The sequence below is a fragment of the Mangrovicoccus sp. HB161399 genome, from assembly GCF_013184745.1.
Taxonomy (GTDB): Bacteria; Pseudomonadota; Alphaproteobacteria; order Rhodobacterales; family Rhodobacteraceae; genus Mangrovicoccus.
Genome location: NZ_JAATVU010000046.1, coordinates 1 through 46,803 on the forward strand (window position 1 = coordinate 1; position 46,803 = coordinate 46,803).

Below are 46,803 nucleotides of genomic sequence, written 5' to 3' on the forward strand. Positions count from 1 at the left end.
CCCCGGCCGGCAGGCCGCCGAAATCCACATCCGTGTCATTCGCGGCTGCGCTCGGACCGATGGCGCTTGCCGCTCATTCATGAACCGCTTCAACGCCCTCGGCACCGCCGAGATCGAGCGCGTGGCCTGACCTCCGCTGGGAAAGGGGCATCACGTCCCGACGCAGACTTCTGCAACAATGCCGATCCTAGATCGTGGTCATTTGTTGTCACTCATCTTACAATAAACTCCGCGTGAAGTGCACCTGCAGCCTTAATTGTCTTTAGTATATCAATCATATCTCGTGGGCTGACACCTAATGAGTTCAAACCAGATACTATCTCCGATAGGCTTGTTCCACCGCTTACTTCTGCCAATCCAGTTCCTGCGTCTTCTTGAATGCCAACGTTTGTCCGAGGAACGACTACACTTTGTCCTTCTGAAAAAGGGTTTGGCTGAACGACCAATGGTTCCTCTTGCACACGTAAAGTTAGATTTCCTTGCGCAACCGCGACACGCGATATTCTTACACTTTCTCCAATAACGATCGTCCCAGATCTCTGATCCACCACTACCCTAGCTTTTTGCTCCGGAAACACTTTCAAGTTTTCAATAGCTGCGACAGCTTGTACCGGATCCTGCCTATTCACCGCAGCGATAGAAAATGAGACGGTTCCAGAATCCATTGCATTTGCCACACGAGAACCAAAAAATCCGTTAATCGCCCTCTCGATTGAAACCGCCGTCGTAAAATCGGGGTCACGCAAAGCCAACCTCAAACTAGACAAAGATGCAAAATCGAAATCTACTTCACGTTCAACACGAGCTCCAGACGGAATAACCCCCGCGGTTGGCACACCCTGAACCACTTCAGCGGCATCGCCCTTCACACCTATACCACCAGCAATCACGGCACCTTGTGCAACTGCGTATATTTCTCCATCGGCGGCAGTCAAAGGTGTCATGATCAACGTCCCTCCCAATAAACCGCTGGCATCTCCAATCGCCGAAACGGTAACATCTATTTCCCCCCCACACGCGAAAATGGCGGCAAAGTAGCCGTGACGAACACTGCAGCTACGTTTTTGGGACGGAATTGTTCTCCGGATACATTCACTCCTAACCTCTCAAGAATGTTGGACATAATTTCTTCGGTAAACGGTGCATTCCTGATTCCATCACCTGTCCCATTCAGGCCAACAACAAGTCCGTAACCAATTAGATCATTTCCTCGAACACCGTCGAACTCGACCAAGTCTTTCAAACGCACCTCTGCGGAGTTTACCGATGTCGCTTGAAATGCCAAAGCCAGCAAGAGGATCAAAACCCTCATAGGAACTTCACAAGCGAAAGTTGTGAAACCCTGGAAGTAATCGTAAAAATTGCTTCCAATTTATTTTGCGCTTCAGACAGTCCCATGACAGTTTCGGACACATCTTTGCCCAACAGTTCCTTGCGATAGCCAAGAAGAGCATATCTCTGCGCCGAATTCTCCACCAATAGTTCTTCGACTCTAGTCTGATTGCCACCTAATTCGGCATGACGCGACACCAAGGCACGATCCAAATTGATCATCTCCTGGCCAACCTCTGCCATGAGGTTTGACTTTTCCTGTTCAATTAACGCAGGCATACCGTCGGCAAGAACGGCTGATATCGCGTGCAGTTTCAAAAGATTTCGCACTTCCGGATCATACCCAGTAAGTGTCGGCCGGACAATCTCCTCTCTCGACACCTTGAATCCATCCAAAGCCTCTGGAGAGCCGTGATAAGCTACTGAGTCGTAGTTTCCGCCAATGCCAAACCAAGCATCGGCCACCGACCAAACATCCGAGGCCGTCGAAGCTGTGGTCAGCGCGGCTTCGAAATTTGCCAGAATTTCATTTGGGGCAGCAAATGCAGAAGACTGCGTCGAAATACCTGAAAATACACTTCTTCCGGCGACCTGAGTATTCAATGCCGATACTATCAAATCAAACGAATTCCCGCTTTCCGCGAGAACTGCAGCCCGCCTATTTTGATCGGAACTCTCCGCTGCATCAACTAGAGCCACACCAGTACCCGCAATTTTGGATCTCGCCTTTCCAAAAGCCAATTCCTGAGCGTTCAGGAACGTCGAAGCAGAGTTGATTACAGACAGGTAACTCTCGCCAACCTTCAAATCATGTTCGATTGCGGAGATCTCGGAGAAGTTCCCCGAAACATGAGACGAAAGGTCTGAAACTTCCCCTGTAGAGAGTTCTTTCAGTTTGTCGTTCATGTCATGTTGAACGGATCCCACTTGATTTCTGAGAAGGAAGAACTGTGCAAGATCTCCCAAAGAAACTGAATTCATGATCAGATCCTCATTAGCCAGTCGAGCATTGAATCAACGACATCCACCACTCTGGCATTTGCCGCATAGGACTGTTCTATGATCAGAAGCCTCTGCATCTCCGAATCGGTATCTACTCCCCCCGATAGTTCGATCTGTTTCAAGGTATCAAACTTGCTCTGAGCAAAGACGAGCGAAGTTTCAGCTTGTTCGACATTGCCGCCGACATGTGATTCCAAATCGGATGCCAAGGTAGCTGCCGTGCGCGATGAAATACTGAATGCCGTCGAGCTTGGACTCGTGTACTCCGCCAATGTATCCGACAAGCGCAAGAGGAGCGCCGAACTTCCTTCGGGACCAGGGGACGTGGCGCCCAGACCATCCCGGAGCCGCCACGCTGCTCCGCCGCTGTCTAAGTCAATAAGAGAATTGATTTCAATTCTTTGCGATAATCCGAGTTCGTCAAGTGGATCGAAGCGGCTGCCGCCGTCCGTCAGTAGGCCCGGATCGGCAGCTGATAGCGTGAGATCGACCGTTGGCTCCTGGAAACGCTCGACCAGATCGCGCGCGAAGCCATCAAGCTTGGCCTGCATTTCGACGGAACTCTCGTCCCGCACTTCGAACAGCGCCTGCAGCGACCCGCCAGCGATCGAGCTTCCCGTCCCTGACGTGTCTATGACCCTGCCATTTACCGTGAGCGGCGACAAGGTTCCCCCTGCCAAGGACATGTGCGGAGTCATGACCGCATTCGGATCGAACTCGACCGTGGCCGCCTTTCCGTCCAGAAGCAATTCTCCGCCTTGAGTCATGAGAGCAATGGCACCGTTCGATCGGGGCAATTCCGTAACCGGAATGATTTTGCTGACTTGATCCACGAGCGATTGCCTCTGGTCCAGCATTGCCGAAACGTCGTGGTTCAGCACAAGATGGCGCTGGATCGAAGAGTTCACTTCCTTCAACTGCTGCAAGGCATCGTTCAGACTGTCGACCTGAACCGCAATCTCGTTGTCGGTGCGCAACCGTTCGGCCTGAACCATGTCGCCCAAGCCATTGAGATGCCTTGCCACGCTCGCTAGGCTATTCTTGACTGCCAGAAGCTGCGGCTCGCTTTCGGGCGCCCGTGTCGCCTCTGCCAGAGCAGCTTCCAGCTTGGCGATGCGGTCGGTGAGGGACCCCGCTTCGTTCGGAAGCCCCATTTCCAGCTGCATCCGGCGGAAGAAGCTCTCCCCGGTCGACGAATAGGCAACTTCGGACTCTGCCTCCCGCCGGTCGGAAATGAGCACGGGATCGACAAGCCGCGCTACGCCGAGAACCCGGACGCCGCCACCATCCCCGCCTGCGCGGGGAGCCAGGACAGCTTCCCGGACTCCATACCCCTCGGTCATCGCGTTCGCGACATTGGAAGCCGCGACTTCGGCAAGACGGGAGCTCGCCGTCAATCCCGAAAGGGCGTTCGATAATGCACCTGCAATACTCATGGTCTAGCGGCTCCCTTTCCTGCTGACGGGTCAGCGCTTGATATTCGTCGTTTCCTGCAACATCTCGTCCACCGTCTGGATGACCTTGGCGTTCGAGGTGTAGGCGCGCTGGGTCTGGATCAGGTCCGTCAGTTCCTTGGCGACATCCGTCGATGATTGTTCGCGCGCGTAGCCGACGATTTCTCCGGTCGGTCCGTCGGCGGCATCCCACAGGTAGTACGACCCGCTTTCCTTGGTGACCTGGTAGGTTTCATAGTCCTGGGCTTCGAGACCGTTCCTGTTGGAGACAGCGACCAGCGGAATCTGGTACAGAGTCCGTGACGTTCCCGTGTCGTAGCGGCCATAGACGAACCCGTTCTCGTCGACCTCGATCAGGATCATCGTTCCCGTCCCCGATCCGTTCTTCGAGATGTTCGTCGGGCGGAAAGAACTGCCGAACTGGGTCAGCCCGCCGGTCGTGTCGAGTTCGCCGATGGAAATGCTGATCGGGCCGCTTGCCACGTTCACTTCCACCGTTCCCGTCGCCGGGTCGTAGGCGCCGCCGGTCACGGATGTCACGGAAGCGAGGGACCCTCCAGCGGTCTGGTTGTCGTTGAACGTCACCACGTACTCGCCGATCACCGTCGAGGACGGGATAGTGGCGGAGTCGGTCAGGACCAGGGTCCATTCATTCGAGGCGATGCCGCCGGATGACGGCGACGGCCTGAATTCGATCGTGATCTCCTCGGTCGTGCCGAGATTGTCGTAGTATTCGACGTTCAGGTGCTCGTAGTCGGACGCCGGATCGATGACGGCCTCTTCCGTGGCGGTGGCCGGGAGATTGAGACCAAGCTTGATCTCGGTGGTCGGTTCGCTGCTGATGGCGCTCAGATTGACCTGGATCGGTTCGAGAGAGGCAATCGAATCCCGCGAGAAGGACGGAATCGAGCCATCCGGATTGGCCGGAACCCCGAGCAGCACGAGACCGTTCTCGGTTTTCAGGAACCCTTCCGCGTCGGTGCGGAACGACCCGGTCGTCGTGAGGAGCATTGAAAGGTCGCCGTTGTCTACTGTAACCTCGGGCTTCGTCGTCACCGGCAGGAAACCATTTCCCCGCACCGCGAGATCAGTGGAGTTGTTGGTCCCGATCAGCGATCCCGCCTGGTCGATCATGCGCTGCGTCGACGCCCGGACGCCGCCGGCCGAATAGGAGGATCCGTTCGACGAAGTCACCAGGGAATGGAAGTCCGACTCGACGCGCTTGTAACCGTAGGTGTTGGAATTCGCGATATTGTCGGAAATCGTCGCGAGCTTGGTTGCGTTTGCGTTAAGCCCCATGACTCCCGCATTCAGGGAGGAGGAAATCGTCATCGACTGCGCCTTTCTGCTTCAGCAAGATCCGTCTCCCGGAACCTATCAAAGTCGTGCTTAATGGGCGGCTAACGACTAAAATTCATCGGAGAATGAGTTCAAACTCCGGCGCGCAGGAAAGTGATTTCGATCCGGTTGTTGCGGATGGACATCGGGTTCTGCACCGCCGGCTTGCGGTCGGCAAAGCCGATCACCTTCTGGATCCGGCGCGGCGGAAAGCCGGCACGTTCGACGATCTGCCGCGCGACCTGCGCGCGTTCCGTCGAAATGTCCCAGACAGGATTGTTGGCCACCACCAGCGGCCGGGACGCCAGATGCGCCGAAATCGAAATGTCGTTGGCAACCAGCCTGGCACTGTCGGCAATGTACCGGATCGCGGTCCGCAGATTGTCCGTGGGCTCGTTGGTTCCCGGGTAGAATAGCTGGACCTCGGGCGTCTCGAAGATCTCGAAGACCAGCCCTTCCTCGCTGAGGCGCGACACGACGTGGCGCATCTTGCGCAATTCGGCCATGCTTTCGCCGCCGCGCGCCTGGAGCTGCTCCAGCAGGTTCTCGGCCTGCTGGATGCGGGCATCGGGTGCCCGTTCGGTAACTCTTTCACGCGGGGTCTCTACACCGAGGGCACCGCTCGCCTGATTCTCGGCGCTCGGCCGCTCCAGCGTGGCCCCTGTCCCGGTCTGCGGCAGCTCCTCCTCGGAGAACACGCTGTCGCCCCAGAACTGCCCGTCGCCGCCGCCGGACACCTTGCTGACCGGAATCGTGGGAGAGAAATAATCCGCCAGCCCCTTGCGCTGCTTCTCCGTGGTCGCATTGAGCAGCCACATCAGCAGGAAGAACGCCATCATCGCCGTGACGAAATCCGCATAGGCCACCTTCCAGGCACCGCCATGATGGCCATGCCCGCCGACGACCTTCTTCTTCTTGACGATGATCGGTGCGAGATTTTCTGTCGACATGCAACGGTACCTGACGCTTGCGCCTGGATGCCTGCCTAGCAGCGAGCAATAAACACAGGTTTAACCAACCCAGGACCGCACCTGCCCACCGTACCCCTGCCGACAAAGGAAAAGGCCGGACCCGTTTCCGGATCCGGCCCTGAATTCAACCGCTCAGGCGGTGAGATCAGTCGCCCGAGGTGGTGGTGCTGGACGACGAACCGCCCGAACCACCGATGCCGATCAGAACGGCGGTGACGGCGACGGCAGCAGTGGCGATACCGGCTTTTGCTTCGCCGCTCAGCGGCGCGGTCGGGTTCTGCGTCACAGCCACGGATGCCGCGGCACCGTTGGCGGCTTCGGCCTGAGCGACGCAAGGTGCAGCGAGGGCAAGTGCGCAGAGGGCAACCCAAAACTTCGACATGACGAACTCCAATGAAAAGGTCCTGTTTGAAAACAAACTAACACAAAAGTAAGATGAGTAAACGATAGCTTGCCCCGGACGGCGGCCAGATCGGCGTTTTCCGGCGCGCGTGTTGCCGCAGGGTCCTCATGCGAGGCCGCACAGCGCTCCCAGCCGGTCGAGCCTGTTCGGTCTGCCCAAGTTTTGACGTCTCTGTTCCATGATTTCCGCAAAGGCGAGACGATCTTCCTCCGGAAGCCGCGCCCCGACGCCCTCGAGGCTTGATTCGTCCAGCGCAGCGCGCTCGGCGAGATCGAGCTTGACCAGGGGGACCCCGAGTTCCAGCAGCGCCGCGGGCGCCCGGTGGGTCATGTTTCCAGCCACGCACCAATCGGCCGCCTGTCCGGACTGCACCGCGGAACCAGTTGCCAGCTCGGGCCGCTCTGCCACCGTCCGGCGCACCACGTCGAGGTCGGCGATCGTCTCGCGGCTGAACCCCGTGCGTTGCATGCGCCGCGACAGGGCGATCTCTCCGAGAAGAACCGTCGCGGGACGGAAATCGCTGGGCAGATAGCGGTCCCAGAACCGGCGGAAGCTCGGATGCCGGACGCAGCTGCCAGAGAAGGACAGGCAGAAGGACGTCTGGTGCGGCAGCACCTCGGCACTCTCGGTGGCACTGCAGATGTCGGCAGGGCTGTCCAACAGGCGGCGGACGAAGGGATCGAGGCCGGAAGAGACACAGAACACGCTGTCATTGAGCAGGATAAGACGGTCGAGCTCCGGCGCGATCTTCCGCACCAGGCGGATGCCGCAGCGGTAGCTTCCGAAGTCGCGGCCGAAATTGCGCCGTTCCACATAGCAATCCACCGGAAGCCGGACACCGGCGGAATCCAGCGCGCCTGCATTCACCGCAACCACATAGACGCCCTGGCGCCGCAGCGCCAGCATCAGGGCCAGCGTGTCGGGACGTGCGCGGCCGCTCTGGTAGAGCGCGACCATCGCGACGGGACCGCCGGGATAGGGGTCCTGCCATAGCGGGACGGCATCCTGCCCGGCGCCCCGCAGCCGACGCCAGAGATCGCGCAGCAGGAAGGCCGGCAAGAGTAACAGCCGCATGACCCAACGACGCACTTCGGAACCTCATATCCAGTTAACGGATTGTTAACACGGACAGGTCAATTGATCCAGTTCCACTGCGCCGCAGGCTCCGGATCGCATGCGTCCATTTTCCCGTGGGCTGGCCCGAGAGTTATCTGCTACCGCTGTTGCTAACTTTCTGATGAGGAACCGTCGTGCAGTTAGAAGAGACCGGCCTTCCGGGAGTCTTGCATCTCGTGCCGAAGCGCTTCGGCGACAGCCGGGGATTCTTTTCCGAGGTCTACAACAGGCAGGCCTGGGCAAAGATCGGGATCACCGTGGAGTTCGTCCAGGACAACCATTCCCTGTCGCGCGATGTCGGGGTCGTCCGGGGACTGCATTTCCAGGCCCCGCCGCATGCCCAGGACAAGCTGGTGCGCGTCGGCGCCGGGCGCGTGCTCGATGTGGCGGTCGACATCCGCAAGGGCAGCCCGCATTTCGGCAGGTGGGTCGCGGTCGAACTCTCGGCTGAAAAGGGCAACCAGCTCTTCATTCCCAAGGGCTTCCTGCACGGATTCGCCACGCTCGAGCCGAATTCCGAGCTGCTCTACAAATGTTCCGATGTCTATGCCCCGGAATGCGACGGAGCGGTCCGCTTCGACGATCCCGATATCGGGATCGACTGGGGCTTCGACACATCTGCGGCGGTCCTCTCGGACAAGGACGCCAAGGCACCATTCCTGAAGGACTTCGACAGTCCGTTTGCGTACGAGGGTTGATCTCATGAAACTTCTGGTAACCGGCGGGGCCGGCTTCATCGGATCCGCAGTTGTCCGCCTTGCCGTCTCCCGCGGCCACTCGGTCGTCAATGTCGACGCGCTGACCTATGCAGCCTGCCTGGACAACGTCGCCTCGGTGGCGGACAGCCCGCTCTATGCCTTCGAACAGGCCGATATCTGCGACGGCGCAGCGCTGAAGCGCATCTTCGACACCCACAAGCCCGACGCAGTGATGCATCTGGCCGCAGAATCCCATGTCGACCGCTCGATCGACGGCCCGCGCGCCTTCATCGAGACCAACATCATGGGCACCTACGAGATGCTGCAGGCCGCCCGCGCCTACTGGACGGAGCAGGGCAAGCCGGAAAGCTTCCGCTTCCACCATATCTCGACCGACGAGGTCTTCGGTTCGCTGCCGAACGACCCGAGCGTCAAGTTCACCGAGGAAACCCCCTACGATCCGCGCTCGCCCTATTCCTCGTCGAAGGCCTCGTCCGACCATCTTGTCCGCGCCTGGCACGAGACCTACGGGCTGCCGGTCGTGCTGACCAACTGCTCCAACAATTACGGTCCCTTCCACTTCCCCGAGAAGCTGGTGCCGGTGATCATCCTCAACGCGCTGGCCGGAAAGCCGCTGCCGATCTACGGAGACGGGTCGAACGTGCGCGACTGGCTCTTCGTCGAGGACCATGCCGACGCGCTGCTGCTGGTCGTCGAGAAGGGCGAGCTCGGCCGCTCCTACAATATCGGCGGCGAAAACGAGAAGACCAACCTGGAGCTGGTCAGGACGCTCTGCGCGATCCTCGACCAGAAGCGGCCGAAGGCCTCCGGCAGCTACTCCGACCAGATCACCTTTGTCACCGACCGCCCGGGCCATGACGCGCGCTACGCGATCGACCCGACCCGGATCCGCAACGAGCTGAACTGGCGCCCCTCCGTGACCGTCGAGGAAGGCCTGGAGAAGACGGTGCAGTGGTATCTCGACAACGAGACCTGGTGGCGTGCCCTGCAGGACCGCCACGGCGTCGGCGAACGCCTCGGCAAGGCCAGCTGAGGACAAGACATGAAATTCCTCGTTTTCGGCCGGAACGGCCAGCTTGCGACGGAGATCCAGCGCCGTGCCGGTGCACATGAGCTGGATGTCCGCGGCAGCGGCGACGCCGATTTCTCGGACCCCGGGGCCTGCGCCGCGATCGTCGCCGCAACGGATGCCGACGCGGTGATCAACGCCTCTGCCTATACGGCGGTCGACAAGGCCGAAAGCGACGAGGACGCCGCCTACCTGGTCAATGCCGCCACCCCGGCCAGGCTGGCGGAGGCCGCGGCGGCGAAGGGCATCCCCTTCGTGCATGTCTCCACCGACTACGTGTTCGACGGCTCGGGCGACCAGCCCTTCGCGCCGGACCATCCGACCGCACCGCTCGGCGCCTATGGCCGGACCAAGCTGGCTGGCGAGGATGGCATCCGCGCGGCGGGCGGCACCCATGCCATCTTCCGCACCTCCTGGGTGGTCTCCTCGCACGGCAACAACTTCGTCAAGACGATGCTGCGGCTCGGCGCCGAGCGCGACCGGCTGACCATCGTGGCCGACCAGATCGGCGGTCCGACCCCAGCTGCCGCGCTGGCCGACATCTGCCTTGCGGCTGCCGAACAGCTGGCCGCCGATCCGTCGAAATCGGGCACCTACCACGTCTCCGGCGGTCCGGATGTCAGCTGGGCCGATTTCGCCCGCGAGATCTTCGCCCAGGCCGGGATCACCTGCGAGGTGGCGGACATTCCCAGCTCCGACTACCCGACCCCGGCCAAGCGTCCGCTGAATTCGCGCATGGACAACAGCGCGACCGAGGCCGCCTTCGGCCTGGCCCGCCCCGACTGGAAGGCCGGGCTCGCCGGCATCCTCGAAGACCTCGCCGCGGAACAAGCGTGACACCCATGTCCCGGAGCCTGAGATATGCCGCCGGGACATTCCGTCCGATCGCCGAGAACCTGACGCACGGCTTCGCCGCGGATCACGCGCTGGAATTCTACGCCGCGCGCTCGATCTACAGCTTCATCCCGAAGAACGCCTGCTCCACCTTGCGCTTCGCGCTGGCGCGGGCCAACGGCGCGATCTCCTCGCCGGTGGAAATCGACTGGATCCACCACAACAACTACACGTTCCGGGCGGACCAGCGGTCGCTGCAGCAGGCGGAATTCACCTTCGTCGTGCTGCGCTGCCCGTTCCGGCGGCTGGTCTCGGTCTTCCTCGACAAGATCGTCAACCGCTACCACAACTTCTGGTTCGCCTTCCCCCAGGAGGACGGCCCGATCATCCCCGGCAGCGTCACCTTCCGGACATTCCTCGAGCGCCTCGCCCGCAACAAGCTGAGCGCGGACATCCACTGGCGTCCGCAGGTCGATTTCCTCGTCTACGAGGAGTACGACCGCTGGATCCCGCTGGAGCGCTTCCCCGACTACCTGCCCGAGCTGTCCGAACGGCTGGGAACGGAGATCCTCGACACGCGCGCGCTGCTGCGCCACGACACCAGCCGCTTCTCCCCCGCTCCGGACGGCCGCTATGCCGACATCCCGATCCGCGAGATCGAGGCGATGCAGGCCAAGGGCATCGCCCCCAGAGCGGAACAGCTCTTCGACGAGGCCCTCGCCGGACTCGCCGCCCATATCTACCACGCCGACCTGACCCTCTATGTCGAGAAGTTCGGGGCGGACGCCATCCTCTTCCCACGGTTCGCAGGAACCGGCAAAGACCAGTAGGAGTTCATCCGTGACGCAGCGCAAAGGCATCATTCTCGCCGGGGGATCCGGCACGAGGCTCTACCCGATCACCCGCGGGGTGTCGAAGCAGCTCCTGCCGATCTACGACAAGCCGATGATCTACTTCCCGATTTCCGTGCTGATGCTGGCCGGCATCCGGGAAATCGCGATGATCACGACGCCGCAGGACCAGGAGCAGTTCAAGCGCACGCTCGGCGACGGCAGCCAGTGGGGCATCAAGCTGGAATACATCGTCCAGCCCTCGCCCGACGGGCTGGCCCAGGCCTACATCCTGGCCGAGGACTTCCTCGACGGCGCGCCCTCGGCCATGTGCCTCGGCGACAACATCTTCTTCGGCCACGGCCTGCCGAAGCTGCTGGCCTCGGCCGGATCGAAGGATGTCGGCGGCACCGTCTTCGGCTACCGCGTGGCCGATCCCGAGCGCTACGGCGTGGTGAAGTTCGACGGCGACGGCAAGGCGGAGCAGATCATCGAGAAGCCCGAAGTGCCGCCGTCCAACTACGCGGTGACCGGGCTCTACTTCCTCGACGGCAGCGCGCCTGCACGCGCCCGCCAGGTGGAGCCGTCGCCGCGCGGCGAACTGGAAATCACCACCCTGCTGGAGATGTACCTGCACGAGGGCACGCTCTCGGTGGAGACCATGGGCCGCGGCTATGCCTGGCTCGACACCGGAACGCATGGCTCCCTGCTCGACGCGGGCAACTTCGTGCGCACCCTGACCGTGCGCCAGGGCCAGCAGGTCGGCTGCCTCGAGGAAATCGCCTTCGAGCAGGGCTGGATCACCCCCGACCAGCTGCGCGAGGCAGGCGCCACCTACAAGAAGAACGACTACGGCAAGTACCTGCTCGCCCTCGCCGGCAACTGACTGCCGCTGTCCGGCGCCTTCGCTGCGGGGCGCCGGACAGCATGGCCCCGCCGGGGATGCGGCAAGGACCCGCCTGCCGCACCGCACGCCCCGCGCCTCCCCTTGCCGCCCGCCGGGCCGCACCCCATCTTTCCGGCGGGGCGCCTACCGCCCGGGAGACGAGACACATGAAGCACCTGATCTGCCTGGCCGCCCTGGCAGCCGCACCGATGGCAATGGCCCAGACCGCCCCCGAAACCGAAACCGAGTTCCGCCTGGCAGAGATGGACGGCGCGCCCTACGAGGGCAGCGCGACGCTGATCTTCCCCGAAGACGGGCGGGTCGCCGGCAAGGGACCGTGCAACAACTTCATGGGCCGCGCCGAATGGGGCGAGGACGGCGCCGTCAGCTTCGGGCCGCTGGCCTCCACCATGATGGCCTGCCCCGATCTCGACGCCGAGAAGGAACTGCTGAAGGCGCTCGGCGCCGTCAGCAAGATCGAGATGCAGGAGGACGGCTTCCTGCTCACGACGGATGACGGCGCGACTCTGCTCTACCTGGCCTCCGCCCCCGCGGAGTGATCGCCCCGCTTCAGCAGGTCGACCAGCCGCGCCCGCGAGGCCGGGAAGGGCTGGCCGCTCCATTGCGGCGGGACGTGCTTCTTCAGGAAATGCCCGGTGGTGGACAGCGCCAGCGCGATCTCGCCGTCCGGCGCATTGCCCTGCCCTTTCAGGCAGTCCGGCAGCGGCAGCAGCCGGTCCGCCCATTCCCCCGCCGCCTGGCGGCTGACCGCGCGGCCGGTCCGGGGGGAAACGAAGCAGAGCTCCTCGTTGGTGCCCCGCACCGCGCAGCGGTCGAGCTCCAGCCTGTAGCCGAGCGCCTCCAGCAGCGCGAGTTCCCAGCGCAGATAGGCCAGCGTCCAGGCCGGTGTCAGCGGCATCACGTCGAGCAATTCGGCGGTACGCTCGTAAATGCCGGGCAAGGCCAGCCGCTCGGGCAGCGCATAGGCCAGCAGCCCGGTCACCGCCGACAGCCCCGCCAGCGTGCGGCGGTCATTCATCAGCAGCGCGGCGCGGTCGCGCTCCAGCTCGACGGTGAAGGCGCCCATGTGATCCTGCAGGCGCGCGCGCCAGCTCAGGGCCAGAAGGTTGCCCGGCTGCAGGACAGGCGACATCCGGCGGCTCTGCCCGCCGCGCAGGATGCCGGCATGGCGTCCGTGCTCCGGGGTCAGCACCTCCAGGATCGCCGCATGCTCCCCATGCGGACGGCACGCTATGAGGATGCCCTGTCCCTGCCATTCCATCCCTGCAAGATAGGCGCGCGAAGGCCCGTGCGAAAGGCGCTCAGCGCTTCGCCGCCATGATCTCCGCCAGCAGCCCGCCGCCCCGCGCCGCCAGGCCGTCCGCGGCGCCCTGCCGGTCCGCCTCGTTGCGGTTCTGGCTCAGCTTCGACTTGGCGAGCAGCCGCGTCACCTCGATCCGGAAGGCCACGATATTGGCCAGCATCCCGTCGATATACTCGGAGGGCGCATCCGCCATCTTCCAGGCGGCATCGCCGTTGGCGCGGCGCTCGTGCATCCGCGTCAGCAGCGCGACCGCCTGCCGCTTGGCCTGCACGCCATGGGAAAAGGAAATTTTTCCATGGACATGGACCACCTGGTAATTCCATGTCGGCACCACGCGGTGATGCTCCGCCTTGCCGGGATAGTCATTCGCCGAGACATAGCCGTCGGCGCCGCGGAAGATGGCCAGAACCTCCTGCTCCTGCCCGATCGCGCGGTGCATGTCATTGGCCAGCGCGCAATGGCCGATCAGCGCGCCGTCCGGCGCGGCCAGAAGCGGCAGATGGTTGGCCGCCAGCCCTTCCGCCGTCTGCGCCACGACGCAGGCCAGCGGCGCGCCTTCCATCACCGCGGCAATCGCGGCAGGATCGCGTTCCTCGAAATGCTCCGGAATGTACATGTCAGCCCCTCAGGCCAGCGAGGGATCGTCGAGCAGGGAGCGGCTCTCGCGGCTTTCCAGCTCGATCACCCAGAGATCGCGGTCGCGCGCCGTCTCGCGGCGGATGCGCTCGTCGATCTCGAATTCGGACTCGTCCATGGTGCGCACCCACTGCCGGACATCCGCCATCAGGTCGTATTGCCGTTCCCAGAGCTCCGCCGTGCCGTCGAGCCGCGCCACCTTGACCCAGACCGCCCCGGCGGTCGCGTCGCCCTTCTGGACGACGTAGGCGGGGATGTTCTCCAGCCCCAGCCTTGTCATGTAGGCCCCGACCCAGATGCCGGTGGCGAGGCGGCTCACAGGTCGCCGTCGCGGAAGTCGAGCCCCATCTCGCCGTAGCGCTCGGCCTCTTCCAGCCAGTTCGGACGCACCTTGACCTGGCAGAAGAGGTGGACCCGGCGTTCCAGGAATTCCTCCAGCTCCAGCCGCGCGGCCTGGCTGATCGCCTTGATCGTCTCGCCGCCCTTGCCCAGGATGATCCCCTTGTGGCCGTCGCGGGCGACATAGATGATCTGGTCGATGCGGGTGGAGCCGTCGGGACGGTCCTCCCAGGCTTCGGTCTCCACGGTCAGCTGGTAGGGAAGCTCCTGGTGCAGGCGCAGCGTCAGCTTCTCGCGGGTGATCTCGGCCGCGATCATGCGCATCGGCAGGTCGGCGATCTGGTCCTCGGGATAGAGCCAGGGACCTTTCGGCACTTCCTCGGCCAGCCACTGGCGCAGGTCGTCGACGCCATAGCCCTTCTCGGCCGAGATCATGAATGTCTTGGCGAACTTGAAGCGGCTGTTGAGGTCCTCGGTCAGCGCCAACAGCGTCTTGGCCTCGACCCGGTCGATCTTGTTGATCGCCAGCGCGACCGGCTGCGCGGTGCCGCGCTCGGCCAGCGACTCGATGATCCGTTCGACGCCCGCGGTAATGCCGCGATGCGCCTCGACCAGCAGGACGATCAGGTCGGCATCCGCCGCCCCGCCCCAGGCCGCGGCGACCATCGCGCGGTCGAGCCTGCGGCGCGGCCGGAACAGGCCGGGCGTGTCGACGAAGACGATCTGGCTGTCGCCTTCCATCGCGACGCCGCGGATGCGGGCGCGCGTGGTCTGCACCTTGTGGGTGACGATCGAGACTTTCGCCCCGACCATCCGGTTGAGAAGCGTGGACTTCCCGGCATTCGGCTCGCCGATCAGGGCGACGAACCCGGCCTTGGTGGCAGTCATGATTTCGATCCTTTCAGCCGGGACAGCAGGTCGCGCGCCGCGGCCTGCTCGGCCTGGCGCTTCGATCCGGCCGTGGCAGTGGCGGTTTCGCCGGAATCGAGCCGGACGCAGATCCGGAATTGCGGCGCATGGTCGGGCCCTTCGCGGCCGGTGATCTCGTAATGCGGCGGGGTCTGGCCGCGGGCCTGGGCCCATTCCTGCAGCGCGGTCTTGGGATCGCGGGCATCGGCCTTGACGCTGCCGATCCGGCCGCCCCAGAGCCGCAGCACCAGCTCGTGCGCGGCGCGGAAGCCGGCATCGAGATACACCGCGGCAATCACCGCCTCCAGCGCATCGGCCAGCAGCGCCTCCTTGCGGCGTCCGCCGGACAGCATCTCGGACCGTCCGAGCCGGAGCACCTTGCCCAGCTCGATCTCGCGGGCGACGTCGGCGCAGGTCTCCTTGCGCACCAGCGCGTTGAAGCGCGGCGCCAGAACGCCCTCGGCAGCCTTGTCGTCCGCCCCGAGCAGCGCTTCGGCCATGACGAGCCCCAGCACCCGGTCGCCCAGGAATTCCAGCCGCTCGTTGTTCGGCTGGATCTGGGACGAGACTGAGGCATGGGTCAGCGCCTCCTTCAGCAGCGCGGCGTTCGAGAACTGGTGTCCAAGCCGCGCCATGAAGGCCTTGATATCCGGGGACTGGGTCAATCGAGCGCCTTGAAGAAGCGGTCCTTGCGCCAGGTCCAGAAGAAGAAGATGGACCGGCCCGCGGAGGAGAACATCACCCGGTCGGCGCGGCCGATCAGGTTTTCGAACGGAACGAAGCCGACGCCATGGGCAGTCTGCGGCACACGGCTGTCGTTGGAGTTGTCGCGGTTGTCGCCCATGAAGAAGAAATGGCCCTCCGGCACGGTGTAGACGCCGGTATTGTCCAGCGGCGTGGTGCGCGTGTCCAGAATGGAATGGCTGCGGCCGCCGGGCAGGGTCTCGATCAGGCGGGTCTTCTCGCAATCGGCGCCGAGCCCGACCATGCCGTTGGAGCAGATCGGAACGCCGCCCATCGGGCCCTGCGGCTCGAACTTCTCGATGAAGAAGCCGCCCGGCTCGGTCTTGACCTCTTCGCCGTTGATCCAAAGGCGGCCTTCCTTCATCTGGATCTTGTCGCCCGGCAGGCCGATCAGCCGCTTGATGAAGTCCTGGCCGGTCACCGGATGGCGGAAGACGACGATGTCGCCGCGCTTGGGCTCGTGCGCCAGGATGCGGCCGTCGATGAAGGAGCACATCGAGGCGAAGGGGCAGGAATACTGCGAGTAGCCGTAGGCCATCTTGTTGACGAAAAGGAAATCGCCGATCAGCAGCGTGTCCTTCATCGATCCCGAGGGAATCCAGAAGGGCTGGAAGAACAAGGTGCGGAACACGCCCGCGATCAGAAGGGCATAGACGATCGTCTTGACGGTCTCGACGAGCCCGCTCTCTTTACCTGCCTTCGCGGCCATGCACTGTCCTTTCAGTCCTGATGCGGCGTTTCTTGGGGGGAGGCCGGGGCGGAGTCAAGCGCGCCCAGGCCTGTCAAGGGGCGGGCCTCGATCACCACGAAGGCCTGGGCCCAGGGATGGTCGTCGGTCAGCGTGACATGGACCACCGCTTCGTGTCCCGGCGGCGTCATCGCCGCCAGCCGGTCGGCGGCCCAGCCGGTCAGCTCCATCACCGGCTGGCCGGTCGAGATGTTCCGCACGGCCATGTCCTTCCAGGAGATGCCCATGGCCAGCCCGGTGCCGAGCGCCTTGGAGCAGGCCTCCTTGGCGGCCCATCGCTTGGCGTAGGTGCCCGCGACATCGGCGCGGCGTTCCGCCTTGGCGCGCTCGGTCTCGGTGAAGACCCGAGTCTTGAACCGGTCGCCGAAGCGCTCCAGCGTGCCGGAGATGCGTTCGATATTCGCCAGGTCGGTGCCGATGCCGAGGATCATTGCCGCTCGGCCGCGACGCGGCGCGCGACCGCGCCGAACAGCAGGTAGCCGACGATCAGCAGCGTCGCGGCATAGATCGCCACCGTCGCCAGGATCGACATCCACAGCCCCGGCGGCAGCGCCGCCAGATCGCCGCCGGCCACCACGACGCCGAAGAGCCCGAGCATCAGGAAGGTCGCCGTCCCCCAGAGCGCCATCGACAGTGCAGTGCGGCGCAACAGCGCCTCGGAGGGCGCGGCGCGGTTGCGGCGGCCGCAGAGATTGCCCTCGATGCCCACGGCGCCGACGATGGCCAGGATCCCCGCCACGGATTGCGGCAGGCCGAAGCCCGCCACCGCGTGCAGGGTGCCGTTGGCGATCGCGACCACGATGGTCAGGCCGATCAGGGCAAGCGTGAAGCGGAGGGGCTGGAAGCTGTAGCTCATCTCTGCGTCCCGGCTCAGCCCCGAGCCCCGTCCATCAGGCGGCGCATCTCGCGGATCGCGCCTTCGAGGCCGAGGAAGATCGCCTCGCCGATCAGGAAATGGCCGATATTCAGCTCGCGCATCTCCGGGAAGGCGGCGACCGGCGCGACCGTGTCATAGGTCAGCCCGTGCCCGGCATGGACCTCGAGCCCCAGCGAATGGGCATGGGCCGACATCTCGCGAAGCCGCGCGAGCTCCGCGTCGCGTTCGCCGAAGCGGCCCTCGGCATGGGCATCGCAGTAGCCGCCGGTATGCAGCTCGACCACCGCCGCGCCGATCCGGGCCGATGCCTCGATCTGCGCGCGGTCGGCGGCGATGAACATCGACACGCGCGATCCGGCTTCGCGCAGCGGCGCGATGTAGTCTGCCAGCCGCGCCTCGTCCCCCGCCACGTCGAGCCCGCCCTCGGTCGTGCGCTCCTCGCGCCGTTCGGGCACGACGCAGACCGCATGGGGCCGGATGCGCAGCGCGATGGCCTGCATCTCGGCAGTCGCGGCCATCTCGAAATTCAGCGGCACGGACAGTTCCGCGGCCAGCCGCTCGATGTCTCCGTCGCGGATATGGCGCCGGTCCTCGCGCAGATGGGCGGTGATGCCGTCGGCCCCGGCCGCCTCGGCCAGCTTTGCCGCGCGCACCGGATCGGGAACCGCGCCGCCGCGGGCATTGCGGACCGTTGCCACGTGATCGATGTTCACCCCGAGGCGCAGACGCTCTGTGGCCATGACGGATTCCCCTTGCTTGTGCCGCCTTGCGGGTAGCCCGGGACACGGGGCGGAGGCAAGCGCGAAGGCCCTGCTGAAGCGACAGCTTCACGCAAGGTGTTACTTCACCATCGCGCCGGAGCGGATTTTCAGCCGCGCCTGCAGCTTCTGCTGCAGCAGCCGCGAGCGGCGCCGCTGGTAGGCATCGATCAGCGGATGCGCCAGCGCATAGGCCGCCACCGAAACGACCAGCCCGTTGATCGCCCCGCCCAGCAGGTAGGGCAGGAAGATCTCGCGGTTGAACTCGGCGAGGTTCTCCCAGTGCGACTCGGTGCCGTTGAACAGGGACATCATGTTCCACCACAGTTCGCCGCTGGCGCGCTTGAAGGCCAGCATCAGCGCGTGGAAATGGACCAGCGTCTCGCGGCCTAGGATCACGTTTCCGGTGAACATGCTCGAGGCCGCGATGAACGGGAAGGTGACCGGGTTGCCGATGAAGGTGGAGAAGATCGCCGCCACGACATTGCCGCGCAGCATCCAGGCGAAGAACCCGGCCAGGAAGAAATGCAGGCCGAACATCGGCGAAAAGCTGGTGAAAATTCCGGCCGCGATGCCGCGGGCGATGCGGTGCGGCGGATCCGGCAGGCGCTTCAGCCTGTAATACATGTAGTTGAACGCGCGGCCCCAGCCGCCCGGCGGATAGATCGCCTCTAGGAGGACCCGCCCCGTTCCGCGTTTTTCCCGGCGCTTGAACACCAACTCTCACCCCAAGCCTCGTCCGCCGAAGCGGACCGCCACCAGCCGTGCTCGCCCCAAACTATCGCAGTTCCGCGCCGGAGGCAGAAGCGCAAACATGCAGCGCGTTTCAGGAAATCTCGCCGGATTCCCTGTGCCTCCGAACTTCTGCCACATTGGTATCTGCTTCAAGCGCGGTCATGACGCGGTGGAGATGTTCCACGTTGCTGACCTCGACTTCAAGCATCGCCCGGTAAAAATCCGGTTTCCGGTCGGCGAATTCGACGTTCGAAATGTTGGCCTTCTGCTCGCCGATCAGGGTGCAGACCCGGCCGAGAACCCCGGCATCGTTCGACATGGTGATTTCCAGCACGATGCCGAAGGCGGCCGAATGGCGGCCCGGCTGCCAGTGCAGGTCCACCCAGCGGTCCATCTGGTCCTCGTAATCGGCCAGCCGCGGGCAGTCGATCGCATGGACCAGAACGCCGGTTCCGGGCTGGGTGATGCCGACGATCCGCTCGCCCGGAACGGGCTGGCAGCAGCTGCCGCGTTCCCAGCTCTGGCCCTCGTCGAGGCCCAGAACGGCGCGGCGCATCTCGACCAGCTCGCCCTCGGCCTCGGCCAGTTCCGGATAGACGGCGGTCACGACGTCCCGCGCGGTGATCTCGCCCGAGCCCAGCCGCGAAAGCAGTTCCTCGTGGTCGCTGCCCAGCCCGAGATTCCGGGCCGCGGTCATCAGCGTCTTGTCCGTGGCCTTCTTGTCGATATTGGCGAAGGCGCCGCGCACCAGCTCGCGGCCGAGCTTGATGAAGCGGTCGCGCTGCGCCTCGCGCAGGGCGCGGCGGATCGCGGATTTCGCCTTGCCGGTGACGGCGATGTCGATCCAGGTCGCCTGCGGGCTCTGGCCCTCGGCGGTGATGATTTCGACCGACTGGCCGTTCCTCAGCCGCGTCCAGAGCGGCACGCGCGAGCCGTCGACGCGTGCGCCGACGCAGGCCAGGCCGATGCGGGTATGGATGGCGAAGGCGAAATCCAGCGGTGTCGCGCCCTTCGGCAGCTTGATGACCTCGCCCTTCGGCGTGAAGCAGAACACCTTGTCGGCATACATTTCCAGCTTCACGGTCTCGAAGAATTCGGCGACGTCGGTGCCGGCCTCGAAATACTCGGAGAGCCCGCCGACCCAGGCGGCCGGGTCGACCGAATAGGGGTTCTCCATCGGCTCGCCGTCCTTGTAGGACCAGTGCGCGGCAACGCCCTTCTCGGCGACCTCGTGCATTTCGCGGGTGCGGATCTGCACCTCGACGCGCTTGCCGTCGCGGCCCAGCACGGTGGTGTGCAGGCTGCGGTAGCCGTTCACCTTGGGCTCGGAGATGTAGTCCTTGAACCGCCCCGGCACGGCGCGCCAGCGGCGGTGGATCGCGCCGAGCGCATGGTAGCAGTCCATCCGCGTCTCGGTGATGACGCGGAAGCCGAAAATGTCGGAGAGGCGGTTGAAGGACTCGTCGCTGTCGCGCTGACCCATCTTGCGCCAGATCGAATAGGGACGCTTGGCGCGGCCATAGACCGTCGCCGGGATCCCCTCGCCCGTCATTTCATGGGCGATGTCGTAGCGGATCTTCTCGACCTCGTCCTCGGCGACCCCGCGCAGCCGCGCCATGCGGCGCAGGACCGAGCGGCGGGCGTCCGGGTTCAGGACCTGGAAGGACAGGTCCTCGAGTTCGTCGCGCATCCATTGCATGCCCATCCGGCCCGCCAGCGGGGCGTAGATGTCCATGGTCTCGCGCGCCTTCTTGACCTGCTTCTCGGTCGGCAGCGACTTGATGGTGCGCATGTTGTGGAGCCGGTCGAACAGCTTGACCAGGATGACGCGCATGTCCTTGGACATGGCGACGAAGAGCTTGCGGAAATTCTCCGCCTGCTTGGTCTCGTTCGAGTTCAGCTGGAAATTCGTCAGCTTGGTGACGCCGTCAACCAGATCCGCAATCTCGGCGCCGAAGAGCCGCACGATGTCGTCGCGGGTGGCCATCGTGTCTTCGACCGTGTCGTGCAGCAGCGCCGTGATCAGCGTGGCATCGTCGAGCTTCTGCTCGGCCAGCAGCGCCGAGACGGCGACCGGGTGGACGATGTAGGGTTCGCCCGACCGCCGGAACTGGCCTTCATGCGCGGCCAGCGCGTAATCGTAGGCCGCGCGCAGATGCGCCTCGTCGGCGCGCGGGTTGTAGGACAGCACCCGCGCGATCAGGTCATCCGCCGGCAGAAGCGGCTCGTGCCGCGCCGGGGCCGTGTGGACGGAATTATCGCTCAGACTGGGCTTCCATCAATGCACGGAGAAGTTTCTCGTCGGTCATGTCGTCGTCGTCGGGCTTGTCGTTCTCGACGCCCATCAGCAGCGACATCGCATCGTCCTCGGGCTCGTCCACCTCGATCTGCGTCTGGTGGCTGGCGATCATCCGCTCGCGGAGCTCCTCGGCGCTCTGGGTCTCCTCGGCGATCTCGCGCAGCGAGACGACGGGGTTCTTGTCGTTGTCACGGTCGACCGTCAGCGGCGCGCCGCTGCTGAGCTCCCGCGCCCGGTGGGCCGCAAGCATCACCAGTTCGAACCGGTTCGGCACCTTGTCGACGCAGTCTTCTACAGTGACTCGAGCCATGTGATTCGTCCTCGATCCTTGAATAGGGAAGAATGCGTTATAGGGACGTTCCGTCCGGACCACAAGGCTGCAGGGGATGACCGAAAATTTACCGCGCCGTCACGGGCGCGCCGGACGGCCGCCATCCCTTGCCGGGAGTTCATTAAATCTTAAATCCTCATTGCGACTTATGGCGGGCATAAGCAATTTCCCGCTGGGCAAAAACCTACCTCTGGACTATCATTTTGTGGGCGGGGTATTTTCGGACGGCCCCGAGCAGGCGCGGCGGAACGTCAAATCCGGTTGCGGCAAGCGCTCTTTTCATTAAGTTTGCGCCGTTGGCCTGACGCTACCAGCAATTGGCTCGGGCGACACATTTGGGAAGGGACTTAAATGTTTTACAGAGACGAACGGCTCGCGCTGTTCATAGATGGGTCGAACCTATATGCCGCCGCCAAAGCGCTTGGGTTCGACATCGACTACAAGCTCCTGCGGCAGGAATTCATGCGACGGGGCAAGCTGCTGCGCGCATTCTACTACACGGCCCTGCTGGAAAACGACGAGTATTCGCCGATCCGTCCGCTGGTTGACTGGCTGCATTACAACGGCTTCACCATGGTTACCAAGGCGGCAAAGGAATACATCGACAGCCAGGGACGCCGCAAGGTCAAGGGCAACATGGACATCGAGCTGACCGTCGATGCCCTCGAACTGGCGCCCCATGTCGACCATGTGGTGCTATTTTCCGGAGACGGCGATTTCAAGCCGCTGATCGAGGCACTGCAGCGCAAGGGGAAGCGCGTGTCGGTGGTTTCGACGATCCGGTCGCAGCCGCCGATGATTTCCGACGACCTGCGCCGCCAGGCCGACAACTTCATCGAACTCGACGAGCTCCGCGACGTGATCGGCCGCCCGCCGCGCGAACCGCGCAGCACCGACAGCGACGCTGTCACCGAAAGCTCGGACGCCTGACCACGGCTTGCCGCGGGCTGGTGACAAGTCCGCGGCCCGGCCTTATGATCCGGTCATGGATTGCCATGACCCAGTGACCGGATTTCCCATGCAGACCCAGCCTCTCACCCTCTATCTTGCGGCACCGCGCGGCTTCTGCGCGGGCGTCGACCGCGCCATAAAGATCGTCGAGCAGGCGCTGGAGAAATGGGGCGCGCCGGTCTATGTCCGGCACGAGATCGTCCACAACCGCTATGTCGTCGACGAGCTGCGCGCCAAGGGCGCCGTCTTCGTCGAGGAGCTCGACGAATGCCCCGACGACCGTCCGGTGGTGTTCTCCGCGCATGGCGTGCCGAAATCGGTTCCGGCCGCCGCGGCACGGCGCCAGATGCTCTATGTCGACGCAACCTGCCCGCTGGTCAGCAAGGTCCATATCGAGGCCGAGCGCCATGCCGAATCCGGGCTGCAGATCATCATGATCGGCCATGCCGGGCATCCCGAGACGATCGGCACGATGGGCCAGCTGCCCGAGGGCGAGGTCCTGCTGGTGCAGACCGTCGCCGACGTGGCCGAGGCCGCGCCGCGCGACCCGGAACGCCTGGCCTTCGTCACGCAGACGACGCTTTCGGTCGATGACACGGTGGACATCGTCGCCGCCTTGCGCGCCCGCTTCCCCGCGATCATCGGGCCCCACAAGGAAGACATCTGCTACGCCACCACCAACCGCCAGGAGGCGGTGAAGGCCGTCGCGCCCAAGGTCGACGCCCTGCTGGTGGTCGGCGCGCCGAATTCCTCCAATTCGAAGCGGCTGGTCGATGTCGCCCGCCGCGCCGGCTGCGGCTATTCCCAGCTGGTCGAACGCGCGGACCAGATCGACTGGCGCGCCCTGGAAGGCGCCCGCGCCGTGGGCATCACCGCCGGGGCCTCCGCACCCGAGGTGCTGGTCAACGAAGTGGTCGACGCCTTCCGCGCCCGCTACGACGTGACGCTCGAAGGGGTCGAAACCGCCACCGAGCAGGTCGAGTTCAAGATCCCGAGGGTGCTGCGGGAGCCCGCATGAAGGACACCTACGGCATCCGGAACGGACACATCCCGCCGCCCGCGCTCTGGCTCGGGCTCGCCGGGCTGGCGCCGTTCTTCTGGGGCCTGGCGACGGGCATCTCGCCCGCGCTCTTCGATTTCGGACTGGCCACGCTCGGCCCGCGCTTCGTCGGGCTGCACCTGCAGGTCGCCTACGGCACGATCATCCTCGCCTTCATGTCCGGCGCGCTCTGGGGCTTCGCCTCGCGCAGCGACGGGCCGCGGCGCAATGCCGGGCTGGCGCTCAGCACCCTGCCCGCGCTCTGGGCCTTCCTCTTCGTCGGCGGCGGCGCGGAACATGCGACGGTGGTGCTGATCGCGGGCTTCGTCGGGCTGCTCGGGCTCGACATGCTCTTCGAGCGCTACGGGCTGACCCCGGCCTGGTGGATGAAGCTGCGCAACCTGCTGACGCTGCTGGCCGTCGCCTGCATGACGGCGGGCCTGCTGGCATGAACAGCCGCCCGGATGCGGAAACCATCGCGCTCTACGACGCGCAGGCGCGCGAATACGGCGACCGCTTCGGCGGCACCAAGCCCTATCCGCGGCTGGAAGCCTTCCTCGACCAGGTCCGTCCCGGCGGGCGCGTGCTAGACCTCGGCTGCGGACCCGGCCACGCCTCCGCCCGGATGCGCGAGCGCGGCTTCGTCCCGGTGCCGCTCGATGCCTCCGGAGGCATGGCGGCCGAGGCGGCCAGGCGCTACGGGCTGGACGTGACCGTGGCCGATTTCTCGGCCATCCCCGGCCTCGGACGGTTCGACGGCGCCTGGGCGCATTTCAGCCTGCTCCATGCCGACCCCGCCGACCTGCCGGGCCATCTCGCCGACATCCATGCCGCGCTGGACCCAGGCGCGCCCTTCCTGATCGCGATGAAGACCGGGACCGGCACGGCGCGCGACCGGATCGGCCGGCGCTATGCCTATGTCGGCAAGGAGCAGCTGGCCGATCTGCTGGCCCGGGCCGGGTTTTCCGGGCTGGAGATTGACACCGGCGCGGATGAGGGGTTTGACGGCACCCTCTCCAATTTCGCGATCGTGACAGCCCATGCCTGACCTCTTTGCCTATACCGACGGTGCCTGCAGCGGAAATCCCGGCCCGGGCGGCTGGGGCGCGATCCTGATCGCCCGCGAGGGCGATACCGTGCTGAAGGAGCGCGAGCTGAACGGCGGCGAGCCGGACACCACCAACAACCGGATGGAACTGCTGGCCGCGATCTCGGCGCTGGAGGCGCTGAGCCGCCCCAGCAAGCTGACCGTCGTCACCGACAGCGCCTATGTGAAGAACGGCATCACCCAGTGGATCGAGGGCTGGAAGCGCAAGGGGTGGAAGACCGCCTCGAAGGCGCCGGTGAAGAATGTCGACCTGTGGCAGCGGCTCGACGAGGCGCGGAAGCGGCATGACGTGACCTGGGACTGGGTCAAGGGCCATGCCGGACATCCCGAGAACGAGCGCGCCGACGAGCTGGCCCGCGCAGGCATGGCCCCGTTCAAGTAGCGCCGGCACCGCCGAAAGGCGGAGATTGGCGGCGCAGCGTTCCATGTTACCTTGGGGCACCTTTTCCATAGGGGAGCCCTTTCATGGCCAATGCCTTTTCCGCCCCGCTTCTCGCCTGCGGCCTCGCCCTGCCGCTCTCCCTGCCGCTGGCCGCTGCGTCCCTGCCTCCGGGATACGACTCGGTCGTGGTGCTGGGCGACAGCCTCAGCGATACCGGCAATCTCTACGCCGCAACCGGCAACGCCTATCCGCCCCCGCCCTACAATGGCGGGCGCTTCACCGGCGGCGACACCTATGTCGACATCCTTGCCGCAGCCTGGGGGCTCGACGGCTCGACCCTGGCGAACTTCGCCTTCGGCGGGGCCGCCGCCGTCACCGATCCGGGCGACCTGGTGATCGATCTCGGCGAGCAGATCCTGCAGCTTGCCGGCAGCGGCTTCGCCGTCGGCGCCAGCCCGCTGACCGTCATCAATATCGGCGGCAACGACGCCATTCGCGGAGCGGCGGCGGCCGGAGGCATCGCCGCCTACGGGATCGGCGGCATCGCCGGGGACGGCAGCAATCCGGCATTGGTCGCCGCGGCCGAGGCCGCCGCCGAACAGGCCGGGATCGATGCGGCAGACGCGGTCGCCGCCAGCATCACTGCCCTCTATGTCCTCGGGATGGACGGCTTCCTCGTCTACAATCTAGCCGATGTCGGCAACAGCCCGCGCTATGCCACCCCCGACGCATTGGGCATGAACCCCGATACCGGCGGCAGCAACGGCGCCTATGCCACGATCGCCACGGACGCCTTCAACACGCAGCTGGCCACGCAGCTGGCCGCGCTCAAGGGGCTCGGCCTGACGATCTACGAAGCGGACGCGGCCGCGCTTTTCGCCGACATCCTGGGCAACCCCGGCGCCTACGGGCTGATGGACGGCACCAGCGCCTGCGGCACGCTCTCGGGCTTCGCCGCGGCCGGGCTCGCCCTCTACGATTTCAGCAGCCCGGTCTGCGACGAGAGCGATCCGGCGGGCATCACCGCCCCCTATTGGGACGGCGTGCATCCCAACCAGATCCTGCACGAGCAATACGCGGCGCTGGCGCTGTCCGTCCTGCCGATGGCCGAGGTCCCCGCGCCGCTGCCGGTGCTGATGCTGGGCAGCGCGCTGGCCGGACTGGGCGTCTTCCGCCGCCTGCGGCGGGCCTGAAACGCGAAACCCCCCGGCCGATGGCCGGGGGTCCGAAAGCTCAGGGCTTGGAACCGGGGATCACTCCTCGGCGTCCGCCTTTTCCTTGGCCAGCTCTTCGCCGGTGGCCTGGTCGACCATCTTCATGGCGAGGCGCACCTTGCCGCGGTCGTCGAAGCCCAGCAGCTTGACCCAGACTTCCTGGCCCTCTTTCAGGACGTCGGACGGGTGGTTCAGGCGGCGGTTCTCGATCTGGCTGACATGCACCAGGCCGTCGCGCTTGCCGAAGAAGTTCACGAACGCGCCGAAATCGACGATCTTCACGACCTTGCCCTTGTAGACCTTGCCCTCTTCCGGCTCTGCCACGATCGAGTAGATCATGTCATAGGCCTTCTGGATGGCTTCGCCGTTGGCGGAGGCGATCTTGATCACGCCGTCGTCGTTGATGTCGACCTTGGCGCCGGAGGTTTCCACGATCTCGCGGATGACCTTGCCGCCCGAGCCGATCACTTCGCGGATCTTGTCGGTCGGGATGGTCATGGTCTCGATGCGCGGGGCGTGCGCCGAAAATTCCTGGCGGCCTTCCGACAGCGCCTTGGACATCTCGCCGAGGATGTGCATCCGGCCGTCCTTCGCCTGGGCGAGGGCCTGCTCCATGATCTCGGGGGTGATGCCCGCGACCTTGATGTCCATCTGCAGCGAGGTGATGCCGTCAGCCGTGCCCGCAACCTTGAAGTCCATGTCGCCGAGGTGGTCCTCGTCGCCCAGGATGTCGGTCAGGACGGCGAACTGGCCGTCATCTTCCAGGATCAGGCCCATGGCGACGCCGGCCACCGGCGCCTTCAGCGGAACGCCCGCATCCATCATCGACAGCGAGCCGCCGCAGACGGAAGCCATCGAGGACGAACCGTTCGACTCGGTGATCTCCGACACGACGCGGATCGTGTAGGGGAAGTCGGTCGCAGCCGGCAGGACGGCCTGCAGCGCGCGCCAGGCCAGCTTGCCGTGGCCGATTTCGCGGCGGCCCGGGGAGCCGACGCGGCCCACTTCGCCGACCGAGTAGGGCGGGAAGTTGTAGTGCAGCAGGAAGTTCGAGCGCGAATTGCCGTGCAGCGCGTCGATGATCTGCTCGTCCTCGCCGGTGCCCAGCGTGGTCACGACCAGGCCCTGGGTCTCGCCGCGGGTGAACAGCGCCGAGCCGTGGGTGCGCGGCAGGATGCCGACTTCCGACACGATCGGGCGGACGGTGGAGCGGTCGCGGCCGTCGATCCGGGCGCCGCCGGCGATGATGTCGCCGCGCAGGATTGAGGATTCCAGCTTCTTGAAGGCGGAGCCGAGGTTCGCGTCGGCCAGCTGCTCTTCGCTCAGCTGCGCCTTGATCGCGTCGCGGGCAGCGGAGATCGCGGTGGTGCGTTCCTGCTTGTCCTTGATCGCGAAGGCTGCGCGCATCTGGGTCTCGCCCGCTGCCTTCACGGCGGCGTAGAGCTCCGAATAGTCCGGCGCCTGGAAGTCGAAGGGCTCTTTCGCCGCCTCTTCCGCCAGCGAGATGATCGCGTCGATCACCGGCTGCATGGCATCATGGCCGAATTTCACGGCGCCCAGCATCTCGGCTTCCGACAGCTCGTAGGCTTCGGATTCGACCATCATCACGGCCTTCTTGGTGCCCGCGACGACCAGGTCCAGACGCTGGTCCGGCTTGGTGCGCAGGTGGTCCATGTCGTCCACGGCCGGGTTCAGCACGTATTCGCCGTCGACGAAGCCGACGCGCGCCGCGCCCACCGGGCCCATGAACGGAACGCCCGAGATGGTCAGCGCCGCGGAGGCCGCGATCATCGCGACGATGTCGGGATCGTTGACCAGGTCATGGCTCAGCACGGTGCACATCACGAGCACTTCGTGCTTGAAGCCCGGCACGAAGAGCGGGCGCATCGGACGGTCGATCAGGCGCGCGGTCAGCGTTTCCTTCTCGGACGGGCGCGCTTCGCGCTTGAAGAACCCGCCGGGGATCTTGCCCGCTGCGTAGTATTTTTCCTGGTAGTGGACGGTCAGAGGGAAGAAGTCCTGCCCCTCTTTCGCTGCCTTGGCGAAGGTCACGTTCGCCATGACGCTGGTTTCCCCCAGCGTGGCGATCACGGTGCCGTCCGCCTGGCGCGCAACCTTGCCCGTTTCCAGGGTGAGCGTCTCATCGCCCCACTGGATGGATTTCTTGACTTCGTTGAACATCGGCTATCCTGTCTGAGACCAATGGGCCCTCCCATCGATCCCGTTTCATATGGCGGCCCCATTGCCGCCGGCCCCTGTCATCTCTGCACAACGCCGGGGCCCCTGCGTCACGTCTCAGATTGCGCTGCAATACAGGAGAATGCGCTGCGCGGAAAGCGCAAAGGTGTTAACGCGCCCGGCCGGCAGGCCACTGCCGAAACGCATCCGGCGCCCTGCGGATATGCCGCGGGCGCCGGGTGGCGGCGGAAAGGGGCCATCCCTTTCCGCTATGTCAGGCCGCAGATCAGATGCAGGCGCTGTTGCGGAAGACGTGCTCGACCAGCTTCTCGCGGCGCAGGCCGCGCTCGGCCAGCTCGGCATCGGTCATGCGCTGGAGCTTCTCCAGCTCCTTGAAGCGCGGATTGGCTTCGGCCATCCACACCAGGCCGCGGCCGAAGGCTGCGAAGGCGTTGACGAGACCCGCGAAAAGACCCGGGCGGTGAGAAATCGTTGCTGCGTGTGCCATCTGGAACTCCGTGAGTTTGCAACTATCGGGGTTCCTCCCTTGCCCACCTACCTAGGCCATGGCGCGTTCTGCAACCACCGCCAACTCGGCAGTGCCGCGTTGCAGCATATGCATGGGCGAAAGATTCTATCGCGCCAGAACCCGGTTCACGACCTTTGCATACCGGGCCGCCACCGCGTCCCGCGCGCGGTGCCGTCCGCCGGTCACCACATGCCGTCCCTGCGCCCAGAGTTCGCCCACCGCCAGGTCGCGCCCGAAGATCCAGCGGTCGAGCATCTGCGGCCCGGTCACGTCCAGCCCCAGCGGGTCCTCCAGCGCCGCCAGATCCGCGGCAGCGCCCGGCGCGATCTGCGGCGCGTCCGCGCCCGTCGCCTGCGCCCCGCCGGCCAGCGCCCGCAGGAACAGCTGCTCCCCGGTCGAGCCCTGCTCGGCGGCCAGCGCGTTGCGTTCGCGATGGATCAGCCGCTGGCCGTATTCCAGCACGCGCAGTTCCTCGGCCAGGCTGATCCGCACGTTGCTGTCCGTTCCGATGCCGAAGCGTCCGTCCTGAGCCAGGAAGTCCGGCGCCGGGAAGAAGCCGTCGCCCAGATTGGCCTCTGTCACCGGACAGAGCCCCGCCACCGCGCCGCTGGCGGCAATCCCCGAGACCTCTTCGGCAGTCAGGTGGGTGGCATGGATCAGGCACCAGCGCGGGCCGACCTCCGCCATGTCCATCAGGTACTCGACCGGACGGCGGCCGCAGAAGGCCAGGCAGTCGTCGACCTCCTTGACCTGTTCGGCGACATGGATATGCACCGGGCGGTCCGGCAGCGCCTCCGCGAGGACGGCCAGATCCTCCGCGCTTGCCGCGCGCAGCGAATGCGGCGCATAGCCGACGACATCGCCCTCGCGCCGCATCCCGTCGCAGGCCTCGACCAGCCGCAGGAACGCGTCGCGGCCATGCAGGAAGCGGCGCTGCCCCTCCACCGCCGGGGCCGGACCGAAGCCGCCATGGGCATAGAAGACCGGCAGATGCGTGAGCGCGATGCCGGTTTCCTCCGCCGCGGCGAAGATCCGCGCCGACATCTCGGCCGGATCGGCATGGGCGGTGCCGTCCGGCGCGTGATGCAGGTAGTGGAACTCGCCCACCCGCGCATAGCCCGCCTCCAGCATCTCGACCTGCGCCATGGCGGCGATCGCCTCCGCTTCCTCCGGGTCCAGCGTCAGCGCGAAGCGGTACATCATCTCCCGCCAGGTCCAGAAGCTGTCCCGCCCCGGCCCGCGCGCCTCGGTCAGTCCGGAGAATCCGCGCTGGAACGCATGGCTGTGCAGGTTCGCCATGCCCGGCACCAGGCAGCCGACCCGCAGCCCCGCAGGCGCCGCGCCCGGCGTCACGCTTGCAATCCGGCTGCCCTCCAGCACGACCGCCACGTTTTCTGCCCAGCCATCGGGCAGAAGCGCCCGCTCCGCAAAGATTTCCATGCCCGTTCTCCGCATCAGGTCCTCAAGGGGCTTCCCAGCCCCTCCTTCATTATGTATATACTTATTGAAACAGCCTGGGAAGCCGGAACGGGGAAGATGCGGAGAATTTGGACAAATGCCCGTGTGATCACGGGGCTTTCGGACGAAGTGGCGCCGGAGGATCTGGAGATCCTGACCGAGTCGGGCCGCATTCTCGAGGTAGGGGCGAACCTGCCGCGCGACAGCGCCGAGGTCACCGATTGCGGCGGCGCGCTGCTGACGCCGGGGCTCGTGGACTGCCATACCCATCTGGTCCATGGCGGCGACCGCGCCTTCGAATGGGAAATGCGGCTCGACGGCGCGACCTATCAGGAGATCGCGCAGGCGGGCGGCGGCATCGCCTCCACCATGCGCGCCACGCGGGCGCTTTCGGTGGACGAACTGGTGGACACCGCCCTGCCCCGGCTCGACCACCTGCTGGCCGAAGGCGTCTCCACCGTGGAGATCAAGTCGGGCTACGGGCTGGAAATCGAGGCCGAACTGAACATGCTGCGGGCCGCGCGGCGGCTTGGGCAGCTACGCCCGGTGCGCGTGATCACAAGCTGGCTCGCCGCCCATGCCCTGCCCCCCGAATACAAGGGCCGCGGCGCCGAATACATCGATGACATCGCCATTCCCGGTCTTGAACGGGCCCATGAAGAGGGCCTGGCCGATGCGGTGGACGGGTTCTGCGAGGGCATCGCCTTCTCGGCCGCAGAGCTGGAGCCGCTCTTCGCCCGCGCCGCCGAGCTGGGCATTCCCGTCAAGCTCCATGCCGAGCAGCTGACCCACCAGGGCGGCACCGCCTTCGCCGCCGGGCACGGCGCCCTGTCGGTGGACCATCTCGAATACGCGACCCCGGCCGATGCCGCCGCGATGGCCGCCGCGGGCTCGGTCGCCGTGCTGCTGCCCGGCGCCTACTACATGCTGCGCGAGGAACAGGTACCGCCGGTCGCCGCCTTCCGCGCGGCCGGTGTCCGCATGGCGCTGGCCACCGACTGCAACCCGGGCACCTCGCCGATGACCTCGCTCTTGATGACCATGAACATGGGCGCGACGCTCTACCGGCTGACCGTGCGCGAATGCTTCGCCGCCACCACCCGCCACGCCGCCGCCGCGCTCGGCCTCTCGGGCGAGACGGGTGTGATCACAAAAGGCGCCTCTGCCGATTTTGCGCTGTGGAACGCGGAAAGCGTCGCGCAGATTGCCAACCGCATCGGCTTCAACCCGCTGAAAGCGCGGGTCTTCAAGGGAGACTTCGTCTGATGGCCGTCATCCTCACCCCCGGCAAGGTCGACCTGAAGGCCCTGGCCGGCATCTACTGGCAGGGCACCGCCGCAACGCTGGACCCGGCCGCAATGCCCGCGATCGAGGCCGCCGCCGCCCGCATCGCCCAGGTCGCCTCCGGCAAGGACCCGGTCTACGGCATCAATACCGGCTTCGGGAAGCTCGCCTCCATCCGCATCGCCGCCGATGACGTGGAAACGCTCCAGCGCAACCTGATCCTCAGCCATTGCTGCGGCGTCGGCCAGCCGCTGGCCCCGGCCATCGTCCGGCTGATCCTGACGCTGAAGCTGATGTCGCTGGGCCGCGGCGCCTCGGGCGTGCGTCCCGAGCTGGTCCGGCTGCTCGAGGGCATGCTCTGGGCCGGCGTGATGCCGGTGATCCCCGAAAAGGGCTCCGTCGGTGCCTCGGGCGACCTCGCGCCGCTGGCGCACATGGCCGCCGTGATGATGGGCGAGGGCGAGGCCTTCCTCGACGGCGAGCGCCTGCCGGGCGCCGAGGCGCTGTCCCGCGCCGGGCTGTCGCCGGTCGTGCTGACCGCCAAGGAGGGGCTGGCGCTGATCAACGGCACGCAGGTCTCGACCGCGCTGGCGCTGGCCGGACTGTTCCGCGCCACACGCGCCCTGCAGGCGGCCGTGATCACGGGCGCGATGTCCACCGATGCGGCGATGGGATCGACCGCCCCGACCCGCCCCGAGATCCACACGCTGCGCGGCCATCAGGGCCAGATCGACGTGGCGGCGTCCCTGCGCGCCCTGCTCGACGGGTCGGAGATCCGCGAATCCCACCGCGAGGATGACGAGCGCGTGCAGGACCCCTATTGCCTGCGCTGCCACCCGCAGGTCACCGGCGCCTGCCTCGACCTGCTGCGGCAGACCGCGGTCACGCTGGAGATCGAGGCCAATGCCGCGACCGACAACCCGCTGGTCCTGTCCGACGGTTCGGTGGTCTCGGGCGGCAATTTCCACGCCGAGCCGGTCGCCTTCGCCGCCGACCAGATGGCGCTGGCGATTGCCGAGATCGGCGCCATCGCCCAGCGGCGCATCGCGCTTCTGGTCGATCCCGCGCTGAATTACGGCCTGCCGGGCTTCCTGACGCCCGCGCCGGGGCTGAATTCCGGCCTGATGATCGCCGAGGTGACGACCGCAGCGCTGATGAGCGAGAACAAGCAGCTCGCCCATCCGGCAAGCGTCGATTCCACGCCGACCTCCGCCAACCAGGAGGACCATGTGTCGATGGCCTGCCATGGCGCGCGGCGTCTGCTGCAGATGACCGAGAACCTCAACTACATCCTGGGCGTCGAGGCGCTGACCGGGGCGCAGGGCATTGCCTTCCGCGCGCCTCTGGCCACCTCGCCCGCGCTCGCGAACGTGATCGCGGCGCTGCGCCAGGAGGTGCCGGAGCTCGGCGCCGACCGCTTCATGGCGCCCGATCTGGAAGCCGCGGGCCGCCTGATCGCCGAGGCCACGCTGACCGCCGCCTGCGGCCAGCCCCTGCCGGAGGTGTTCTGATGCATCCCGTTACCGTCACCCGCGGCGACAGCCCGCTGGTCCTCGGCTTCCCCCATACCGGGACCTACGTGCCGGAGGCGATCCGCGCGCAGATGAATGACGAAGGTCGGCTGCTGCGCGATACCGACTGGCATATTGACTCGCTCTATCGCGACCTCGTGCCGGGCGTGACCGCGGTGCAGGCGAATTTCCACCGCTACGTGATCGACGCCAACCGCGATCCGGCGGGGGTCAGCCTCTATCCCGGCCAGAGCACGACGACACTTGTCCCTACGACGACCTTCGACAATGCGCCGATCTGGGAGACCGAGCCCGATGCCGCCGAGATCGCCGTGCGCCGCGACCACTGGCACGCCGCCTATCACGCCGCGCTCGAGGCCGAGCTGCAGCGGGTCAAGGCGATCCACGGGGTCGCGATCCTATATGACTGCCACTCGATCCGCTCGGTGATCCCGTGGCTCTTCGAGGGCGTGCTGCCGGATTTCAACATCGGCGACAACATGGGCGAGACCTGCGATCCGCGGATCACGGCCGCCGTGCGCGCCCGCTGCGACGCCTCCGGGCGGACCGTGGTCACCAACGGCCGCTTCAAGGGCGGCTGGACCACCCGGCATTACGGCCGCCCCGGCGACGGCCTCCACGCGGTGCAGATGGAACTGGCCCAGTCCTCCCACCTTGCGACGGAGGAACCGCCCTTCGCGCTCGATGCGGACAGGGCCGAAAGCCTCCGCGCCACGCTCAAAGCCATTCTCCAAGACCTGATCGACCTCGCGCCGTCCCTCGCGCGCTGAGCTGAAAGGACATCCGATGAACAATCCCCGCCACAACATCCGCGACGTTTTCCCGCCTGTCGGTCCCGAACTGAACGCCAAGTCCTGGCTGACCGAGGCGCCTCTGCGCATGCTGATGAACAACCTCCACCCGGACGTCGCCGAGAACCCGCACGAGCTGGTCGTCTATGGCGGCATCGGCCGGGCGGCGCGCACCTGGGAGGATTTCGACGTGATCGTCGAGAGCCTGAAGGATCTGGAGGTGGACGAGACGCTGATCGTGCAGTCCGGCAAGCCGATCGCCATCATCCGCACCCATGCCGACGCGCCGCGCGTGCTGATCGCGAACTCGAACCTCGTGCCGGAATGGGCCACCTGGGAGCATTTCAACGAGCTCGATAGGAAGGGCCTGATGATGTACGGCCAGATGACGGCCGGCAGCTGGATCTACATCGGTGCGCAGGGCATCGTGCAGGGCACCTACGAAACGTTCGCCGAGGCCGGCCGCCAGCATTACGGCGGCGACCTGAAGGGCAAGTGGATCCTGACCGGCGGCCTCGGCGGTATGGGCGGCGCGCAGCCGCTGGCGGCGGTGATGGCCGGGGCCTGCTGTCTCGCCGTCGAATGCGACGAGACCCGCGCCGATTTCCGCATCCGCACCCGCTATTGCGATGAGAAGACCCGCGATCTCGACGAGGCGCTGGCGATGATCGAGCGCTGGACCAAGGCGGGCGAAGCGAAATCCGTGGCGCTGATCGGCAATGCCGCGGAGGTCTTCCCCGAGATCCTGCGCCGGATGGAGGCGGGCGAGGCGCTGCCGAACGGTCGGCCGGACATCGTCACCGACCAGACCTCGGCCCATGACCCGTTCCGCGGCTACCTGCCCGCGGGCTGGAGCGTCGCCGAATGGCGCGCGCGGCAGGAGTCGGAGCCCGAGGCAGTGGCGAAGGCGGCGAAACAGTCGATGAAGGCGCATGTCGCGGCGATGGTCGGCTTCTGGAATGCCGGCGTGCCGACGCTGGATTACGGCAACAACATCCGCCAGATGGCCAAGGAAGAGGGGCTTGAGAACGCCTTCGCCTTCCCGGGCTTCGTGCCCGCCTATATCCGCCCGCTCTTCTGCAAGGGCATCGGCCCGTTCCGCTGGGCGGCGCTTTCGGGCGATCCCGAGGACATCTACAAGACCGACCAGGCGATGAAGGAGCTGTTCCCCGAGAACGCGCATCTGCACCGCTGGCTCGACATGGCGCGCGAGCGCATCGCCTTCCAGGGCCTGCCGGCACGGATCTGCTGGATCGGACTGGGCGACCGCCACCGCGCAGGACTGAAATTCAACGAGATGGTGGCCTCGGGCGAGCTGAAGGCGCCGGTAGTGATCGGCCGCGATCACCTCGACTCCGGTTCGGTGGCCTCGCCGAACCGCGAGACCGAGGCGATGCGCGACGGCTCGGACGCGGTCAGCGACTGGCCGCTGCTGAACGCGCTGGTGAACACGGCAAGCGGGGCGACCTGGGTGTCGCTGCACCATGGCGGCGGCGTCGGCATGGGCTTCTCGCAGCATGCCGGCGTGGTGATCTGCGCAGACGGCACGCCGGAGGCGGCCAAGCGGCTGGAGCGCGTGCTGTGGAACGATCCGGCCTCGGGCGTCTGGCGGCACGCAGATGCGGGCTATCCGGAGGCAATCGAATGCGCCCGCGCCAACAAGCTGCGCCTGCCGCGGATCCTCGGGAACTGATCCCGGCCCGCAAGGCATGACAGGACGGAGGGCGGCCGCGCCCTCCGCCACGCAAGGAGAGACGCGATGCATTACGCCCCCGGCAAGGATCCCTGCCCGCTGCCCTTTTCGCCCTTCAAGGCCTGCACCGTGCCGCGGCCGATCGGCTGGATTTCCACCGTCAGCCGCGGCGGGATCGCCAACCTGGCGCCCTACAGCCAGTGGCAGAACCTGACCTTCGACCCGCCGCTGGTGATGTTCTCGGCCAACCAATATCCGGACGGACGGCGCAAGGACACGGTCGTGAATGCCGAGGAGACCGGCTGGTTCGTCTGGAACATGGCGACCTATGCTTTGCGCGAGGCGGTCAATGCCTCCGCTGCCGCGCTGCCCTCCGAGGCGGACGAGTTCGAGGCGGCAGGCGTGACCAAGGCCGCCTGCATCGACGCGCCGGGCCCGCGGGTCGCCGAAAGCCCCTGCCAGTTCGAGTGCCGCTACCTGTCGACCCACCGCCTGCCCGGCAATTCGCCGGTCGGCAGCATCGACATCGTCTATGGCCAGGTGGAGCGGATCCATGTCGCCGATGACGTGATCGGCCCGGAAGGCAAGCTCGACGTCGCGAAGATCGAGCCGCTGGCGCGGATGGGCTACTATGACTACGCGGTGATCCGCGAGACCTTCGAGATGCGCATCCCCGGCAGCGCCGCTGCTGCCGACGGGCTGGAGGGCAAGGCGTGACGCCCGGCCCGCAATGGCGCGCCGCCACGCGCGAATTCGAGCCGTGGAAGAACGGCGGCGGACGGACGGCGACGCTGGCGAGCTTCCCCGGGGGGGCGGGGCTCGGCAGCTTCCAATGGCGGATCAGCCTGGCGGTGATCGATGCCACCGGGCCTTTCTCGGTCTTTCCCGGCGTCGAGCGGCTCTTCACTCCGGTCGCGGGCGATCCGGTGATCCTGACCATCGGCGGCAACGCGGTCACCGCCGCCCCTGGCATCGATCCGCTGCGCTTCGGCGGCGCGGCGGCGGTCCATGCCGAGGTCACCGGCGGGCCGCTGACCGTGCTGAACCTGATGTGCCGCCCGCCCTTCCGCGCCATGGTCTCGCGGGGCATGCTGCCGCCGGGCGCGCATTGGCAGGGGGCGCTGTGCCTTGGCACGCTCGATCTGGCGGAGACCGCCGCCGGTCCGTCCCTGAAGATGGGCCTCTACCGCTGAGGGCCGGCGGAACATGCATCTCCGATGGGCGGAACCGGCGCGGCGAGAGGAACGTTGCCGCTCCGACAGCCAGAACGGAGACCGACATGACCTCGATCTACGACGCCATCAGGGCCGACCATGACAAGCACCGCGAGCTGCTCGGCAAGATCGCCGGAACCTCGGGCGACACCGCCGAGCGCCGCGACGCCTGGCGGGCCTTCTACCGGGACATCAAGTCCCACTCCGCCGCCGAGGAAGAGACCTTCTATTCCAAGCTGATGTCGCACACCTGGGGCCAGGACGCGGCGCGCCACTCCGTCCACGAGCATGCCGAGATCGATGAAATCCTCGAGGAGCTGAACGGGATGGACATGGCCTCGCCGGGCTGGCTGACCCGCTTCAAGACCATGAAGCACGATTACGAGCACCACATGGACGAGGAGGAGGACGAGGTCTTCGCCCGCGCCCGCGAGGTGATCGGCAAGGAGCACAACGACACCTTCGGCAAGGCCTTCCTGGCCCGCAAGGAGAAGGAAGCCGGTCTCGTCGAGGAGAAGAAGGAAGACCACCTGGCCGACTGAGCCGCGGGCTCAGAGCGGCGTCACCGGCACCGCTTCGAGCGTGTCCTTCAGGAGCCGCGCGCTGTCCCCGAGCGCGCGCTCTTCCTCCGGCGACAGCAGCGGCATCAGCCCGGCGATCACGCCGGACTTTCCCAGCACCCGCGGCAGCGACAGCGGCACGCCGGCCACCCCGGCCACCATCGGCGTCAGGACCGACACCGACTGCACCGAATGGTCGTCCTTCGCCACCGCTTCCACCAGCCGGGCCAGCCCCGCGCCGATGCCGAACCAAGTTGCGCCCTTTCCGTCGATGATCCGGTAGGCAGCGCGGCGCACCGCTTCGTCGATTTCCGCCCGCGCGGCCTGGGTCAGCGGACGGCCGAGCTGCTCGCCCGCGGCCTCCAGCGTCAGCGAACCCACGCGCGCCGAGGACCAGGCCAGCACCTCGCTGTCGCCATGCTCGCCCAGAACGTAGGCGTGGACCGAGCGCGGCGAGAGGCCGAGATGCCGGGCCAGCAGGTCGCGGAACCGCGCCGTGTCCAGCACCGTGCCCGATCCGATCACGCGCGAAGCCGGCAGCCCGGTCAGCCGCTGGGTGATGCCGGTCATCACGTCCACCGGATTCGATGCGATCAGCAGAAGCGCGCCCGGCGCAACCGCCATGCATTCGCCCAGAACCGCACGGAACACCTCGGCATTCCGCGCCAGCAGGTCGAGGCGGCTCTCGCCCGGCTTCTGGCCGACGCCCGCGGCAATCACCAGCAGTTCGGCGCCGTCGAGCGCCGCGTAGCCGCCCGCGCGGATCTCGGTCGATGAGGCAAAGGGCATGGCATGGGAAATGTCGTCGGCCTGCGCCTGCGCGACCTTGGCGTCGCGGTCGACCAGCACGATTTCCCGCGCCAGCCCGTCCAGCGCGATCGCATAGGCGGCCGTCGCGCCCACCGCCCCGGTTCCGATGATGCCGATCTTCATCGCGTGTCCTCCCTGCGGATGCAGGACCATGATACCGCTATCATCCGCCCTTCCGGCTGCGTCACGCAAGCGCGGGATCAGCCCTCCGCCGGGCGCGGCTCGAATTCGGCAACAAGCTGGTGGGCATGGCCGGGATAGCTGAGCCTGACCCAGGTGACCCAGTCGCCCTCGATCCGGGTCAGGCGGACGATTTCCAGACAGGCCTCGCCCGGTTCCAGAGCCAGCTTGCGCGCCAGAGCGGCATCGGCATTGACCGCCCGGATGCGGTGCTGCGCCCGGCTCCAGGGGATGGTGTGCAGCAGCCAGCCGCCCGGCGACTGCGCCGAGAAATCCTGGCGCAGCACGCCCGGCGCGCGCTCGGGATGGATCAGGCGGGTTTCCAGGCAGAAGGGCCGGCCGCCCGCGCGGTGCAGCCCCTCGAGCCGCAGCACCCGCTGGCCCTCGGGGGCCTCCAGCATCGCGGCCTCGTCCTCCGACAGGCCGCGCTCCTCCTGCGCCAGCAGCTCGAACCGGTGCTCCTGGCCGAGCGAGCCGACCTCCTCCTCGATGTCGGCGATCTCGACGACGGCGGACTGGGTGCGCGGCTGGGCGACAAAGGTGCCGCGCTTCTTGCGGCGGATGAGGAAGCCCTCCTGCGCCAGCCGCGTCAGCACCTTGTTCATGGTCATGCGCGAGACGCCGAAGGCCTCGGCCATCTCGGTCTCCACCGGCAGCTGGTGGCCGGGCGGCCAGCCGCCCGAGACGATTCGCCCGCGCAGCTCTTCGGTGATGGCGGCATGGCGGCTCTGGCGGCGGTCGGCGGTCATGGGGCTCCTTCCCGGGGTCGCCGCAACATGGCAGCAAAGCCGTTCCGGTTCAAACCCCTGCCCAGTCGTCCAGCCGCGCCTGCTGGCGGCGGCCGCGGGCGATCAGCCAGTCGCGCAGCCGCGCCGCGCCGGGGTGGCCCAGCACGTCTCCGCCCCAGACCAGCCCGTAGGGCACCGAAAGCCGCAGCGGCAGGCGGAAGGGGATGACCAGCCGGCCCTGGGCAAGTTCCTCCTCCATCATCGACAGCTGGCCTAGAACCACCCCCTGCCCCGCGGCGGCGGCATCGATCGCTGTCGCGGTCAGCGCGAAGCTCATCACCGGCGCGGCGCCGGGCGGCAGGCCGAGGCCGTGGAGCGCAGCCCAGCGGGCCCAGGAGGGCGGCTCGACCGCGGCGAAGCGCGGCCCCCAGGCAATGTCGAGCCGCGGCAGGGCGAAGAGGTCGCCGGGCGAGGACAGATCCGCGGCCAGGGCGGGGGCGCAGGCGGGCACGGCGAGGTCTGTGAACAGCTCGGCATGGCGCTCGGTCCGCGGCGGCGCGCCGAAGACCATGCGGAAGGCAGCCCCGTCCTGCTCCGGCTCCGCCTCGCTTGCGGTCAGCCGCACCGGCAGGTCCGGCGCCTCCTGCGCCCAGTCATAGAGCGTCCGGCCCAGCCATTTCGCGGTCAGCGTCGGCAGGCCCGAGACCACCAGCGGCGCATCGGCACGCGCCCCGGCCAGCACCTGCTCGGCCCCCGCGAGGACCGACATGCCGCGGCTGAGCTCGGCTTGGTAGAGCCGCCCCCAGCGGGTCAGCTCCAGCCCGCGGCCGCGCCGCTCCAGCAGCTGCACGCCCAGATGCGCCTCCAGCCGCTTGACCTGCTGGCTGACCGCGCCGGAACTGACCGACAGCTCCGCCGCGGCGGCGGCGACCGAGCCGGTGCGCCCCACCGCCTCGAAGGCCTCCATCGCGCGGAAGAGCGGCAGGCGGGACATCAGGCGGTGGACGGGGTGAAGCGCGCGGTCAGCCGGTGCAGATGGCCGGGATAGAGGAAGCGGACGGCGGTGACCGGCTCGCCCTGCTTCCAGGTGCGGCGCGAGATGGCGAGGCAGGGCGCGCCCTCGGCGATGCCCAGCCGCCCGGCCTCGGCCGCATCGGCGGCAACGGCGGCAATCTGGTTCTCCGCCGCGCTCCACGGCACGTGGTCGAGCAGCCAGAGCCCCGGCGCGGCCGCGGCGAAGGGCTCCGCCTCGGCCTCGGGCACGCTGTCGAGGAAAATCAGGCGCTCCTCCAGCGAGAAGGGCCGGTCGTCGGAACGGTGCAGGCAGAGCACGTCGAGCACCGGCGACTCCTCGGGGGCGTCGTAGCGCGCCGCCTCCTCGAAGCTCAGCCGGCGGAAGGCGCGGGCCAGGATCTCGTGGCAGTAGCGGCCGCCCAGGGCCTCGACATCCTCGCGCACGTCGTGGATTTCGAGGATCGAGACATGGGATTTCTGCGGCAGCACCACGGAGCCGACCCGGCGGCGGCGGCGGATCAGCCCGGCCTGCGCCAGCTGGGTCATCACCTTGTTCACGGTCATCCGCGAACAGCCGTAGGTATCGCTCAGTTCCAGCTCGGAGGGAACCTGGTGCCCCGGCGGCCAGTCGCCCGAGAGGATCTTGGCTTCCAGGTCCCCCAGGATGGTGTCGTGCAGCGACTTCGAAGTTTCCGGCGCCTGCTCCATCACCGCAGCATCTGCGCCCCGCGGTCCAGATAGGTGTCGAGGAACTGCTCCAGACGCGGATGGCGCGGCGCGGCGAACACCGCCTCCGGCGTGTCGTGGAACAGCAGCTGGCCATGGTCGAGGAAGCAGACATTGTTGCCGACCGAGGCGGCAAAGCCGATCTCGTGGGTGACGACGACCATGGTCATGCCTTCGTCGGCCAGCGCGCGCATCACGTTCAGCACCTCGCCGGTCAGCTCGGGGTCGAGCGCCGAAGTCGGCTCGTCGAAGAGCATGATCGTCGGATCCAGCGCCAGCGCGCGGGCGATGGCGACGCGCTGCTGCTGGCCGCCGGACAGCTGGCTTGGATAGTGCCCGGCGCGGGCCTCCAGCCCGACCTTGACGAGCTGCGCCATCGCGCGCTCCTCGGCATCCTTGCGGCTGAGCCCCCGCACCCGGCGCAGCGCCATCGACACGTTGCCGAGCGCGGTCATGTGCGGCCACAGGTTGAACTGCTGGAACACCATGCCGATCTTCGATCGGGTCCTGCGCAGCTCGGCCGCGGTCTGGCGACGGCGCTTGCCGTCCTTCTCGGAAAAGCCCAGCGGCTCGCCCTCGATTTCGATCATCCCGGCGCTGGCTTCCTCGAGGAAGGCCATGCAGCGCAGCAGCGTCGACTTGCCGGAGCCCGAGGGCCCGATCAGGCAGGACACCTGGCCGCGCGGTACCTCCAGGTTGATGTCCTTCAGGACCAGCGTCTCGCCGAAGCGTTTCGACACGTTGCGGACGGAAATGGCGGGCTGGGTCATGTCAGGCACTGTAGGTTGAGAGCCGGCGTTCCGCGACGCGGCCGAGGAAATTGGCAAGCTCCACCAGCGCCCAGTAGACGAGGGCGAGCACGACGATGGACTCGACGAAGGCATATTGCTGCGAGCCGATGGCCTGCACGGTCATGGTCATCTCGGGCACGGTGATCAGCGACAGGAGCGCGGTCTCCTTCAGCAGGATCACGGCCATGTTCATCGACGGCGGCAGCACCAGGAGCGCCATCTCGGGCAGCTGGACATGCAGGATGGTCTGGATGCGGGTGAGGCCCACGCAGTCGGCAGCCTCGGAATGGCCCGGCGGCACCGACTGGAAGCCCGCGCGGAAGATTTCCGCGTAATAGGCGGCGCCGTAGACTGAGAGGCCCAGCAGGCCCGCCGCGATCGGGTCGAGCCGCAGGCCGATATAGGGGCCGCCGAAATACAGCAGGAATATCTGCACCAGGAAGGGCGTGCCGCGCAGCACCTCGACCGGAACCGACAGGACGAGGTCGGCGAGGCGGCCGCCATAGCGGCGGGCGGTGGCGACGAGGAAGCCGAGCGCCGCGGCCAGGATCGTGCCCGCGACCCAGATCAGGATGGTGACGCCCAGGCCCGCGAGGATCTGCGGCCCCTTGGCGAGGATGACGGCGAAATCGAAGCTCATGGGCGTCCACCCGCAGAAAGTTCGGCGCTGCGCCGAGCGCAGGATTTGGCACGGGCGCCGGTCCGGGGCGCACCCCGTTCCCCGGGGATCGTCCGGATCATGCCGGCGGCGCTCATTTCGCGGGCAATCCCGGCAGGGCCGCCTCGGCGCGGCGCCCGGCGATGGCGACGATCCAGTTGATCGCCAGGTAGATCAGGCCCGCGGAGGCGAAGATCGGCAGCGGCATGTAGGTAGAGGCCGCAAGATTCTGCGCCATCTTGGTCAGCTCGATCATGCCGACGACGGAAACCAGCGAGGAAGATTTGAGGATCAGGATCGCCTCGTTGACCAGCGCCGGAAAGGTCAGGCGCAGCGCGATCGGGGTGCGGATCCAGATGAAGCTCTGCACGGGCGAGAGCCCGGCCATCTCGGCCGACTCGATCAGCCCGCGCGGCACGCCCTCGAACCCGCCGCGCAGGTTCTCCGCCTGGTAGGCGGCGGTGCAGAGCGACAGGCCGATCAGCGCGGTTGCCAGGCTCGACAGGCTGATGCCGATGGCGGGCAGCAGGTTGAAGATCAGCAAGAGCTGCACCAGGAGCGGCACGCCCCGGAAGAAGGAAATGAAGATCCGCGCGAACCAGACCAGCGGGCCGATGCCCGACATCCGCATCGCCGACAGGCCGATGGCGAAGGCGAGGCCGAGCAGGATCGAAGTGACGCTGACGAAGATCGTCATCAGCGAGGCCTGCAGCAGCAGTTCGAAGAGGGTCCAGGTCATGGGAGGGTCCGCGGGAAACTGCGGCGCGGCGGGGGAGAGAAGGAAGGCCCCGCCGCGCCGCTGCCGGTGATCAGATGTTCGGATCGGTCACGTAGTCGGGCATGTCGAAGGTCGTGCCGAACCACTTCTCCTGCAGCTTCGCCATGCGGCCGTCCTCTTTCATCGCCAGCAGGATCTCGTCGATCTTGTCCATCAGCGAGGCGTATTCAGGCTCGATCCGGCCCGGATAGCCGAAATAGGTGGGCGTGCCGAAGGCGGGCTTCACGACCTTGAAGACCTCGGGGCGCTGGCTGGCCACGAAGGCGATGTTCGGCAGCGAATTCGCAACGGCCTCGATCCGGCCCGCGGCGAGATCGGCATAGGACTCGTTGAAGGACACGTATTCCTTGATGTCCGAGGGCGGGGCCGGCAGCGTCGCGGCGAAGTCCTGCAGCTGCTTGAGCTGCGCGGTGCCGGTGCCGGAGCCGACCGGCTTGCCCGCGATGTCCTCGGGCGTCTCGATCTCGCATTTCGCGCAGGCCAGCAGCGCCACGGTCGCCTCCGCGATCGGCGAGGAGAAGCGGTAGCGCTCCATGCGCTCCTTGGTGATGGTGGCCGGACCCGCGACGACATCGAAACGGCCCGCTTCCAGGCCGGGCAGAACCCCGGTCCAGTCCAGCGTGATCCATTCCAGCTTCACGCCCATTTCCTTGGCGATTTCCTCGAAAACCTCGACATTCAGGCCGGTATGGGTGCCCGCGTCGATGTAGTCGAACGGCGCGAAGGCTGTTTCGGTGCCGACCTTCAGCACGCCCGCGTCCATCACGCGCGCCAGCGCGTCCTCAGCCTGCGCTGCCAGCGCGGAGCCGAGGGTCAGAGCCGCCCCGGCCAGTGCCGCGAAAATCTGTTTACGCATGTCCTTGCTCCCTGTGCGCCCCCTGCGGGGCCTGTCGTCTGTCGATGTCCGTCGGCCCCGCGATGGGCCAGCTCTTTTGTGTATACAAATATCGGAAAGCGACAGGGGCGATCGCGATGCCCGCCCGCCCCGGCGCCATATGCCTGATATATGAGCGGATGTTCGCCGACCAGCCCAAATCCGCGCCACTCACTTTTCTGCCAGCCCCGACGATGGCCCTGCAAGGGCCGCATTGCCGTGCTAGCATAGCCGCCATGTCCAAGTCCGAGTCCCCCCTTCCCCCGGAGGCCGAAGCGCAGATCCGCGCCTTCATCCGCCGCAATTTCGGCCTGCGCGGCACGCTTTCGCTGCACCGCCACGCGCTTGGCTGGGACCTGCTGCGCGCGCCCGCCAACGTGCTTCTGGCCGGGCTCGCCTTCCTCGTGCGGGTGGCGATCTGGCTGCTCCACAAGATCGGTTTCAAGCGCGCGGGCGCCCGTCTCGGCCGCATCCGCCTGGCCTTCCCGACCGCGCTGTCGCGCGAGATCGACCGCCGCCTGCGCGAGGAATTGCTGGCACCGCTGGGGCTGCTGCCGGAGGAAACCGCGCTGCGCAGCTATGCCGAGGTCCGTGCCGCCACCGGCGAGATGACCGCCACGGCCAGCGCCATCGGCACCGGCGCCGCCTTCAAGACATTGACCCCGGGGGTGATTTCGCTCGCCCCGCTGATCGCCGGGGTGATCGCGCAATCCGCCGCCATCGCCGCCTTTCCGCTGGGCGGCATGTTCGGCGCCTGGTGGTACGGCGTTTTCCCCGCCCGCCCTGATCCGCAGCTGATCGCGATCTGCGCCGTCGCGCTGATGACGGTCTTCGCGCTGGTCTCCACCTTCGCCGGGCTCGTCACCGACCCGCTGCAGGCCCTGCTGGGCATCCACCGCTGGCGGCTGCGGCGCCTGGTGGCCGCGCTGTCCATGCCCGGGCGCGGCATGCCCACGCCCGAACACGGCATCGCCCGCGCCGGCGACCTGGCCGACATGGCGGTCAACCTGAAGAGGTTCTGGACCGGCTGATCCGGCAAAAAAGGTCACAGGGGTTGCCAGACCGCCGACTCAACCCCTATATAAGGTCCACACAGAGACGGCCCCACCGCGCATGTTGCGCACGGGACGGTCGCCGGGGCCCAGTCCGCGCATGCCGCGCCGTGTCTCCGGTTCAAAATCAGTCAGGCCAGACTTGTTCACCGGCAGGCGAAAGCCAGCCCCGGGGAACATTCCGTTCTTGCCTGGCGCACGCAAGAAGAAAGGAGACACCCATGCCCATGAGCGACGAAGAGCTCGAACGCCGCATCGAAGAGCTCAACAACTCCGGGATGACCCTTGCCGCGAAGGCGCTGATGCGCGAACTGAGCTACCGCGCCAAGCGCGCCGCGGCTGCCTGAGGCAGCGGCATCTCCGGATCGGCTCCGGTCCGGAAGTTTGAGGAAAGGCGGGCAGATGGCCCGCCTTTTTCCGTTCCGGGCCAGTTTGGCATTCGCTTTCGCGCCCGATCCGGATAGATCCGGTACCAGATCCGGGAGGTTCACATGGCCAGAGATCCGCTATTCCTGCTCGCTGCCGCCGCCTGCCTGGCGGTGCTCGTCATCCTGATGATCGGCGTCGGCGGCTTCTCGCGCGGGGGCGAATTCAACCGCAAGCACGGCAACCGGCTGATGCGCTATAGGCTCGTCGCCCAGTTCGTCGCGGTGCTGCTGATCCTCCTCTTCGTTGCAGTCCGGGGAGGCATTGGCCACTGATGGTCGTTCTCAACAAGATCTACACCCGCACCGGAGACGGCGGGAACACCGCGCTCGGCAATGGCAGCCGGGTGCCCAAGCACGCGCTCAGGGTCGAGGCCTACGGCACCGTCGACGAGACGAATGCCACGATCGGCATGGCCCGCCTGCATGCCGAAGGCGAGATGGCCGCGCGCCTGGCCGCAATCCAGAACGACCTCTTCGATCTGGGCGCCGACCTGTGCCGGCCCGACATGGCGAGCGATGCCAGTGCCGAGTATCCGCCGCTGCGCATGGTCCCCGCCCAGGTCGACAGGCTCGAGGCCGAGATCGACGCGATGAATGCCGCGCTGTCGCCGCTGCGCTCCTTCATCCTTCCGGGCGGCTCGGCGCTGGCCGCGCATCTGCACCTGTGCCGCACCGTGTCGCGCCGCGCCGAACGGCTGACCGCCGCGCTGGCCTCTGAGGACGAGGTGAACCCGGCGGCGCTGAAATATCTCAACCGTCTTTCCGACTGGTTCTTCGTTGCCGCGCGCGTCGCCAACGCCAATGGCGCCGACGACATTCTCTGGGTGCCGGGCGCCAACCGCTGAGATCGCGGCGGGCGGCCGGGAATCGGCTGCCCCGCCGGATCTGCCGCAACGGCAGGCACCGTTAGCGCAATCCCGTCGAAACCTTGCGGAAGCTTTGCGGGAATATTCCGCCCGGCCGCCAGACGTGACGTTTTGTTGGCATCCTACGACGAATTTACGCTGTTTCTCTGCGGTGCAGCCCTATAACACGTCCCCGACGTGCCCGGGTACCAGCCGGGGGGAATAACAGGAGTAGGCCGATGAAGATCCTCGTGCCCGTCAAGCGGGTGATCGACTACAACGTGAAGGTCCGCGTGAAGGCGGATGGCAGCGGCGTCGATCTTGCCAATGTC

General features: G+C 66.4%; 51 protein-coding genes and 2 pseudogenes. 23 read left to right on the forward strand and 30 right to left on the reverse strand.

Features of this window, described 5'->3' with window-relative positions; all coding sequences use genetic code 11:
* Nucleotides 1-212 precede the first annotated feature (212 nt).
* The 7 genes and pseudogenes from HCC78_RS21350 to HCC78_RS21380 form a co-directional block, all read right to left on the reverse strand.
* A pseudogene (locus tag HCC78_RS21350) lies at nt 213-1,312 on the reverse strand (flagellar basal body P-ring protein FlgI).
* A complete protein-coding gene (locus HCC78_RS21355) occupies nt 1,309-2,313 on the reverse strand; it encodes a hypothetical protein (RefSeq protein WP_172330824.1) in 1,005 nt (334 codons plus the stop codon). Before HCC78_RS21355 ends, HCC78_RS21350 begins: the two are co-directional and overlap by 4 nt.
* A 2-nt stretch (nt 2,314-2,315) precedes the next feature.
* Complete coding sequence (gene flgK, locus HCC78_RS21360) at nt 2,316-3,770, reverse strand: flagellar hook-associated protein FlgK (RefSeq protein WP_172330825.1); 1,455 nt, start codon at nt 3,768-3,770, stop codon at nt 2,316-2,318.
* Nucleotides 3,771-3,800: 30 nt separating this feature from the next.
* Nucleotides 3,801-5,120 carry a flagellar hook protein FlgE gene (locus tag HCC78_RS21365; protein WP_172330826.1) on the reverse strand — a complete coding sequence of 440 codons (1,320 nt, stop codon included), beginning with the start codon at nt 5,118-5,120 and terminating at the stop codon, nt 3,801-3,803.
* A gap of 98 nt (nt 5,121-5,218) precedes the next feature.
* The gene (locus HCC78_RS21370) at nt 5,219-6,076 is read right to left on the reverse strand and encodes a flagellar motor protein MotB (RefSeq protein WP_172330827.1); all 858 of its coding nucleotides are present in this window, start codon (nt 6,074-6,076) and stop codon (nt 5,219-5,221) included.
* Nucleotides 6,077-6,242: 166 nt separating this feature from the next.
* A complete protein-coding gene (locus HCC78_RS21375; protein WP_172330828.1) occupies nt 6,243-6,491 on the reverse strand; it encodes a hypothetical protein in 249 nt (82 codons plus the stop codon).
* Between the two features lie 114 nt (nt 6,492-6,605).
* Entirely contained in the window at nt 6,606-7,457 is an 852-nt protein-coding gene (locus HCC78_RS21380; protein WP_172330829.1) for a hypothetical protein, read from the reverse strand.
* 293 nt (nt 7,458-7,750) lie between these two features.
* Between HCC78_RS21380 and rfbC the strand changes: the two genes are divergently transcribed.
* From rfbC to HCC78_RS21410, 6 genes are all read left to right on the forward strand, one after another.
* The gene (gene rfbC / locus HCC78_RS21385) at nt 7,751-8,314 is read left to right on the forward strand and encodes a dTDP-4-dehydrorhamnose 3,5-epimerase (RefSeq protein WP_172330830.1); all 564 of its coding nucleotides are present in this window, start codon (nt 7,751-7,753) and stop codon (nt 8,312-8,314) included.
* Nucleotides 8,315-8,318: 4 nt separating this feature from the next.
* Nucleotides 8,319-9,368: a dTDP-glucose 4,6-dehydratase gene (gene rfbB / locus HCC78_RS21390; protein WP_172330831.1), complete on the forward strand. Its 1,050-nt coding sequence runs from the start codon at nt 8,319-8,321 to the stop codon at nt 9,366-9,368.
* A gap of 9 nt (nt 9,369-9,377) precedes the next feature.
* The gene (rfbD, locus tag HCC78_RS21395; RefSeq protein WP_172330832.1) at nt 9,378-10,241 is read left to right on the forward strand and encodes a dTDP-4-dehydrorhamnose reductase; all 864 of its coding nucleotides are present in this window, start codon (nt 9,378-9,380) and stop codon (nt 10,239-10,241) included.
* 5 nt (nt 10,242-10,246) lie between these two features.
* Nucleotides 10,247-11,068, forward strand: a complete 822-nt coding sequence (locus HCC78_RS21400) for a sulfotransferase family 2 domain-containing protein (RefSeq protein ID WP_172330833.1) — start codon at nt 10,247-10,249, stop codon at nt 11,066-11,068.
* A 10-nt stretch (nt 11,069-11,078) separates the two neighbouring features.
* On the forward strand, nt 11,079-11,954 hold the full coding sequence (gene rfbA, locus HCC78_RS21405) for a glucose-1-phosphate thymidylyltransferase RfbA (protein WP_172330834.1): 876 nt from the start codon (nt 11,079-11,081) through the stop codon (nt 11,952-11,954).
* A 167-nt stretch (nt 11,955-12,121) separates the two neighbouring features.
* Nucleotides 12,122-12,514 (forward strand): META domain-containing protein, encoded by a 393-nt coding sequence (locus HCC78_RS21410; RefSeq protein WP_172330835.1) that lies wholly within the window; start codon nt 12,122-12,124, stop codon nt 12,512-12,514.
* On the opposite strand, the gene recO is transcribed toward HCC78_RS21410, so the two are convergent.
* From recO to rpoZ, 12 genes are all read right to left on the reverse strand, one after another.
* Nucleotides 12,487-13,236 carry a DNA repair protein RecO gene (gene recO, locus HCC78_RS21415; protein WP_172330836.1) on the reverse strand — a complete coding sequence of 250 codons (750 nt, stop codon included), beginning with the start codon at nt 13,234-13,236 and terminating at the stop codon, nt 12,487-12,489. The two genes, HCC78_RS21410 and recO, sit on opposite strands and share 28 nt — an antisense overlap.
* 40 nt (nt 13,237-13,276) lie before the next feature.
* Complete coding sequence (locus HCC78_RS21420) at nt 13,277-13,894, reverse strand: FMN-binding negative transcriptional regulator (RefSeq protein ID WP_172330837.1); 618 nt, start codon at nt 13,892-13,894, stop codon at nt 13,277-13,279.
* Nucleotides 13,895-13,903: 9 nt separating this feature from the next.
* Nucleotides 13,904-14,233: a DUF1491 family protein gene (locus tag HCC78_RS21425; protein ID WP_172330838.1), complete on the reverse strand. Its 330-nt coding sequence runs from the start codon at nt 14,231-14,233 to the stop codon at nt 13,904-13,906.
* The gene (gene era / locus HCC78_RS21430; protein ID WP_172330839.1) at nt 14,230-15,141 is read right to left on the reverse strand and encodes a GTPase Era; all 912 of its coding nucleotides are present in this window, start codon (nt 15,139-15,141) and stop codon (nt 14,230-14,232) included. The genes HCC78_RS21425 and era overlap by 4 nt, the downstream gene beginning before the upstream one ends.
* Complete coding sequence (gene rnc / locus HCC78_RS21435) at nt 15,138-15,797, reverse strand: ribonuclease III (protein ID WP_371743884.1); 660 nt, start codon at nt 15,795-15,797, stop codon at nt 15,138-15,140. Before rnc ends, era begins: the two co-directional genes overlap by 4 nt.
* A gap of 26 nt (nt 15,798-15,823) precedes the next feature.
* Nucleotides 15,824-16,615 (reverse strand): signal peptidase I, encoded by a 792-nt coding sequence (lepB, locus tag HCC78_RS21440; protein WP_172330841.1) that lies wholly within the window; start codon nt 16,613-16,615, stop codon nt 15,824-15,826.
* An 11-nt stretch (nt 16,616-16,626) separates the two neighbouring features.
* Nucleotides 16,627-17,085 (reverse strand): holo-ACP synthase, encoded by a 459-nt coding sequence (gene acpS / locus HCC78_RS21445; protein WP_172330842.1) that lies wholly within the window; start codon nt 17,083-17,085, stop codon nt 16,627-16,629.
* Nucleotides 17,082-17,510, reverse strand: coding sequence for an ABZJ_00895 family protein (locus tag HCC78_RS21450; RefSeq protein WP_172330843.1), 429 nt, complete (start codon nt 17,508-17,510; stop codon nt 17,082-17,084). The genes acpS and HCC78_RS21450 overlap by 4 nt, the downstream gene beginning before the upstream one ends.
* A gap of 14 nt (nt 17,511-17,524) precedes the next feature.
* Complete coding sequence (locus HCC78_RS21455; protein WP_172330844.1) at nt 17,525-18,271, reverse strand: pyridoxine 5'-phosphate synthase; 747 nt, start codon at nt 18,269-18,271, stop codon at nt 17,525-17,527.
* Nucleotides 18,272-18,370: 99 nt separating this feature from the next.
* On the reverse strand, nt 18,371-19,006 hold the full coding sequence (locus HCC78_RS21460; RefSeq protein WP_371743878.1) for a DUF2062 domain-containing protein: 636 nt from the start codon (nt 19,004-19,006) through the stop codon (nt 18,371-18,373).
* Nucleotides 19,007-19,115: 109 nt separating this feature from the next.
* Complete coding sequence (locus HCC78_RS21465) at nt 19,116-21,215, reverse strand: bifunctional (p)ppGpp synthetase/guanosine-3',5'-bis(diphosphate) 3'-pyrophosphohydrolase (protein ID WP_371743879.1); 2,100 nt, start codon at nt 21,213-21,215, stop codon at nt 19,116-19,118.
* Between the two features lie 64 nt (nt 21,216-21,279).
* On the reverse strand, nt 21,280-21,633 hold the full coding sequence (gene rpoZ, locus HCC78_RS21470; protein ID WP_172330845.1) for a DNA-directed RNA polymerase subunit omega: 354 nt from the start codon (nt 21,631-21,633) through the stop codon (nt 21,280-21,282).
* Between the two features lie 372 nt (nt 21,634-22,005).
* Here rpoZ and HCC78_RS21475 point away from each other — a divergent pair, with 372 nt between their 5' ends.
* The 6 genes from HCC78_RS21475 to HCC78_RS21500 all read left to right on the forward strand — a co-directional run bounded on the left by HCC78_RS21475 (nt 22,006) and on the right by HCC78_RS21500 (nt 26,327).
* The gene (locus HCC78_RS21475) at nt 22,006-22,584 is read left to right on the forward strand and encodes an NYN domain-containing protein (protein WP_172330846.1); all 579 of its coding nucleotides are present in this window, start codon (nt 22,006-22,008) and stop codon (nt 22,582-22,584) included.
* Nucleotides 22,585-22,672: 88 nt separating this feature from the next.
* Nucleotides 22,673-23,623, forward strand: coding sequence for a 4-hydroxy-3-methylbut-2-enyl diphosphate reductase (ispH, locus tag HCC78_RS21480; protein ID WP_172330847.1), 951 nt, complete (start codon nt 22,673-22,675; stop codon nt 23,621-23,623).
* Nucleotides 23,620-24,096: a DUF3429 domain-containing protein gene (locus tag HCC78_RS21485; protein WP_172330848.1), complete on the forward strand. Its 477-nt coding sequence runs from the start codon at nt 23,620-23,622 to the stop codon at nt 24,094-24,096. The genes ispH and HCC78_RS21485 overlap by 4 nt, the downstream gene beginning before the upstream one ends.
* Nucleotides 24,093-24,692: a class I SAM-dependent methyltransferase gene (locus HCC78_RS21490; protein ID WP_172330849.1), complete on the forward strand. Its 600-nt coding sequence runs from the start codon at nt 24,093-24,095 to the stop codon at nt 24,690-24,692. Before HCC78_RS21485 ends, HCC78_RS21490 begins: the two co-directional genes overlap by 4 nt.
* On the forward strand, nt 24,685-25,134 hold the full coding sequence (gene rnhA, locus HCC78_RS21495; RefSeq protein WP_172330850.1) for a ribonuclease HI: 450 nt from the start codon (nt 24,685-24,687) through the stop codon (nt 25,132-25,134). Before HCC78_RS21490 ends, rnhA begins: the two co-directional genes overlap by 8 nt.
* Before the next feature lie 83 nt (nt 25,135-25,217).
* Nucleotides 25,218-26,327 (forward strand): SGNH/GDSL hydrolase family protein, encoded by a 1,110-nt coding sequence (locus HCC78_RS21500; protein WP_172330851.1) that lies wholly within the window; start codon nt 25,218-25,220, stop codon nt 26,325-26,327.
* A gap of 60 nt (nt 26,328-26,387) precedes the next feature.
* Here the strand turns inward: HCC78_RS21500 and pnp are convergent, their stop codons facing one another.
* The 3 genes from pnp to HCC78_RS21515 all read right to left on the reverse strand — a co-directional run bounded on the left by pnp (nt 26,388) and on the right by HCC78_RS21515 (nt 30,495).
* A complete protein-coding gene (gene pnp / locus HCC78_RS21505; RefSeq protein ID WP_172330852.1) occupies nt 26,388-28,529 on the reverse strand; it encodes a polyribonucleotide nucleotidyltransferase in 2,142 nt (713 codons plus the stop codon).
* Between the two features lie 283 nt (nt 28,530-28,812).
* A complete protein-coding gene (locus HCC78_RS21510; protein ID WP_216671253.1) occupies nt 28,813-29,034 on the reverse strand; it encodes a hypothetical protein in 222 nt (73 codons plus the stop codon).
* A gap of 126 nt (nt 29,035-29,160) precedes the next feature.
* The gene (locus HCC78_RS21515; RefSeq protein ID WP_172330853.1) at nt 29,161-30,495 is read right to left on the reverse strand and encodes a formimidoylglutamate deiminase; all 1,335 of its coding nucleotides are present in this window, start codon (nt 30,493-30,495) and stop codon (nt 29,161-29,163) included.
* A 96-nt stretch (nt 30,496-30,591) separates the two neighbouring features.
* Between HCC78_RS21515 and hutI the strand changes: the two genes are divergently transcribed.
* The 7 genes from hutI to HCC78_RS21550 all read left to right on the forward strand — a co-directional run bounded on the left by hutI (nt 30,592) and on the right by HCC78_RS21550 (nt 37,569).
* On the forward strand, nt 30,592-31,779 hold the full coding sequence (gene hutI, locus HCC78_RS21520; RefSeq protein WP_172330854.1) for an imidazolonepropionase: 1,188 nt from the start codon (nt 30,592-30,594) through the stop codon (nt 31,777-31,779).
* Nucleotides 31,779-33,308, forward strand: a complete 1,530-nt coding sequence (gene hutH / locus HCC78_RS21525; RefSeq protein ID WP_172330855.1) for a histidine ammonia-lyase — start codon at nt 31,779-31,781, stop codon at nt 33,306-33,308. The genes hutI and hutH overlap by 1 nt, the downstream gene beginning before the upstream one ends.
* Nucleotides 33,308-34,099 (forward strand): N-formylglutamate deformylase, encoded by a 792-nt coding sequence (hutG, locus tag HCC78_RS21530; protein WP_172330856.1) that lies wholly within the window; start codon nt 33,308-33,310, stop codon nt 34,097-34,099. The genes hutH and hutG overlap by 1 nt, the downstream gene beginning before the upstream one ends.
* Nucleotides 34,100-34,115: 16 nt before the next feature.
* A complete protein-coding gene (gene hutU / locus HCC78_RS21535) occupies nt 34,116-35,813 on the forward strand; it encodes a urocanate hydratase (RefSeq protein ID WP_172330857.1) in 1,698 nt (565 codons plus the stop codon).
* A gap of 66 nt (nt 35,814-35,879) precedes the next feature.
* Nucleotides 35,880-36,530, forward strand: coding sequence for a flavin reductase family protein (locus HCC78_RS21540; protein ID WP_172330858.1), 651 nt, complete (start codon nt 35,880-35,882; stop codon nt 36,528-36,530).
* Nucleotides 36,527-37,006 carry a HutD family protein gene (locus HCC78_RS21545; RefSeq protein WP_172330859.1) on the forward strand — a complete coding sequence of 160 codons (480 nt, stop codon included), beginning with the start codon at nt 36,527-36,529 and terminating at the stop codon, nt 37,004-37,006. Before HCC78_RS21540 ends, HCC78_RS21545 begins: the two co-directional genes overlap by 4 nt.
* Before the next feature lie 86 nt (nt 37,007-37,092).
* On the forward strand, nt 37,093-37,569 hold the full coding sequence (locus tag HCC78_RS21550; RefSeq protein WP_172330860.1) for a hemerythrin domain-containing protein: 477 nt from the start codon (nt 37,093-37,095) through the stop codon (nt 37,567-37,569).
* A gap of 9 nt (nt 37,570-37,578) precedes the next feature.
* Here HCC78_RS21550 and HCC78_RS21555 read toward each other — a convergent pair whose 3' ends face one another.
* The 8 genes from HCC78_RS21555 to HCC78_RS21590 all read right to left on the reverse strand — a co-directional run bounded on the left by HCC78_RS21555 (nt 37,579) and on the right by HCC78_RS21590 (nt 44,128).
* A complete protein-coding gene (locus tag HCC78_RS21555) occupies nt 37,579-38,520 on the reverse strand; it encodes an L-lactate dehydrogenase (RefSeq protein WP_172330861.1) in 942 nt (313 codons plus the stop codon).
* A 77-nt stretch (nt 38,521-38,597) separates the two neighbouring features.
* Nucleotides 38,598-39,326, reverse strand: coding sequence for a UTRA domain-containing protein (locus tag HCC78_RS21560; RefSeq protein WP_172330862.1), 729 nt, complete (start codon nt 39,324-39,326; stop codon nt 38,598-38,600).
* A 49-nt stretch (nt 39,327-39,375) separates the two neighbouring features.
* Nucleotides 39,376-40,299 (reverse strand): LysR family transcriptional regulator, encoded by a 924-nt coding sequence (locus HCC78_RS21565; RefSeq protein WP_172330863.1) that lies wholly within the window; start codon nt 40,297-40,299, stop codon nt 39,376-39,378.
* A complete protein-coding gene (locus HCC78_RS21570) occupies nt 40,299-41,027 on the reverse strand; it encodes a UTRA domain-containing protein (RefSeq protein WP_172330864.1) in 729 nt (242 codons plus the stop codon). The genes HCC78_RS21565 and HCC78_RS21570 overlap by 1 nt, the downstream gene beginning before the upstream one ends.
* The gene (locus HCC78_RS21575; protein ID WP_172330865.1) at nt 41,027-41,815 is read right to left on the reverse strand and encodes an amino acid ABC transporter ATP-binding protein; all 789 of its coding nucleotides are present in this window, start codon (nt 41,813-41,815) and stop codon (nt 41,027-41,029) included. Before HCC78_RS21575 ends, HCC78_RS21570 begins: the two co-directional genes overlap by 1 nt.
* Nucleotide 41,816: 1 nt before the next feature.
* The gene (locus HCC78_RS21580) at nt 41,817-42,476 is read right to left on the reverse strand and encodes an amino acid ABC transporter permease (protein ID WP_172330866.1); all 660 of its coding nucleotides are present in this window, start codon (nt 42,474-42,476) and stop codon (nt 41,817-41,819) included.
* Between the two features lie 112 nt (nt 42,477-42,588).
* Complete coding sequence (locus HCC78_RS21585; RefSeq protein ID WP_172330867.1) at nt 42,589-43,233, reverse strand: amino acid ABC transporter permease; 645 nt, start codon at nt 43,231-43,233, stop codon at nt 42,589-42,591.
* 70 nt (nt 43,234-43,303) lie between these two features.
* Nucleotides 43,304-44,128, reverse strand: coding sequence for a transporter substrate-binding domain-containing protein (locus tag HCC78_RS21590; RefSeq protein WP_172330868.1), 825 nt, complete (start codon nt 44,126-44,128; stop codon nt 43,304-43,306).
* A 254-nt stretch (nt 44,129-44,382) separates the two neighbouring features.
* Between HCC78_RS21590 and HCC78_RS21595 the strand changes: the two genes are divergently transcribed.
* The 4 genes and pseudogenes from HCC78_RS21595 to HCC78_RS21610 all read left to right on the forward strand — a co-directional run.
* Nucleotides 44,383-45,177 carry a DUF6635 family protein gene (locus tag HCC78_RS21595; protein ID WP_172330869.1) on the forward strand — a complete coding sequence of 265 codons (795 nt, stop codon included), beginning with the start codon at nt 44,383-44,385 and terminating at the stop codon, nt 45,175-45,177.
* A 512-nt stretch (nt 45,178-45,689) separates the two neighbouring features.
* Nucleotides 45,690-45,899, forward strand: a complete 210-nt coding sequence (locus HCC78_RS21600; protein WP_172330870.1) for a twin transmembrane helix small protein — start codon at nt 45,690-45,692, stop codon at nt 45,897-45,899.
* Nucleotides 45,899-46,471 (forward strand): cob(I)yrinic acid a,c-diamide adenosyltransferase, encoded by a 573-nt coding sequence (locus HCC78_RS21605; RefSeq protein WP_172330871.1) that lies wholly within the window; start codon nt 45,899-45,901, stop codon nt 46,469-46,471. Before HCC78_RS21600 ends, HCC78_RS21605 begins: the two co-directional genes overlap by 1 nt.
* A gap of 239 nt (nt 46,472-46,710) precedes the next feature.
* Nucleotides 46,711-46,803, forward strand: a pseudogene (locus HCC78_RS21610) (electron transfer flavoprotein subunit beta/FixA family protein); the annotation flags it as partial.

Bases quoted from the DNA above. Each gene is read 5' to 3' on its own strand.
- flgK (WP_172330825.1), bottom strand. From the start codon at position 3,770: ATGAGTATTGCAGGTGCATTATCGAACGCCCTTTCGGGATTGACGGCG.
- HCC78_RS21485 (WP_172330848.1), top strand. From the start codon at position 23,620: ATGAAGGACACCTACGGCATCCGGAACGGACACATCCCGCCGCCCGCG.
- ispH (WP_172330847.1), top strand. From the start codon at position 22,673: ATGCAGACCCAGCCTCTCACCCTCTATCTTGCGGCACCGCGCGGCTTC.
- HCC78_RS21590 (WP_172330868.1), bottom strand. From the start codon at position 44,128: ATGCGTAAACAGATTTTCGCGGCACTGGCCGGGGCGGCTCTGACCCTC.
- HCC78_RS21575 (WP_172330865.1), bottom strand. From the start codon at position 41,815: ATGACCCAGCCCGCCATTTCCGTCCGCAACGTGTCGAAACGCTTCGGC.
- acpS (WP_172330842.1), bottom strand. From the start codon at position 17,085: ATGATCCTCGGCATCGGCACCGACCTGGCGAATATCGAACGCATCTCC.
- pnp (WP_172330852.1), bottom strand. From the start codon at position 28,529: ATGTTCAACGAAGTCAAGAAATCCATCCAGTGGGGCGATGAGACGCTC.
- HCC78_RS21420 (WP_172330837.1), bottom strand. From the start codon at position 13,894: ATGTACATTCCGGAGCATTTCGAGGAACGCGATCCTGCCGCGATTGCC.
- HCC78_RS21450 (WP_172330843.1), bottom strand. From the start codon at position 17,510: ATGAGCTACAGCTTCCAGCCCCTCCGCTTCACGCTTGCCCTGATCGGC.
- HCC78_RS21500 (WP_172330851.1), top strand. From the start codon at position 25,218: ATGGCCAATGCCTTTTCCGCCCCGCTTCTCGCCTGCGGCCTCGCCCTG.
- recO (WP_172330836.1), bottom strand. From the start codon at position 13,236: ATGGAATGGCAGGGACAGGGCATCCTCATAGCGTGCCGTCCGCATGGG.
- hutH (WP_172330855.1), top strand. From the start codon at position 31,779: ATGGCCGTCATCCTCACCCCCGGCAAGGTCGACCTGAAGGCCCTGGCC.
- HCC78_RS21605 (WP_172330871.1), top strand. From the start codon at position 45,899: ATGGTCGTTCTCAACAAGATCTACACCCGCACCGGAGACGGCGGGAAC.
- HCC78_RS21515 (WP_172330853.1), bottom strand. From the start codon at position 30,495: ATGGAAATCTTTGCGGAGCGGGCGCTTCTGCCCGATGGCTGGGCAGAA.
- HCC78_RS21570 (WP_172330864.1), bottom strand. From the start codon at position 41,027: ATGGAGCAGGCGCCGGAAACTTCGAAGTCGCTGCACGACACCATCCTG.
- HCC78_RS21550 (WP_172330860.1), top strand. From the start codon at position 37,093: ATGACCTCGATCTACGACGCCATCAGGGCCGACCATGACAAGCACCGC.
- HCC78_RS21540 (WP_172330858.1), top strand. From the start codon at position 35,880: ATGCATTACGCCCCCGGCAAGGATCCCTGCCCGCTGCCCTTTTCGCCC.
- rnhA (WP_172330850.1), top strand. From the start codon at position 24,685: ATGCCTGACCTCTTTGCCTATACCGACGGTGCCTGCAGCGGAAATCCC.
- rnc (WP_371743884.1), bottom strand. From the start codon at position 15,797: ATGGCGCGGCTTGGACACCAGTTCTCGAACGCCGCGCTGCTGAAGGAG.
- HCC78_RS21585 (WP_172330867.1), bottom strand. From the start codon at position 43,233: ATGACCTGGACCCTCTTCGAACTGCTGCTGCAGGCCTCGCTGATGACG.
- HCC78_RS21565 (WP_172330863.1), bottom strand. From the start codon at position 40,299: ATGTCCCGCCTGCCGCTCTTCCGCGCGATGGAGGCCTTCGAGGCGGTG.
- HCC78_RS21595 (WP_172330869.1), top strand. From the start codon at position 44,383: ATGTCCAAGTCCGAGTCCCCCCTTCCCCCGGAGGCCGAAGCGCAGATC.
- rfbB (WP_172330831.1), top strand. From the start codon at position 8,319: ATGAAACTTCTGGTAACCGGCGGGGCCGGCTTCATCGGATCCGCAGTT.
- era (WP_172330839.1), bottom strand. From the start codon at position 15,141: ATGACTGCCACCAAGGCCGGGTTCGTCGCCCTGATCGGCGAGCCGAAT.
- HCC78_RS21600 (WP_172330870.1), top strand. From the start codon at position 45,690: ATGGCCAGAGATCCGCTATTCCTGCTCGCTGCCGCCGCCTGCCTGGCG.
- rfbD (WP_172330832.1), top strand. From the start codon at position 9,378: ATGAAATTCCTCGTTTTCGGCCGGAACGGCCAGCTTGCGACGGAGATC.
- HCC78_RS21370 (WP_172330827.1), bottom strand. From the start codon at position 6,076: ATGTCGACAGAAAATCTCGCACCGATCATCGTCAAGAAGAAGAAGGTC.
- hutU (WP_172330857.1), top strand. From the start codon at position 34,116: ATGAACAATCCCCGCCACAACATCCGCGACGTTTTCCCGCCTGTCGGT.
- HCC78_RS21380 (WP_172330829.1), bottom strand. From the start codon at position 7,457: ATGGTCGCGCTCTACCAGAGCGGCCGCGCACGTCCCGACACGCTGGCC.
- HCC78_RS21560 (WP_172330862.1), bottom strand. From the start codon at position 39,326: ATGACCGCCGACCGCCGCCAGAGCCGCCATGCCGCCATCACCGAAGAG.
- HCC78_RS21365 (WP_172330826.1), bottom strand. From the start codon at position 5,120: ATGACGATTTCCTCCTCCCTGAATGCGGGAGTCATGGGGCTTAACGCA.
- HCC78_RS21555 (WP_172330861.1), bottom strand. From the start codon at position 38,520: ATGAAGATCGGCATCATCGGAACCGGGGCGGTGGGCGCGACGGCCGCC.
- HCC78_RS21410 (WP_172330835.1), top strand. From the start codon at position 12,122: ATGAAGCACCTGATCTGCCTGGCCGCCCTGGCAGCCGCACCGATGGCA.
- HCC78_RS21475 (WP_172330846.1), top strand. From the start codon at position 22,006: ATGTTTTACAGAGACGAACGGCTCGCGCTGTTCATAGATGGGTCGAAC.
- hutG (WP_172330856.1), top strand. From the start codon at position 33,308: ATGCATCCCGTTACCGTCACCCGCGGCGACAGCCCGCTGGTCCTCGGC.
- rpoZ (WP_172330845.1), bottom strand. From the start codon at position 21,633: ATGGCTCGAGTCACTGTAGAAGACTGCGTCGACAAGGTGCCGAACCGG.
- lepB (WP_172330841.1), bottom strand. From the start codon at position 16,615: ATGGCCGCGAAGGCAGGTAAAGAGAGCGGGCTCGTCGAGACCGTCAAG.
- HCC78_RS21490 (WP_172330849.1), top strand. From the start codon at position 24,093: ATGAACAGCCGCCCGGATGCGGAAACCATCGCGCTCTACGACGCGCAG.
- hutI (WP_172330854.1), top strand. From the start codon at position 30,592: ATGCGGAGAATTTGGACAAATGCCCGTGTGATCACGGGGCTTTCGGAC.
- HCC78_RS21580 (WP_172330866.1), bottom strand. From the start codon at position 42,476: ATGAGCTTCGATTTCGCCGTCATCCTCGCCAAGGGGCCGCAGATCCTC.
- HCC78_RS21510 (WP_216671253.1), bottom strand. From the start codon at position 29,034: ATGGCACACGCAGCAACGATTTCTCACCGCCCGGGTCTTTTCGCGGGT.
- HCC78_RS21400 (WP_172330833.1), top strand. From the start codon at position 10,247: ATGTCCCGGAGCCTGAGATATGCCGCCGGGACATTCCGTCCGATCGCC.
- HCC78_RS21455 (WP_172330844.1), bottom strand. From the start codon at position 18,271: ATGGCCACAGAGCGTCTGCGCCTCGGGGTGAACATCGATCACGTGGCA.
- HCC78_RS21355 (WP_172330824.1), bottom strand. From the start codon at position 2,313: ATGAATTCAGTTTCTTTGGGAGATCTTGCACAGTTCTTCCTTCTCAGA.